General features: G+C 57.5%; 49 protein-coding genes, 1 tRNA gene and 2 pseudogenes (1 of these 52 cut by a window edge). 24 read left to right on the forward strand and 28 right to left on the reverse strand.

Features of this window, described 5'->3' with window-relative positions; genetic code table 11:
* Window positions 1-288: 288 nt before the first annotated feature.
* The 5 genes and pseudogenes from ITX55_RS20285 to puuR form a co-directional block, all read right to left on the reverse strand.
* Window positions 289-1236: a siderophore ABC transporter substrate-binding protein gene (locus ITX55_RS20285; RefSeq protein WP_094142130.1), complete on the reverse strand. Its 948-nt coding sequence runs from the start codon at window positions 1234-1236 to the stop codon at window positions 289-291.
* A gap of 55 nt (window positions 1237-1291) precedes the next feature.
* Window positions 1292-3279: pseudogene (locus tag ITX55_RS20290) on the reverse strand (ligand-gated channel protein).
* Between the two features lie 244 nt (window positions 3280-3523).
* Entirely contained in the window at window positions 3524-4519 is a 996-nt protein-coding gene (locus ITX55_RS20295) for an ABC transporter permease (protein WP_047574337.1), read from the reverse strand.
* The gene (locus ITX55_RS20300) at window positions 4516-6027 is read right to left on the reverse strand and encodes a sugar ABC transporter ATP-binding protein (RefSeq protein WP_047025339.1); all 1512 of its coding nucleotides are present in this window, start codon (window positions 6025-6027) and stop codon (window positions 4516-4518) included. The genes ITX55_RS20295 and ITX55_RS20300 overlap by 4 nt, the downstream gene beginning before the upstream one ends.
* 154 nt (window positions 6028-6181) lie before the next feature.
* A complete protein-coding gene (gene puuR, locus ITX55_RS20305; protein WP_016927000.1) occupies window positions 6182-6739 on the reverse strand; it encodes an HTH-type transcriptional regulator PuuR in 558 nt (185 codons plus the stop codon).
* Between the two features lie 394 nt (window positions 6740-7133).
* On the opposite strand from puuR, the gene ITX55_RS20310 reads away from it, so the two are divergent.
* Entirely contained in the window at window positions 7134-8552 is a 1419-nt protein-coding gene (locus tag ITX55_RS20310) for a glutamine synthetase family protein (RefSeq protein WP_223085326.1), read from the forward strand.
* Between the two features lie 535 nt (window positions 8553-9087).
* Window positions 9088-10455 (forward strand): APC family permease, encoded by a 1368-nt coding sequence (locus ITX55_RS20315; RefSeq protein ID WP_025303526.1) that lies wholly within the window; start codon window positions 9088-9090, stop codon window positions 10453-10455.
* A 70-nt stretch (window positions 10456-10525) separates the two neighbouring features.
* Here the strand turns inward: ITX55_RS20315 and sbcB are convergent, their stop codons facing one another.
* The 3 genes from sbcB to ITX55_RS20330 all read right to left on the reverse strand — a co-directional run bounded on the left by sbcB (window position 10526) and on the right by ITX55_RS20330 (window position 12493).
* Window positions 10526-11953, reverse strand: a complete 1428-nt coding sequence (sbcB, locus tag ITX55_RS20320) for an exodeoxyribonuclease I (RefSeq protein WP_033643788.1) — start codon at window positions 11951-11953, stop codon at window positions 10526-10528.
* 90 nt (window positions 11954-12043) lie between these two features.
* Window positions 12044-12232, reverse strand: coding sequence for a DNA polymerase III subunit theta (locus tag ITX55_RS20325; RefSeq protein WP_033643787.1), 189 nt, complete (start codon window positions 12230-12232; stop codon window positions 12044-12046).
* A 54-nt stretch (window positions 12233-12286) separates the two neighbouring features.
* On the reverse strand, window positions 12287-12493 hold the full coding sequence (locus ITX55_RS20330) for a hypothetical protein (RefSeq protein ID WP_046896373.1): 207 nt from the start codon (window positions 12491-12493) through the stop codon (window positions 12287-12289).
* A gap of 258 nt (window positions 12494-12751) precedes the next feature.
* Between ITX55_RS20330 and ITX55_RS20335 the strand changes: the two genes are divergently transcribed.
* Window positions 12752-13861: an SDR family oxidoreductase gene (locus ITX55_RS20335; RefSeq protein ID WP_033644325.1), complete on the forward strand. Its 1110-nt coding sequence runs from the start codon at window positions 12752-12754 to the stop codon at window positions 13859-13861.
* 36 nt (window positions 13862-13897) lie between these two features.
* Here ITX55_RS20335 and ITX55_RS20340 read toward each other — a convergent pair whose 3' ends face one another.
* Entirely contained in the window at window positions 13898-14644 is a 747-nt protein-coding gene (locus tag ITX55_RS20340) for a helix-turn-helix transcriptional regulator (protein ID WP_033643785.1), read from the reverse strand.
* A gap of 176 nt (window positions 14645-14820) precedes the next feature.
* On the opposite strand from ITX55_RS20340, the gene ITX55_RS20345 reads away from it, so the two are divergent.
* From ITX55_RS20345 to araD, 10 genes are all read left to right on the forward strand, one after another.
* Complete coding sequence (locus ITX55_RS20345) at window positions 14821-15588, forward strand: N-acetylmuramoyl-L-alanine amidase (RefSeq protein WP_042785041.1); 768 nt, start codon at window positions 14821-14823, stop codon at window positions 15586-15588.
* Window positions 15589-15682: 94 nt separating this feature from the next.
* Window positions 15683-16750 (forward strand): FUSC family protein, encoded by a 1068-nt coding sequence (locus ITX55_RS20350; RefSeq protein ID WP_223085328.1) that lies wholly within the window; start codon window positions 15683-15685, stop codon window positions 16748-16750.
* Window positions 16751-16910: 160 nt separating this feature from the next.
* Entirely contained in the window at window positions 16911-17228 is a 318-nt protein-coding gene (gene tmaR, locus ITX55_RS20355; protein WP_004935612.1) for a PTS system regulator TmaR, read from the forward strand.
* Between the two features lie 354 nt (window positions 17229-17582).
* Window positions 17583-18650, forward strand: a complete 1068-nt coding sequence (locus ITX55_RS20360) for an erythritol/L-threitol dehydrogenase (protein ID WP_016927009.1) — start codon at window positions 17583-17585, stop codon at window positions 18648-18650.
* A gap of 134 nt (window positions 18651-18784) precedes the next feature.
* Window positions 18785-19702, forward strand: a complete 918-nt coding sequence (locus ITX55_RS20365) for an ABC transporter substrate-binding protein (protein WP_016927010.1) — start codon at window positions 18785-18787, stop codon at window positions 19700-19702.
* Window positions 19703-19756: 54 nt separating this feature from the next.
* Complete coding sequence (locus tag ITX55_RS20370) at window positions 19757-21247, forward strand: sugar ABC transporter ATP-binding protein (RefSeq protein WP_108681483.1); 1491 nt, start codon at window positions 19757-19759, stop codon at window positions 21245-21247.
* Window positions 21244-22233 (forward strand): ABC transporter permease, encoded by a 990-nt coding sequence (locus ITX55_RS20375; protein WP_042785039.1) that lies wholly within the window; start codon window positions 21244-21246, stop codon window positions 22231-22233. The genes ITX55_RS20370 and ITX55_RS20375 overlap by 4 nt, the downstream gene beginning before the upstream one ends.
* Window positions 22234-22241: 8 nt before the next feature.
* The gene (locus ITX55_RS20380) at window positions 22242-23729 is read left to right on the forward strand and encodes an FGGY-family carbohydrate kinase (RefSeq protein ID WP_042785037.1); all 1488 of its coding nucleotides are present in this window, start codon (window positions 22242-22244) and stop codon (window positions 23727-23729) included.
* The gene (locus ITX55_RS20385; protein ID WP_099784130.1) at window positions 23716-24585 is read left to right on the forward strand and encodes an L-ribulose-5-phosphate 3-epimerase; all 870 of its coding nucleotides are present in this window, start codon (window positions 23716-23718) and stop codon (window positions 24583-24585) included. Before ITX55_RS20380 ends, ITX55_RS20385 begins: the two co-directional genes overlap by 14 nt.
* Entirely contained in the window at window positions 24579-25271 is a 693-nt protein-coding gene (gene araD / locus ITX55_RS20390) for an L-ribulose-5-phosphate 4-epimerase (protein ID WP_021505898.1), read from the forward strand. Before ITX55_RS20385 ends, araD begins: the two co-directional genes overlap by 7 nt.
* A 6-nt stretch (window positions 25272-25277) precedes the next feature.
* On the opposite strand, the gene ITX55_RS20395 is transcribed toward araD, so the two are convergent.
* The gene (locus tag ITX55_RS20395; protein WP_108681481.1) at window positions 25278-26282 is read right to left on the reverse strand and encodes a LacI family DNA-binding transcriptional regulator; all 1005 of its coding nucleotides are present in this window, start codon (window positions 26280-26282) and stop codon (window positions 25278-25280) included.
* Window positions 26283-26679: 397 nt separating this feature from the next.
* Here ITX55_RS20395 and ITX55_RS20400 point away from each other — a divergent pair, with 397 nt between their 5' ends.
* Complete coding sequence (locus ITX55_RS20400) at window positions 26680-27363, forward strand: hypothetical protein (RefSeq protein ID WP_228988426.1); 684 nt, start codon at window positions 26680-26682, stop codon at window positions 27361-27363.
* A gap of 258 nt (window positions 27364-27621) precedes the next feature.
* On the opposite strand, the gene ITX55_RS20405 is transcribed toward ITX55_RS20400, so the two are convergent.
* Entirely contained in the window at window positions 27622-29442 is a 1821-nt protein-coding gene (locus ITX55_RS20405; protein ID WP_071525924.1) for an ATP-dependent endonuclease, read from the reverse strand.
* A gap of 568 nt (window positions 29443-30010) precedes the next feature.
* Window positions 30011-30919: a LysR family transcriptional regulator gene (locus tag ITX55_RS20410; protein WP_223085330.1), complete on the reverse strand. Its 909-nt coding sequence runs from the start codon at window positions 30917-30919 to the stop codon at window positions 30011-30013.
* A gap of 107 nt (window positions 30920-31026) precedes the next feature.
* On the opposite strand from ITX55_RS20410, the gene ITX55_RS20415 reads away from it, so the two are divergent.
* Window positions 31027-32334: a serine hydrolase gene (locus tag ITX55_RS20415; RefSeq protein ID WP_223085332.1), complete on the forward strand. Its 1308-nt coding sequence runs from the start codon at window positions 31027-31029 to the stop codon at window positions 32332-32334.
* A 91-nt stretch (window positions 32335-32425) separates the two neighbouring features.
* Here the strand turns inward: ITX55_RS20415 and ITX55_RS20420 are convergent, their stop codons facing one another.
* Window positions 32426-33199, reverse strand: coding sequence for an ankyrin repeat domain-containing protein (locus tag ITX55_RS20420; protein WP_147838293.1), 774 nt, complete (start codon window positions 33197-33199; stop codon window positions 32426-32428).
* A 141-nt stretch (window positions 33200-33340) separates the two neighbouring features.
* Window positions 33341-34099 (reverse strand): ankyrin repeat domain-containing protein, encoded by a 759-nt coding sequence (locus ITX55_RS20425; RefSeq protein WP_223085333.1) that lies wholly within the window; start codon window positions 34097-34099, stop codon window positions 33341-33343.
* 702 nt (window positions 34100-34801) lie between these two features.
* On the opposite strand from ITX55_RS20425, the gene ITX55_RS20430 reads away from it, so the two are divergent.
* Entirely contained in the window at window positions 34802-36415 is a 1614-nt protein-coding gene (locus ITX55_RS20430; protein ID WP_164057602.1) for a restriction endonuclease, read from the forward strand.
* Window positions 36416-36607: 192 nt separating this feature from the next.
* Here ITX55_RS20430 and lptG read toward each other — a convergent pair whose 3' ends face one another.
* The 7 genes from lptG to ITX55_RS20465 all read right to left on the reverse strand — a co-directional run bounded on the left by lptG (window position 36608) and on the right by ITX55_RS20465 (window position 43196).
* Complete coding sequence (gene lptG / locus ITX55_RS20435) at window positions 36608-37687, reverse strand: LPS export ABC transporter permease LptG (RefSeq protein ID WP_223085334.1); 1080 nt, start codon at window positions 37685-37687, stop codon at window positions 36608-36610.
* A complete protein-coding gene (lptF, locus tag ITX55_RS20440) occupies window positions 37684-38754 on the reverse strand; it encodes an LPS export ABC transporter permease LptF (RefSeq protein ID WP_197801422.1) in 1071 nt (356 codons plus the stop codon). Before lptF ends, lptG begins: the two co-directional genes overlap by 4 nt.
* A gap of 28 nt (window positions 38755-38782) precedes the next feature.
* The gene (locus ITX55_RS20445) at window positions 38783-39349 is read right to left on the reverse strand and encodes a YtfJ family protein (RefSeq protein ID WP_089192622.1); all 567 of its coding nucleotides are present in this window, start codon (window positions 39347-39349) and stop codon (window positions 38783-38785) included.
* Between the two features lie 20 nt (window positions 39350-39369).
* Window positions 39370-40239, reverse strand: a complete 870-nt coding sequence (locus ITX55_RS20450; RefSeq protein ID WP_033643767.1) for a hypothetical protein — start codon at window positions 40237-40239, stop codon at window positions 39370-39372.
* Window positions 40236-41573: a lipopolysaccharide biosynthesis protein gene (locus tag ITX55_RS20455; RefSeq protein WP_004935553.1), complete on the reverse strand. Its 1338-nt coding sequence runs from the start codon at window positions 41571-41573 to the stop codon at window positions 40236-40238. Before ITX55_RS20455 ends, ITX55_RS20450 begins: the two co-directional genes overlap by 4 nt.
* Before the next feature lie 72 nt (window positions 41574-41645).
* Complete coding sequence (locus tag ITX55_RS20460) at window positions 41646-42440, reverse strand: hypothetical protein (RefSeq protein WP_033651883.1); 795 nt, start codon at window positions 42438-42440, stop codon at window positions 41646-41648.
* A 30-nt stretch (window positions 42441-42470) separates the two neighbouring features.
* Entirely contained in the window at window positions 42471-43196 is a 726-nt protein-coding gene (locus tag ITX55_RS20465) for a lipoprotein (RefSeq protein WP_033643765.1), read from the reverse strand.
* 368 nt (window positions 43197-43564) lie between these two features.
* On the opposite strand from ITX55_RS20465, the gene ITX55_RS20470 reads away from it, so the two are divergent.
* Window positions 43565-44296, forward strand: coding sequence for an ATP-binding protein (locus tag ITX55_RS20470; protein ID WP_096242419.1), 732 nt, complete (start codon window positions 43565-43567; stop codon window positions 44294-44296).
* 66 nt (window positions 44297-44362) lie between these two features.
* On the opposite strand, the gene ITX55_RS20475 is transcribed toward ITX55_RS20470, so the two are convergent.
* From ITX55_RS20475 to ITX55_RS20490, 4 genes are read right to left on the reverse strand one after another with little or no spacing between them, the layout of a single operon-like run.
* The gene (locus tag ITX55_RS20475; protein WP_223085335.1) at window positions 44363-45535 is read right to left on the reverse strand and encodes an aminotransferase class I/II-fold pyridoxal phosphate-dependent enzyme; all 1173 of its coding nucleotides are present in this window, start codon (window positions 45533-45535) and stop codon (window positions 44363-44365) included.
* Entirely contained in the window at window positions 45522-45782 is a 261-nt protein-coding gene (locus tag ITX55_RS20480; RefSeq protein ID WP_015378483.1) for an acyl carrier protein, read from the reverse strand. The genes ITX55_RS20475 and ITX55_RS20480 overlap by 14 nt, the downstream gene beginning before the upstream one ends.
* 31 nt (window positions 45783-45813) lie before the next feature.
* On the reverse strand, window positions 45814-46728 hold the full coding sequence (locus ITX55_RS20485; RefSeq protein WP_223085336.1) for an NAD(P)-dependent oxidoreductase: 915 nt from the start codon (window positions 46726-46728) through the stop codon (window positions 45814-45816).
* Window positions 46725-48464, reverse strand: coding sequence for a fatty acyl-AMP ligase (locus tag ITX55_RS20490; RefSeq protein ID WP_033643761.1), 1740 nt, complete (start codon window positions 48462-48464; stop codon window positions 46725-46727). The genes ITX55_RS20485 and ITX55_RS20490 overlap by 4 nt, the downstream gene beginning before the upstream one ends.
* Window positions 48465-49202: 738 nt before the next feature.
* On the opposite strand from ITX55_RS20490, the gene ITX55_RS20495 reads away from it, so the two are divergent.
* The 3 genes from ITX55_RS20495 to ITX55_RS20505 all read left to right on the forward strand — a co-directional run bounded on the left by ITX55_RS20495 (window position 49203) and on the right by ITX55_RS20505 (window position 51901).
* Window positions 49203-50327, forward strand: coding sequence for an N-acetyltransferase (locus ITX55_RS20495; RefSeq protein ID WP_122016229.1), 1125 nt, complete (start codon window positions 49203-49205; stop codon window positions 50325-50327).
* Between the two features lie 206 nt (window positions 50328-50533).
* A complete protein-coding gene (locus ITX55_RS20500; RefSeq protein ID WP_033643759.1) occupies window positions 50534-50899 on the forward strand; it encodes a diacylglycerol kinase in 366 nt (121 codons plus the stop codon).
* Between the two features lie 102 nt (window positions 50900-51001).
* Window positions 51002-51901 carry a LysR family transcriptional regulator gene (locus ITX55_RS20505; RefSeq protein ID WP_223085338.1) on the forward strand — a complete coding sequence of 300 codons (900 nt, stop codon included), beginning with the start codon at window positions 51002-51004 and terminating at the stop codon, window positions 51899-51901.
* Here the strand turns inward: ITX55_RS20505 and ITX55_RS20510 are convergent.
* Window positions 51876-52682 carry a substrate-binding domain-containing protein gene (locus tag ITX55_RS20510; protein WP_223085339.1) on the reverse strand — a complete coding sequence of 269 codons (807 nt, stop codon included), beginning with the start codon at window positions 52680-52682 and terminating at the stop codon, window positions 51876-51878. The genes ITX55_RS20505 and ITX55_RS20510 overlap by 26 nt on opposite strands.
* A gap of 26 nt (window positions 52683-52708) precedes the next feature.
* On the reverse strand, window positions 52709-54004 hold the full coding sequence (locus ITX55_RS20515) for an MFS transporter (protein WP_223085340.1): 1296 nt from the start codon (window positions 54002-54004) through the stop codon (window positions 52709-52711).
* 438 nt (window positions 54005-54442) lie between these two features.
* On the opposite strand from ITX55_RS20515, the gene ITX55_RS20520 reads away from it, so the two are divergent.
* The 3 genes and pseudogenes from ITX55_RS20520 to ITX55_RS20530 all read left to right on the forward strand — a co-directional run bounded on the left by ITX55_RS20520 (window position 54443) and on the right by ITX55_RS20530 (window position 56725).
* On the forward strand, window positions 54443-54796 hold the full coding sequence (locus tag ITX55_RS20520) for a type II toxin-antitoxin system RelE/ParE family toxin (RefSeq protein ID WP_223085341.1): 354 nt from the start codon (window positions 54443-54445) through the stop codon (window positions 54794-54796).
* Window positions 54797-54800: 4 nt separating this feature from the next.
* A complete protein-coding gene (locus ITX55_RS20525) occupies window positions 54801-55103 on the forward strand; it encodes an XRE family transcriptional regulator (protein WP_016927038.1) in 303 nt (100 codons plus the stop codon).
* 414 nt (window positions 55104-55517) lie between these two features.
* Window positions 55518-56725 (forward strand): annotated as a pseudogene (locus tag ITX55_RS20530) (aldose 1-epimerase family protein).
* A gap of 73 nt (window positions 56726-56798) precedes the next feature.
* Here the strand turns inward: ITX55_RS20530 and ITX55_RS20535 are convergent.
* Window positions 56799-56874, reverse strand: a tRNA-Asn gene (locus tag ITX55_RS20535).
* Between the two features lie 456 nt (window positions 56875-57330).
* Here ITX55_RS20535 and ITX55_RS20540 point away from each other — a divergent pair.
* Window positions 57331-57412, forward strand: partial view of a branched-chain amino acid ABC transporter substrate-binding protein gene (locus ITX55_RS20540; RefSeq protein WP_016927040.1) — the beginning only. Its footprint extends 1037 nt past the window's final position; the window shows 82 of its 1119 coding nt (coding positions 1-82); its start codon is at window positions 57331-57333; its stop codon lies off the right edge, out of view.

The following is a 57412-nucleotide window of genomic DNA, read 5'->3' on the forward strand; positions in this document are numbered from 1 at the left end:
GCAGGCATAGCGCATTAGGAGAAACCGCCATGGACGGCGGTTTCAGGTGAGACAGGCAGGGACGCCTGTCGCAACCGGCCTCAATGCGGTATGGCGGAGGGAGGGAAGTTGGCAAAGCCAACCGTCTGATAGGGCAAAGGCGCGGGTTGCCAGGGGCCGCGCCTTCGGCCCCTGGCTCGGTCGAGGTGCGGGAGTCTCATGATGCACCTCTCATTTATCGACCGAAAGCGTCACGAGTACTTCAAAAAAACGCTAACTGACACGCATTACGGCATCGCCGGGCTTTTTTTATCGCGCAGCGCGGTTCAGTGCTTCGCTCACGCGTTCGACGACGTGCTGGGCGGTGACGATGCCGCCGGACAGATAGACCTCGGCCGCCGGCAGGTAAACCACCTGGCCTTTTTTCACCGCCGTGGTTTTCTTCAGCGCGGTGCCGGTGAGGATTTTCTGCGGCGCCACCGCGTTCGGCCGACCGGTCGCGGCATCTCTGTCGATGACGAACAGCCAGTCCGGGTTCAGTTTGGCGACCTGCTCAGGCGTCAGCTTATTGCCGCGCACGTCTTTTTCATCGGACTGCAGCGCGGACGAGAAGCCGAGGGCGTCATAGACGAAGCTGAAACGGCTCTTGGGGGCGTAAGCGCTGATCTTGCCGCCGGAGAACAGCACCACCAGCCCGCGTCCGGCCTGGGCGGCCTGCGGTTTGACCGCCGCGATCTGCGCATCCAGCTTATCGATCGCCGCCTGCGCCTGTTGCGGTTTATCGAACAGCTCGCCCAGCTGGCGGGTGCGCTGTTTCAGGCTGCCCAACTGATCCTGCTGATCGACGGACATGTTCAACGTCGGCGCCAGCGCGTTCAGCTCGTCATAGGCTTTGGACGCCCGGCCGGCGATCAGGATCAGATCCGGTTTGGCGGCGCGCAGCACGGCCATATCCGGCTCGAACAGGGTGCCGGCATTGAGGTATTTGTCATCCTGATAGCGCTTCAGGCTATCCGGCAAGTTCTTACGGTTGCCGGGCAGCGCCAGCGGCTCGACGCCCAGCAGCTGCAGCGTTTCCAGCGAAGCGTAATCCAGCACCACGATGCGCTGCGGGTGCTTCTTCACCTCGGTGCTGCCGTTCAGGTGCTGGACGTTGACGGTGGCCGAGGCCGCCGGCGCGTCGGTTTTGCTGTGGCAACCCGCCAGCGCCATCGCGGCCAGCAGGGCGATCATCAGGGGGGAGCGGCGTAATCTCATGGGGCTTCCTCTCGGTGATGGAATGAAAAGGGCGCGCAGCGCGCGCCCGGGGGCATCAGAAGTTGTAGGTCATGCCGACGGTGTAACGGCGGCCGTCCAGCGTGGTGCGGTAGTGATCGTAATCCACGGTCTTGTCGAGAATGTTGTAGACCCCGCCGGTCAGCTGCAGGTTTTTCGCCGCCTGGTAGCTCAGGCCCGCATCGACGAAGGTGTAGGACGGGGTGCTGGTCTCCATCGACGTGCGGCTCAGGTAGTCTGAGGTGCGGCTGCGGAAGTTAACGCGCGACCACAGGCTAAGGTCTTGCGTGGCCTGCCAGTCCAGCACGGTGTTGATCATGTGCTTAGGCATCTGGTTCAGCGCCTTGCCCTGGAACTCGCCGCTCTTCTGCTCGGAAGCGGTGTAGGTGTAGTTGGCGTTCCACTTCCAGTCTTTATTGATCTGCCAGCCGAAGGTGGCCTCTACGCCGCGCATATTGGCTTTGTCGACGTTGACGCGATCGCTGATAAAGTCGTAGACGTCATTGCCGATCTTACAGTCCGGCGTGTCTTCGCAGCGGCGCACTTCGGTGATCTTGTTCTTGAAGTCGGTGTTGAAGACCGTCACCCCGGCGTTGACGCCTTCCAGGCTGTCCCACATCAGGCCGATCTCTTCGCTCAGGCTCTTCTCCGGCTGCAGATCCGGGTTGCCGACGATGATGCCTTTACGCACGCCGCCGCCCGTCGCCTGGCCCCAGCTGGCGGAGGATTGGCGCAGATCCGGCGAACGGTAGCCGGCGGAGACGCCGCCTTTCATTGTCCACTGTTCGGTCAGGTGCCACACGCCGTACATGCGCGGCGACCAGTGGCTGCCGAAGTTCTGATCGCGATCCATACGGATGCCGCTGGTCAGACTGAAGTCGTTGGTCAGCGCCCATTCGTCCTCGGCGAACAACGCCCAGCTCCAGCGCGTCAGCTGGTTGACGTCTTGCGCCGAGCTCAGCTGGTTGCCGCTGTCGCCCAGTTTCTCATAGCGGTATTGGCCGCCGAGGTTCAGCATGTGGGCACCCAGCTCGAACTGGTTCTGGGTGTTGAAGATGGTGTTGTACATCTTCATCTTGCGGCCCGGGTTGTTGGTCTCTTCGCGCTGAACGTAGCTGGTGGAGTTGCCGAAGTCGTAATAACCGTTGTGGGTCAGCGAGTAGTTGGTGCGGGTGTAGAGATCTTCGCTGCGTGAGGACGGTTTGCACTTGCCTCTGCTGCAGCGCTCCGCCGCCACCGATTTGCCCGGCGTGCTGTTGCGATCCTGCAGCGAGCGGCCGATTTCAAAGTCGAATTCGTTTTTCTCGTCCGGGGTCAGGGTGAACACCGCGGTGCCGCTGCGCATGCGCTGTTCGTTGTAACCGTTGACGATTTTATCTTCCGCGCGCGCGACAGCAGGCCGTTGACCCGCACGCCGAGCAGGCCTTCAATCAGCGGACCGGACGCGTAGGCGTTGGTCTGGAACAGATCGCCGGAATCGCGGTTTTCCTGAAGGGTGGCGTCGCCGTGCAGCGAGCCTTTCCACTCGGTGCGAGAGGTCTTGCGGGTGATGACGTTGATCACACCGCCCATGGCGTCGGAACCGTACAGCGAAGACATCGGCCCGCGCACCACTTCGATACGTTCGATGGCTTCCATCGGCGGCAGCCAGCCCTGTTCGATGCCGGCGTTATCGCTGTTCGGCCGGGTGCCGCGGGTATCGACGCGCTTGCCGTCCACCAGAATCAGCGTGTACTTGGAGGACATGCCGCGGATGCTGATGTCGCTGCTGCTGGCGCCGCCGGTGACGACCACGCCCGGCACGTCTTTCAGCGCATCGGTCACATCGCGATAGGCTTTATCTTCAATTTGCTGGCGCGGGATCACTGAGATGGAAGCGGCGGAGTCCTGAATTTTTTGCTGAAAGCCGGAGGCGGTGACGACCATGGTGTCCTGGGCGTCAGTCTGCGGCGCGGCCAGCGCGGCGGTGGCGCTGAGCGAGGCGATGACCATGGCGGCGAGCTTGCTGTAACGTGGCGTTTCCATGAGGTAAACCTTTCCTGGATTGAAGTGAAAGTAATTAACCAATTGAATTTCTAATGAAATTATTCATCGTTCGCTGAGAAATCCGGTGCTTCGTCAGCGTTGCGTGAGGGTATTGTAAGGATTTTTTACTTAATGTAAACGCTAATGATAATTCATATCATTTGTATGATTGTTATTCTGGCGGGAAAGAGTAACCGGATGAATTAAAGGGAAAACCGGCGCAGCGGATGTGCGCCGGGGAGGATCAGCGTTTCTGGATGTAAGTGATGGCCAGCGCCAGCGCCAGCACCAGGCCTTTGATAATGTCCATGGCGTAGTAGGGCACCGACAGCATCACCAGGCCGTTTTGCAGCACGCCGAGGATCACCGCACCGATCAGGGTGCCGAGCGCATTGGGTTTGCCGGAGCCGGCCAGCGAGAAGCCGATGTAGGCCGCCGCCACCGCATCCATCAGATAGCCACCGCCGGCGTTGACCTGCGAAGAGCCGATACGTGACGCCAGCAGGATGCCGCCAAGCGCCGCCAGCCAAGAAGAAATGACGTAAGCGGCAACCCTGTAACGCACGGTGCGAATGCCCGACAGGCGTGCCGCCTCGGGGTTGCCGCCGATGGCGTACATGCGGCGGCCGTGCTTGGTCAACGACAGGAACAGCTGTACCGCCACGGTGACCGCCAGCATGATCAGCACGATCACCGGCACCTGGCCGAGGGCGGAAAACACTTCCGGGATCAGGCCTTCGGCCATGTCGCCATTCGGCAGCACCATGTTTTGGGTGATGGAGCCGCCGTAGCTGTAGGTCATCGCCACGCCCTGGATCACGAACAGGCTGGCCAGCGTCGCCAGCATATCGGGGATTTTGAGCACCACGATTAGCAGGGCGTTGAACAGGCCGACCAGCGTGCACAGCAACAGCGTCACCACGATGGCGCCGGTGGTGCCGAACCCGTGCCAGACGAACAGGGAAATCACCAGCGCGTTGGCCAGCGAGGCGGTCGAGCCGACCGACAGATCGAAACCGCCGACCGACAGCGAGATAGAGACGCCGATGGCGATCACTGTCACGATGGCGATCGAGCGCAGGATATTGATGATGTTGTTGGCATCGAGAAAGTTGTCCGACGCCAGGCCAAACAGGGCGACCAGCGCCGCGACGGTCAGCAGCATGCCCCACTTGTAGAGGAAATCAAACAGCTGTTGGCGCCAGGGCAGCGCAGGCCGCAAGGCAAATTCTTTACTCACGCAGGGGTTCCTCCGGTGGAATAGAGCAATAAGGTTTCTTCGTCGGTATCGGCGGCGTTCAGCTCCGCCACGATGCGGCCATCCCACAGCACGCAGATGCGATCGCACAGGCCAACCAGCTCGGCGAACTCGCCGGAGGCGTAAATCACGCCTTTGCCGGCGCGGGCCAGGCCGTCGATCAGGCTGAACAGTTCCTGTTTGGCCTTGATGTCCACGCCCTTGGTCGGCTCATCGAAGATCAGCACGTCGGCGTCGCCGCGCAGCCACTTGCCGATCGCCACTTTTTGCTGATTGCCGCCGGACAGGCGCGCCAGCCGCTGTTGCGGGCCGGAGGCGCGAATGTTCAGACGCTGCATGATCTCGCGCGCCCAGCGCAGCTCTTGCCGCCGGCTGAACAGGCTCCAGCGCGAGAAGCTGTCATCGGCGCTGACGCTCAGGTTCATCGGGATCGCCTCATCGATAAAAATGCCTTCTTTGCGGCGTTCTTCCGGCACCAGCGCCAGCCCCTGTTCGACCGACAGATGCGGCGCACGCGGCGCCCAGGGCTGCCCGCGCAGTTCGCCGCGTTCCAGCTGCGCGGCGCCGGCGCCGAACAATGCCTTGCACAGCTCGCTTTTCCCGGCCCCGGCCAGACCGGCGATGCCGAGGATCTCGCCTTCATGCAGCCGCAGCGAAACGTCGCGCAGCTTATGGCGATCGCGCAAGCCCTCCACCTGCAGCAGCGTACGCTCCGCGTGCGGCGGGCGCGGCGGCGGGAAAATGTCGTCCAGCCGGTGGCCGAGCATTTTCTCTACGATCTGTTCGCCGCCGAGGCCGCGCATGGCGTCTTCGCTGACGCGGCGGCCGTCGCGCAGCACCGTCAGCCGATCGCAAATGTCGCTCAGTTCGTGGATGCGGTGAGAAATGAATACGATGCCGATGCCTTCGGATTGCAGGCGGCGCACCACGTTGAACAGGCGCTCGCTCTCGGCGCGATCGAGCGGCGCGGTCGGTTCATCGAGCACCAGAAAACGGCAGCGGTGCGACAGCGCGCGCGCCAGCAGCACCTGCTGTTTTTCCGCCAGCGTGCAGTCCGCCAGACGTCTGCGCGGATTGAGCGGCAGCGCCCATTGCTGCAGCAGCTGTGCGGCGCGGCGGTGCAGTTCCGCCCAGTTCAGCCAGTGGCCCGGTTCGTTCAGCCAGTCCAGCATGATGTTTTCCGCCACCGACAGCGTGGGGATCAGCGCGACATCGACTTCTTGCTGCACCACGTGGATGCCGTGGCGGCGCGCCTGCAGCGGGGAATGAATTTCCACCGCCCGGCCGTCGATCAGGATCTCGCCGCGGTAGTGATCGTGGGCGCCGGAGAGGATCGCCATTAGCGTCGACTTGCCCGCGCCGTTGGCGCCGACCAGCGCGTGGATTGAGCCGCCGTGCAGCGTGAAGTCCACGTCCTGCAGCGCGTTGAAGCCGGCGAAGGCGATCGAGATATTGCGCATCTCGAGGCGCGAAGGCGTTGCGGTTGACATTGCGTAGTGAGGCCGTTTAGATGTTTAGATGGCTGTTTTGCTCTGTTGTAACACAGATTGCGCCGTTGGCAACCAACAAAATGGCATAACGGCGATGAAAGCGTGGGCGGACAGGGGCGCAACCCGCGTCAGGCTGCGCCGGAGCGATAAACGGTCAGAAGGTGGTGGGGGTGTGTGCGCTGACGATGCGGCAGATGCGCGCCGACGTATTGCTGAAGCTGTGCGGAATGCCGGTGTTGATGGCGTAGCTCTGACCGGCGGTCAGGCAGTAACTCTGGCCGTTGATGGTCAGCACGATCTCGCCCTCCAGCAGGGTGCCTATCTCTTCGCCCTGATGCTTGATCTTTTCGCCGGTGGTGGTGCCGGGCTGGTAGGTTTCCAGCATCATCGCCAGGTTGCGCGTCGGGCTGCCGTTGTGCACCAGCTTCATCGACACCCCCTGGCTGCCGATCTCAATCAGGTCCTCGGCGTCGATCACCACGCGCGGTTCGTCGACGGCCTCCGGTTCGGCAAAGAATTCCGACAGCGACAGGCCATACACCTTAAGCAACTTTTGCAGCGTGCTGATGGCCGGGCTGACTTTGTCCTGTTCGATGGTGCTGATCGCACTGTGGGTTAACCCGGACAGTTCGGCGACCCGGCGCTGCGACAAACCCAATTGCTGGCGGATCTGCGACAGGCGTTTGCCCGGTGCCAAGCTGGCTTCGCTCATAGCGGTACTTCCTTCTGGTAAGGGCGACAGGCTGAAATGACGATCGGTATCGGGCGCCTGCCTGGTCGATAACGATGCTGCATGATATCGGTAGTTAGGGTAGGTTTGGAAAATATATTGCCCATGCTCACCGTCAGCGCGGCGGACAAAATAGTTGACGTAAAATGGCATCAAGGCCTTTTCGGTCAATATTTTATCAATTTAGCAGCCGGTGGCGAATAATCAAACAGGATTGTAACATTTGCAAACCCATTCTGTTAAGACTATGTTTCATGTTGTGGATGTTATTTTGAGCGCCCGGCGGCGGCGCGACCTGGCGAGAAATCCAATCATGTGTTGAATCGAACGGCGGACGGGCGCCAACGCGCCTTAAGAGCATAATGGCGGGTGACGTATGCAAACCAATAGCGCAGCAGTTGAACATTTTGCACAGCATCATGAAGAGAGGCGAAGTAGCGCGTTCCAAAATGAGGTCGCTCATTATTTGGAACGCCATCCCGCCACGCAGTATATCGATATCCTTCTCACCGATCTCAATGGTTCCTTCCGCGGCAAACGCATACCCGTCTCAGGGTTGAAAAAACTGGAAAAAGGCAGCTACTTCCCCGCGTCGGTGTTCGCTATGGACATCCTCGGCAACGTGGTGGAGGAGGCGGGCCTTGGGCAGGAACTCGGCGAACCGGATCGCGTATGCCTGCCGGTGCCCGGTTCGCTGACGCCGTCGGCGGCCGATCCGCAGCACATCGGCCAGGTGCTGCTCACCATGCTGGATGAAGATGGCACTCCCTTTGACGTTGAACCCCGCAATGTGCTGAACCGCGTGTGGCAGGCGCTGCGACAGCGCGGCTTGTTCCCGGTGGCAGCGGTAGAGCTGGAGTTTTATCTCATCGATAGGCTGCGCGATGCGGAAGGCGATCTGCAGCCGCCGTGTGCGCCCGGCACTCAGGAGCGCAACACCCAAAGCCAGGTGTATTCCGTCGATAATCTGAACCATTTCGCCGAGGTGCTGAACGATATCGACGCGCTGGCGAAGCTGCAGGGGCTGCCGGCGGACGGCGCGGTGGCGGAGGCGTCGCCGGGGCAGTTCGAGGTCAACCTGCGTCATACCGACGACATCCTGCTGGCCTGCGACCACGCGCTGGCGCTGAAGCGGCTGGTGCGGCTGGTGGCCGAGAACCACGACATGCACGCCACCTTTATGGCCAAACCCTATGAAGATTACGCCGGCAGCGGCATGCACGTGCATGTCAGCATGCAGGACGGGGCGGGCAACAACCTGTTCGCCGACGCCGAAGGCGAGGATTCGCCGCTATTGAAACAGGCATTGGCCGGGATGATCACCCTGATGCCGGCGTCGATGGCGCTGCTGGCGCCGAACGTCAACGCCTACCGGCGCTTCCAGCCGGGGATGTATGTGCCGATCCAGGCCGCCTGGGGCCACAACAACCGCACCGTGGCGCTGCGCATTCCCTGCGGCGAACCGGAGAACCACCGGGTGGAGTACCGCGTGGCCGGCGCCGACGCCAATCCCTATCTGGTGATGGCGGCGATCCTGGCCGGCATGCTGTACGGGCTGGACAACCTACTGCCGCTGCCTGAGCCGGTGACCGGCAACGGGCTGGAGCAAGAGGGGCTGCCGCTGCCGATCCGCCAGAGCGACGCGCTGTACGAGTTTGAACATCAGCACGCGCTGACGCACTATCTCGGCGAGCGCTTCACCCGCGTTTATCACGCCTGCAAGACCGACGAACTGCTGCAGTTTGAACGGCGAGTGACGGAAACCGAGATCGACTGGATGTTGAAAAATGCCTGAATAGGCGTATAAAGTAAGAGGTATGTGCGGGCGACTGGCCTGCCGGCAGCGGATTAATTCGACTGCTGGGCTGGTTTTCCGTGCGATCGACAAAAAGAATTTGTATTTGAGGGTTTCCGGATCTTGTCATTCGGAGGCATTCTGGTGCAAAATATCTCAAATGCAGATAGCCGACGTTTTGAAAGCGTCGGTTATTTTTTTTGCATTATGTTTTACCAACGTAGCGTTTCATACACCAAGCGAGGCCGGACACCGATCCGGATAGATAAATAGTTTCGTGCACGATCAAACAAAACTTTATGGTCGTGACTCATGAGGATTAGAAAGATGGGGCAATTTTTCACTTTAGCGCCGGTGCCCGCCGGTTTCCGCTGTGGCCGCAGCGACTATGGAGCAGCCGAGGTTACCTCGACCCGTTATCCAGCTTACAACCCCCTTCTTTTAGAATTAAGTCGCTCGTTGCGAAGTTTCCCCGCAACCTTAAGTCTTGGCGTGTCCGCCATCCGCAAGGCTCAAGGTAAGGGGGGGCTGAACAATGTCCGATAACACCATCAACGCCGCTCCGGCTCAGCGCACTCAGCTGCGTAAAACCCTGACTTTAGTTCCGGTAGTGATGATGGGCTTGGCTTACCTGCAGCCAATGACCATTTTCGATACCTTCGGCATCGTATCCGGCCTGACCGATGGTCACGTCGCGACCGCGTACGCCTTCGCTCTGCTGGCGATCCTGTTTACCGCCCTGAGCTACGGCAAGCTGGTGAAGAAGTTCCCTTCCGCCGGTTCCGCCTACACCTACGCCCAGAAAGCCATCAGCCCGCACGTCGGCTTTATGGTGGGCTGGTCATCGCTGCTGGACTACCTGTTCATGCCGATGATCAACATTTTGCTGGCCAAGATTTACCTGGAAGCGATCTTCCCGGGCGTACCGTCCTGGATCTTCGTGGCGGTGCTGGTCGGCTTGATGACGATTTTCAACCTGCGTGGCATCAAGCTGGTGGCTAACCTGAACTCCATCATCGTGGTGGTGCAGGTGGCGATCATGATCGTGTTCCTCGGCCTGGTGATCAACGGCATTTACCACGGCGAAGGCGCCGGTACGCTGGTCAGCAGCCGCCCGTTCTGGTCCGATAACGCTCACGTGGTGCCGATGATTACCGGCGCGACCATCCTGTGCTTCTCGTTCCTGGGCTTCGACGGCATCAGCTCGCTGTCCGAAGAGACCAAAGACGCGGAAAAAGTGATCCCGAAAGCCATCTTCCTGACGGCGCTGATCGGCGGCATCATCTTTATCGTGGTGTCTTACTTCGTGCAGCTGTACTTCCCGGACATTTCGCGCTTCAAGGATCCGGACGCGTCGCAGCCTGAAATCATGCTGTACGTGGCGGGCAAGTTCTTCCAGTCGGTGATCCTGGTGTTCTCCTGCGTGACGGTATTGGCGTCGGGCATGGCGGCGCACGCGGGCGTTTCGCGTCTGATGTACGTGATGGGCCGCGACGGCGTGTTCCCGACTCGCTTCTTCGGCTATGTGCATCCGAAGTGGCGTACCCCGGCGCTGAACGTGCTGCTGGTAGGCGCCATCGCGCTGTCCGCAGTGTCGTTTGACCTGGTGACCGCGACCGCGCTGATCAACTTCGGTGCGCTGGTGGCCTTCACCTTCGTTAACCTGTCGGTGATCTCGCAGTTCTATATTCGCGACAAGATGAACCGCACCGTGAAGGACACGTTCAACTACCTGATCCTGCCGGTGATGGGCGCACTGACCGTCGGCGCGCTGTGGATCAACCTGGAAGCCAGCTCGATGACGCTGGGCCTGGTTTGGGCGGCCATCGGCCTGATCTACCTGGCCTTCGTCACCCGCAGCTTCCGTCTGCCGGTGCCGCAAGCGAGCGAAGACGCCGCCTAAGCGCGAGCCGTCTCCTCAGCCACAAAAAAGGCCGCTTTCGCGGCCTTTTCCTTTTCTGCTGCGGCGGATTTTATCCCACCAACTCTTTGCCGTAATCGAACAGCGCTTTCAGCAGGGCGGTTTTCTCTTTGTCGCCTTCGTGCAGGTTATACAGCGATTCGAGCTGCAGCAGATAGCTCTGCACGCGCTCCGCGCTCAAGGCTTCCTGACGATGTTGCAGCCAGCGGCGCTGCTCGGCGTCGTCCAGCGTATTCGGGTAGTTGCGCGCGCGGAAGCGGAACAGCAGCTCTTTCATGCGGCCGTCGCTGAAGGCCAGATCCAGCGCCGGCAGGTTCTGCGGCTTGGTCTGCTGGATAATCCTCATCGCCGCCTTGTCGGCGTCGCTGAAGAAACCGTCGTACAAGCGGGCGTCGACGTCCTCGGAACCTTTGAACGGCTCGGCTTCGGCGAACAGCGCGACCACTTTCTCGCGCACTTCCGGATGCTGTTTCAGCAGCTGCAGATTTTGCAGGCACGCCTGACGATCGATGCCCAGCCGCTCGGCGTTCTCCGGCAGCAGGGTTTTGGCCGGCGCCAGCACCGGGCATTTGTTGATGTGCACCAGCTTGATCGGCACCGGCGCCTGATCCGGCGCCAGATCGTCGCGGCGGGTGTACAGCCGCTCACGCAGCTGCTCGGCGCTCAGCGTCAACAGCGGCGTCATGTCGCCGGCCAGATCGCACATGATCACCGCGTTCTTGTTGTCCGGGTGCCAGGCCAGCGGCGATACCCAGCTGGTATTGCCGCGCGCCGCGCCGAACATGCCGGAGACGTGCACCAGCGGCGTCATGTCGGCGACGTCGATCAGGGCGTTCAGCTTGTGTTTATTGCGGTGCTGCAACAGGAAATCGAACAGCCGCGGCTGCGCCTGCTTGACCAGCTTGGCCATGGCGATGGTGGCGTAAACGTCCGACATCGCATCGTGAGCCTGCGTGTGCTCGACGCCGTTGGCACGCGTCAGGTGTTCCAGGCGGAAGCTGGGGAAACCGTCTTCGTTTTCCGGCCAAACGATGCCGTCCGGGCGCAGAGCGTAGCAGGCGCGCATCACATCCAGCAGATCCCAGCGCGAGTTGCCGTTTTGCCAGCTGTAGGCGTAGGGATCGTAGAAGTTGCGATAGAAGATATTGCGGCTCACTTCGTCATCGAAGCGGATGTTGTTGTAACCGAGAATGCAGGTGCCGGCCACGCTGAAGGCCTGATGGATTTGGCGGGTGAATTCGGCTTCGTTAACGCCTTTGGCGCGCGCCACCTGCGGCGTGATGCCGGTGATCATCACCGCCTCCGGCTCCGGCAGGTAATCGTCGGCCGGGGCGCAGTAGATGACCAGCGGCTCTTCGATAATGTTGAAATCCATATCGGTGCGCACGCCGGCGAACTGCGCCGGGCGGTCCAGCGACGGGCTCTTGCCGAAAGTCTCGTAATCGTGAATATAAAATGTGGCCGTTGCCTTGCTGCTCAAAATCGCGTCTCTTCAGTGGCGGATACAATATGCCTCTATTGTAACGGCGTGGGGAGCGATGCCAAGCGGCGGTTAGCGAAATGCGCGCAATTACGCACGGCGATAATAATTCAGCCGTTGATGAAAGTAGGGGAGCAGGTGGTCGGGAACCTGTTGTTCTGTTTCCGCCTGAGTGGAGGCGATGCCGTAGCGTTCGTTGTAGATCACGCTGATGGCCAGCAAATCGGTTTCTATTTTCTCGCGTTGCGCCTGCGGTAAGCTATCCAGCTTTCGAGCCATCGTTATCTCCCTGTTAACCTTAGGGCATAATAGGATCGTTAGCGGATATTGTCCCTACCCATTCCGGGGGGCAGTCGACGCCTGAGCGCCGGGTTGCGCGCAAGGCGCCTGGCTGTGGCGGGCGGCGAACTCGCTCTCTGCGTGATGTGCCTGGAAGCGATCCACGCGTTGATACAGCGAACAGGCGCCGCCGATCACCGCCACCCAAAACAGGGTGCATAGAAGCAAAACCCCCAACCAGATTTTTTGGTTATAGGTCATAAGTCCTCCACGGACGCTAAGAGAAATAACATTGACCATTAAATTAAATCAGGGGTTACATCAATGGTATTTAAACAGTAGGGATTAATCGTAATCTTGTCCCGACTCTTTTGTTACTAAACCCATGATGGATGTTTCAAAAGATTCCTTAAGATAATATTAAGAAAAGTGTTTAAGGGCGCCGTAATTCTATTTAATAATTGTTTAATTATCCGCAGATACAATCTTCCACATTCAATGCCAATGTGGGTGACAATTATGAAAACGCTGCTGTTGACCGGCGCTACCGGCTTTCTCGGTGGTGCGGTTCTTGAAAAATTATTGATTGAAAATCAGTCTATTAATTATCTTTTACTGGTGCGTGCCGACGATGCGCAGCAAGGGCTGGCCCGTATTCGCGCGAATATGGAAAAATTTAATATCGACGCGAATCTGCTGTCTAAAATTACGATAGAAAATATATTGTTGGGCGACCTTTCCGAGCCGGCCGACTTTTTAACTGACGCACGCATTAACAAAGTCACGCACGTTATTAACTGCGCGGCCGTTGCTTCTTTCGGTAATAACCCGCTCATTTGGAAGGTAAACGTAGAAGGCACACTGGCCTTTGCCGAAAGAATGGCGCAGGTGCCGGGATTAAAACGCTTCCTGCACGTCGGTACCGCCATGTCCTGTTCGCCGGAGCCGGGTTCGCTGGTGTCGGAGAGCGGCGAGTTTGAGGAAGACGCCGAGCACCTGGTGGAATATACGCGTTCCAAATCCACCATCGAACAGCTGATGCGCCAGCGCTGCCCGCACATGCCGCTGACCATCGCCCGTCCGTCGATCGTCGTTGGCCACACTCGCCTGGGCTGCCAGCCTTCCAGCAGCATTTTCTGGGTGTTCGGCATGGCGCTGATGCTGCGCAAGTTCATGTGTTCGCTGCAGGACAATATCGATGTGATCCCGGCGGACTACTGTGCGGATGCGTTGGTGATGCTGATGAACAGCGAAACGCTCGAGAACGACGTTTATCATATCTCCGCCGGTGAGGAGAGCAGCGTCAGCTTTGCCGAAATCGACCGCGCCATGGCGGCGGCGCTGGAAAAGGCGCCGGTGGGCGATGAGTATGCGCAGGTGACGTATGACGCGCTGGTGAAAATGCGCCGTCAGCTGAAAGACATTTTCGGCCCGTGCAACGAGCGGCTGATGCTCAAAGCGATGCGCCTGTACGGATCGTTCGCCATGCTCAACGTGCGTTTCAGCAACGAGAAAATCCTCAAGCTGGGCATGCCGAAACCGCCGCGCTTCACCGACTACATCGCCGGCTGCGTGCAGTCGACCCGCGGGCTGTCCATTCAGCAGCAGATGGTGGTGGACTTCAAATAACCGCCGGGCGCCCTGGGCGCCCGACGCTGTGGTCCGTTACCAGGACGAAGATGACCAGAAGACGCGGCCGAGCACCACCAGTTGCTCTTTGCGCTGCTGATAGCTGAGATGCTCGTCCTGGTACTCTTCCCGGTTGAGGGAGCGGATGATGACGCCGCCGTCCGGCTGTTCGATAAGCACTTTCACCCGCAGCAAATTGCCGTGGCGGATGGCGTAGGTCTTGCCCTCGCGGATGCGCGTGTCGTCGGTGTTGATGCCGACCACGTCGCCGTCCTGCAGGCGCGGCTCCATGCTGGAGCCGGAGATGCGGATAATGCGCGCGGCGTTGACCGCCACCCCCATCTTGTGCAGATAGTAACGGCGAAAGATCAGCGAAAACTCCTCGCGATCGACGATTTCGTAGCAGCCGTCGCCGGCGGAAAAATCGATATCCAGCAGCGGGATCTCCACAAACTCTTCCTTGTCTTGTTCGGTATCTTCCCATACCACCGGTTTCAAGCGGGCGGGTTGGAAGTCCGACTCCGCCGCCACGTTGTCAAACGGGCGCACCAGCTGCTTTTCATGAAACACGTCGAACCAGCCCTTGGGCAAATTCAGCTTGGCCTCGATCCGCCTGGCCAGATTGTCGCCAAGATTGCGGGAGGATTTCTCCCCGATGATTTGGCTCAGCGTCGGCGCGGAAGACTCAACCAGCGTGGCGAATTCATTCTGGTTGACGCCTTGCCGGGCGTAGCGGGCCATCAATTCGCGCAGATTGTTGCGCCTGATTTCTTTAGTTTCCATCGTGCAATGATCGCACTCTTTAGCAAAAAGGTAAATAACGATTTTGCTAAAAAATACTTGCGCATGATTTAGCAATTAGCTAAAACAAAAAGGGTGGGCCAAGGGTTCACCCGTGCGGGGCGGTCTGTCATGATGAGGGGCCGCTCAGTGAAATCAAACGAGAGAGGGACTTTACGATGTACAAGATTGATTACAATAGCTACCGATCGGTCGCCAGCTTCGGCCACCGCGTGCGCTTTCTGGTGCTGCACTACACGGCGCAAAACTTCGCCGACTCGGTGAAGTCGTTGACCGGAAAATCGGTCAGCGCGCACTATCTGGTGCCGGATCCGACCGAGGCGACCTATCAGGCGGCCGGCTTCAGCGGCGTGCGCATCTTCAACCTGGTGGACGAGAATGAGCGCGCCTGGCATGCCGGCAGCAGCCAATGGGGCACCCGCAGCAATATCAACGACACCTCGATCGGCATCGAGATCGTCAACCTGGCGAGCGGCGACGGTGGAAACATCACCTTCCCGCCGTTCAATCCGCAGCAGATCGAGGCCGTCACCCAGCTGGCGCAGAACATCCTGCAGCGTTATCCGGACATCTCGCCGGTGAACGTGGTGGCGCACTCCGACATCGCGCCGGGCCGCAAGAGCGATCCGGGCCCGCAGTTCCCGTGGCAGCAGCTGTATCAGGCCGGCGTCGGCGCCTGGTATGACGAAGCGACCAAGCAGCAGCGCCAGCAGGAATACTGCAGCCAGGGCCTGCCGACGCAGGCCGATCTGCTGAAACTGTTCGCCCAATACGGCTACGACACCTCGGCGGCGAACACCGCAGAAGGCTATCGCCAGCTGGTGCGCGCGTTCCAGCTGCACTTCCGTCAGCAGAAGTATGACGGCGTGATGGATGTTGAAACCGCCGCCGTTCTGCGCGCGCTGGTCGACAAGTACGTCGCCTGAGCCTGAAGGTGAATGGGGGACGCCTCATTCGCCTTTTCCTCGCCGGGCTTCCTCCGCTAAAATAGCGGCCTGGTTGGTCTTTATCGGAGGCACTGTGCGCCTCGATCGAAAAATCTCTTCCCTTGAACTGCTGACCTATCGCCACTATCGCATCGTACACGGCGTGCGCATCGGGCTGGCGTTTATCCTGACCTTTCTGCTGATCCGCCTGCTGGCGGTGCCCGAAGGCACCTGGCCGCTGATCACCCTGGTGGTGGTGATGGGGCCGATCTCGTTTTGGGGCAACGTGCTGCAGCGCGCGCTGCAACGCATTGCCGGCACGGTGTTCGGCGCCGCCTCCGGCCTGATCGCCCTGTATCTGGAGCTCTATTCGCTGCCGCTGATGCTGGTTTGGTGCGGCGTGGTGATGTTCGTCTGCGGTTACCTGACGCTAGGCAAACGGCCGTATATGGCGCTGCTGGTGGGGATCACGCTGGCGGTGGTGTGCGGCGCGGGCGCTGGCGACATGCACACCGCGCTGTGGCGCAGCGGCGACGTGATCTTCGGCTCGCTGTTGGCGCTGCTGTTCACCAGCATCTACCCGCAGCGCGCCTACATTCTGTGGCGCATGCAAATGGCGGACTGCCTGCAAACCGCCGCCCGCCTCTACGGCGCGTATTTTTCGCCGAACGTTATCGAGCGGCCGCGGCTGGAGCCGCAGCTCAAGGATCTGTTGAATCAGGTGGTGAAGCTGCGCAGCCTGATCGTGCCCGCCAGCAAGGAAACTCGCATCCCCAAAGCGGTGTTCGAAGCGGTGCAAACCCTCAGCCGCAATCTGGTGTGCACGCTGGAGCTGATGGCCGATGCTTACTGGGCCTCGCGCGAAACGCACTTCATCATGCTGAATGCCCGCACGCTGCGCAGCACCCAGCTGCTGACGCTGAGCTCGCTGGAGTCGCTGGCGGTGCTGATGCGCGAAGGGCCGCAGGCGCAGCGCCAGGCAGCGGCGGGGCAGCTGGCGGAAATCGCCGGCGAGCTGAAAATGCTGATGCAGGAAGTCAGCGTCGGCCAACACGGCGAAGCGCCGATTTACGGCTACGTTTGGCTCAGCATGGAGCTGGCGCAGCAGCTGGAAGAGCTGGGGGATTTGCTCCAGGTTTGCACCGCCGCCGGGCGCGAATAAGGGGTCAGATCATGAAGGCGGCGCTTTGGGTTTTGGCCGCCGGGGCAAAGTGGGTAAGATAAGCCAATCACTGTTGTGCCGGACCGCCACAAACCTGTATCTTGGTGCCATGTGGCCGTAAGCAAATGAATCTGTGTATTACTAAAGCAAGGGTATAAAGATGGATAATGCAAATAAGCCGAGTTTCCAGGACGTGCTGGAGTTTGTGCGTATGTTCCGCCGCAAAAACAAACTGCAACGCGAGATCGTCGACAACGAAAAGAAAATTCGTGATAACCAGAAGCGCGTGCTGCTGCTCGACAACCTGAGTGAGTATATCAAGCCCGGCATGAGCATTGAAGACATTCAGGGTATCATCGCCAACATGCGCAGCGACTACGAAGATCGCGTTGATGACTACATCATCAAAAATGCCGATCTGTCCAAAGAGCGCCGCGAGCTGTCCAAAAAGCTGAAAGCGATGGGCGAAGTGAAGTAACCCGCTTTATCGGGCCGGGCGCGATGCCTGGCCCGCATTCCTGCCAATCATTTTCTTCCCGCCGTTTCGATCATCTCCCGATCCTCATCGATCTTGTAAATGGGATCGCGATCCGCATTTGTAGCATTTTTAGCCGCAATGTTAACGAACTGTGATTTTGCTCAAACAATTCTTTTTGCAGCTTTGGTTATATGTCGATCAATGTTCACGTTGTCATTTTGAGTTTTCGGGATGTGTGATGATTAATTCATTGAAATTTAACATGTTGTGTCGTTACTCATTTTTTGTTGAATAAAAATGACAACGTCAACATTAATAGAATTCAAGCGTTTAACGAATGTATTGGAGGAAGAGATGAGCCAGTTGCCGGAAAAAATGCGCGCGGTCGTTTGCCATGGCCCGCAGGATTATCGTTTCGAACAGGTGCCTACGCCGCTGCCGAAGGCGCGCGAGCTGGTGATCAAGGTGGAAGGCTGCGGCATCTGCGCCGGCGACTGCAAATGCAAGAACGGTGCGCAGATGTTTTGGGGGGAGAACCCGTGGGTTAAACCGCCGGTGGTGCCGGGCCACGAGTTCTACGGCCGCATCGCCGCGCTGGGCGAGGGCGCGGAAGGCAAATACCGGATCGGCGAGCGGGTGATCGCCGAGCAGATCGTGCCGTGCTGGGAGTGCCGCTACTGCAAATCCGGCAGCTACTGGATGTGTGAGACGCATAACATTTACGGTTTCCAAAAAGACGTGGCGGAGGGCGGCATGGCGGAGTACATGCGCTTTTCCGAGAACGCCATCGTGCACAAGATCCCGGAAAGCCTGAGCCATGAAGACGCGGTACTGATCGAACCGATGGCCTGCGCCATCCACACCGTGGCGCGCGGCGACATCCAGCTGGACGACGTGGTGGTGCTGGCCGGCGCCGGGCCGCTCGGGCTGTGCATGGTGCAGGTGGCGCGCCTGAAGACGCCAAAGAAACTGATCGTGATCGACGCCATCGACGAGCGACTGGCGCTGGCGAAGGAATTCGGCGCCGACGTGGTGATCAACCCGCTGAAGGAAGACGCCGACCAGATCGTCAAATCGCTAACCGGCGGCTACGGCTGCGACGTGTATATCGAGGCCACCGGCGCGCCGATCGGCGTCACCCAGGGGCTGCAGATGATCCGCAAGTTGGGCCGCTTCGTGGAGTTCAGCGTGTTCGGCAAGGAAACCACCGTCGACTGGTCCATCATCGGCGATCGCAAGGAGCTGGACATTCGCGGCGCGCACCTGGCGCCCTACAGCTATGAGATCGCCATCGATCTGTTCGAACGCGGGCTGGTGACTTCCAACGGCGTGGTCACCCACAGCTATTCATTGAACGACTGGGACGAAGCCTTCGCCCTGGCGGACTCGACCGACTCCATCAAGGTGATCCTGGTTCCCTGACCCTCCCGCCGTACCGCTGTTGCAGTCACGACCGTCGGCCCGCTCGCAATGGGGGCCGGCCGGTCGGCCAAACGTAAAGACATGCTGTTGCTCTGATAACCACAACAAGAAGCTTCCCTACAGGAGAATTGGCTATGTTTTCATTATTCAAAAAGACCCTGCCTTTTATCGTCGCCGGTGGAATGTTGGCGGCCAGCCAGGTGGCGCTGGCCAAGCAAATCACGATCGGTATGTCGTTCCAGGAAATGAACAACGACTACTTCGTCACCATGAAACAGGCGCTGGATCAGGCGGCGGCGGATATCGGCGCCAAGGTGTACGTGGCCGATGCGCGCCATGACGTCGCCAAACAGATCGGCGACGTGGAGGACATGCTGCAGAAGAAGGTGGATATCCTGCTGATCAACCCGACCGATTCGGTGGGGGTGCAGTCGGCGGTGATCTCCGCCCATAAGGCCGGCGCGGTAGTGGTGGCGATCGACGCGCAGGCGGAAGGGCCGCTGGATTCATTCGTCGGCTCGGAAAACTACGACGCCGGCTTCCAGGCGGGCGAGTACCTGGCGAAAGCGCTGGGCGGCAAAGGCAAGGTGGCGATCCTCGACGGCATCCCGGTGGTGCCGATCCTGGAGCGCGTGCGCGGCTTTGAAGCGGCGATGAAGAAATACCCCGACATCAAGATCGTCACCAAGCAAAACGGCAAGCAGGAGCGGGACACCGCGCTGACCGTGACCGAAAACATGCTGCAGTCGGCGCCGGATCTGGCGGGCATCTTCAGCGTCAACGACGTCGGCGCGCTCGGCGCCCTGGCGGCGATCGAAAGCAACGGCGCCAAGGTCAAGCTGGTGAGCGTCGATGGCCAGCCGGAAGCCATCAAAGAGATCCTCAAGCCGAATTCGCCGTTTATCGCCACTTCGGCGCAGTTCCCGCGCGACCAGCTGCGCATTGCGCTCGGCATTGCGCTGGCCCGCTACTGGGGCGCCACGGTGCCGAAAACCGTGCCGGTCAAAGTGAAGCTGATCGACCGCAGCAATGCGGCCGGCTTTAGCTGGTAACAGCGGCCAGGTTCGCCCCGCTGTGGCGGGGCGTTCGGCGCGGAGGGCAATGCGGTGACACCTTTACTGGAACTGAAGCGAATAAAAAAGAGTTTTCCCGGCGTGAAGGCGCTGGACGGCATCGATCTGGCCATTCAACGCGGCGAGGTGCACGCCCTGCTGGGCGAAAACGGCGCCGGCAAATCGACGCTGGTGAAAATCATGTGCGGCATCTATCAGCCGGACGAGGGCGATATTTTTATCGACGGCGAGCAGCGCCGCTTTAACAACTATTGCCAGGCGATCGAGGCCGGCGTCGGCATTATTTTTCAGGAATTCTCGTTGATTCCCTACATGAGCGCCATCGACAACATCTTCCTCAACCGGGAGATCAGGAACCGCTGGGGTCTGCTGGATCGCCGGGCGATGCGGCGCAAGGCCGAGGCGATCTTCAAGCGGCTGACGGTGACTATCGATCTCGATTGCCCGGTGGAGCAGCTGAGCGTGGCGCAGCAGCAGTTCGTTGAGATCGCCAAGGCGCTGTCGCTGGAGGCGCGGGTGCTGGTGCTGGATGAACCGACCGCCACGCTGACGCCGGGCGAGGCCGAACACCTGTTCAGCGTGATGAACGATCTGCGGCTGCTGGGCGTCGGCATGGTGTTTATCTCGCACCACCTGGACGAGATCTTCACCATCTGCGATCGCATCACCGTGCTGCGCGACGGCGCCTACATCGAAACGCTGGCCACCGGCGACACCAACGTGGAAGAGCTGGTGCGGCTGATGGTCGGGCGCAAAATCGAGAACGCCTTCCCGGTGAAGCAGCACCCGGTAGATACCGCGACGGTTCTGCTGGAGGCGGAGATCCAGCGCGAGAAGCACGGCGCGACCGACCGCTTCCACCTGCACAAGGGCGAGATCCTCGGCTTCGCCGGGCTGGTGGGCTCCGGGCGTACCGAGACCGTCTCGGCGCTGATCGGCGCCAGCCGCTGCCACCGGAAACGCGTCCGCCTCGGCGGCCAACCGGCGGCGCTGCGCTCCCCGGCGCAAGCGCTGGTGCAGGGCATCGGCCTGCTGCCGGAGAGCCGCAAAACCGAGGGCCTGGTGCTGCCGTTTTCGGTGGCGCAGAACATCACCCTCAACCGGCACCACCGGCGCGGCAAGATCTTCGTCAGCGCCCGCAAAGATCGCGACGTGGTGCAGCGGCTGATCCGCGCCGTGGGCGTGAAAACCCCGGACGCCGAGACCGCCGTCAGCACCCTGAGCGGCGGCAACCAGCAGAAGGTGGTGATCGCCCGCTGGCTCAACAATGACTGCAACATCCTGATCTTCGACGAGCCGACGCGCGGCATCGACGTGGGCGCCAAGGCCGAGATCTACCAGCTGATGCAGCAACTGACCCAGCAGGGCATCTCCATCATCATGATTTCTTCCGAACTGCCGGAGATCATCGGCGTGTGCGACCGCGTGCTGGTGTTTCGCGGCGGCCACATCGTTGCCGAACTGACCGGCGACGACATCGAATCCAACCACATCATGCTTCACGCGACCGGGAGTGCCTTATGATCGGAATTGAACAACCCGCCGTGGCGCGCCGCGCCGCCGGCCCCAGCCTCGGCAAGCGCTGGGAAAAACTGCTGCATCACCCGGCGGTCTTGCCGTTTATCGGCTTCGTTGTCCTGTTCGTGCTGATGAGCCTGTTGAACGACAGCTTCCTCAGCGTCAACAACCTGACCAACGTGGCGCGCCAGGTGTCGATCAATGCCATCATCGCGGTGGGCATGACCTGCGCCATCCTGACCGGCGGCATCGATCTCTCGGTGGGGCCGGTAATGGCGCTGGCCGGTTCGGTCGCCGCCGGGCTGATGCTGGCGGCGGTGCCGATCCCGCTGGCGATGGTGGCGGCGCTGGCGCTCGGCGCGCTGTTCGGCCTGGCCAACGGCGCCTGCATCGCCTACCTGCGCATGCCGCCGATCATCGTCACCCTGGCGTCGATGGGCATCGCCCGCGGCCTGGCGCTGCTCTATACCGGCGGCTACCCGATCTCCGGCCTGCCCGACGTCTTCTCGTTCTTCGGCCGCGGCACGGTGCTGGGCATTCAGGTGCCGATCCTGATCATGCTCGGTGTGTACCTGCTGGCCTGGCTGATGCTCAACCAGCTGCCGTTCGGCCGCTACGTCTATGCCATGGGCGGCAACGAAGAGGCGGCGCGCCTGAGCGGCATCCGCGTGCCGCGCTACAAGATGCTGGTGTACGTGATCAGCGGCCTGACCGCCGCGCTGGCCGGGCTGGTGCTGACCTCGCGCCTGATGAGCGGGCAGCCCAACGCCGGCGAAGGCTTCGAGCTGGACGCTATCGCCGCCGTAGTGCTGGGCGGGGCGGCGATTTCCGGCGGGCGCGGCGCCATCGTCGGCACGCTGGTGGGGGCGATGATGCTCGGGGTGCTCAACAACGGCCTCAATCTGATGAACGTATCGCCGTATATCCAGAACGTGGTGAAGGGCGGCATCATCCTGGCCGCCATCTACCTCAGCTCCGTGCGGCGCAAATAGGAGGCGCGATGTCAGTCTTTCTTGGCATAGACGTCGGCGGCACGGTGATCAAGGCCGGGCTGTACCGGGCAAGCGGCGAAGAGCTGGCAGTCGCCGAGCGCGACGGCGCGGCGATTGCCGCCCAGCCGGGCTTTAGCGAACGCAATATGGACGCGCTGTGGGATGACGTTTGCGCGGCGATCCGCCAGACGCTGCATGCGGCGGGGCTGGCGGCCGGGCAGGTGCGCGGCGTCAGCTTCTCGGCGCACGGCAAAGGGCTGTACGCCATCGACCGCCACGGCAAACCGGTCGGCAACGGCATCCTCTCTTCGGACAACCGCGCGGCGGCAACAGTGGCTGAGCTGCGCCGCGCCGGCGTGGACGCGCAGACCTACCCGCGCAGCCTGCAGCCGCTGTGGCCCAGCCACCCGGCGCTGCTGCTGCGCTGGCTGAAGCAGCGGCAACCGGCGCAGTACGCCGCCGTCGATCGCATCCTGATGGCGCACGACTACCTGCGCTTTCGCCTCACCGGCGAGGCGGCTGCCGAAGTGACCAACATCTCCGGCAGCAACCTGTTTAACCAGCGCAGCGGCGCTTACGATCCGGCGCTGATGGCGGCCTTCGGCATCGAAGAGGCGCAGGAGAAGACCGCGCCAACGATCGGCTCGGCGCAGCTGGCCGGGCGGGTGACGGCCGCTGCGGCGGCGCAGTGCGGCCTGCGAACGGGCACCGCGGTGTACGGCGGCCTGTTCGACGTGGTGGGCGCGGCGCTCAGCTCCGGCGTGGCCGACGATCGCACGCTCAGCGCGGTGGCTGGCACCTGGTCGATCGCCACCTGCGTGACCGAGCGCATCATTCCTGCCGACTATCCCTACGCCTGGGGGCGCTACTGCATCGACGGCCGCTATTTCGTGCACGAAGGCAGCCCGACCTCGGCCGGCAACCTGGCCTGGTTCCTGCGCCAGTTCTGCGCCGACGACCGGCAGCGCTACGCCCAGTTCAACGCCTGGGTGGCCGAGCGCCGCGAGCAGCCGAGCGGGCTGCTGTTCCTGCCTTATCTGTACGGCTCCAACCTCGGCGGCAACACGCCGGGCGGGCTGATCGGCCTGAGCGCCCACCACGAGATGGCGGACGTGGTGCAGGCGATCTACCAGGGCATCGTGTTCTCGCACCTGATCCATCAGGAGCGCATGGTGCAGCTGAACCCGCGCATCGAGCGGGTGCGCATGACCGGCGGGCCGACGCAGTCCGAGGTGTGGATGCAGATGTACGCCGACGCCGGCAACCTGCCGCTTGAGGTGGTGGAAACGCGCCAGAGCGGCTGCCGCGCCGCCGCCCTGTGCGCCGCCGTCGGCGCCGGGGAGTACGCCGGGTTCGCCGAAGCGATCGCCGCCGCGCCGCCCAAATTGCGCTGTTATTATCCCGCGACCGCCGCCCATCGGCGCCTGCGCGCCCAGCAGGCGCGCTATCTGGCGGTCGCTCAGGCTTTGAGTGAGGTGACTGATGCAAACGACTAACGCCGCCTGTCTGGGGCTGTATGAAAAGGCGCTGCCCGCCGATCTGAGCTGGCCGCAGCGGCTGGCCACCGCCGCCGAGCTGGGCTTTGAATTTGTGGAGATGTCGATCGACGAGCAGCCGGCGCGCCAGCAGCGGCTGGACTGGGATCGCCGCCAGCGGCTGGCGTTTATCCAGGCGCGGCTCGACAGCGGGGTGACGGTGCCGAGCCTGTGCCTGTCGGCGCACCGGCGCGATCCGTTTGGCAGCGCGGACGCCGCCACCCGCGAACGGGCGCGGGTGCTGATGAGCAAGGCGCTGGAACTGGCGACGGATCTCGGCATCCGCAACATCCAGCTGGCGGGCTACGACGTCTATTACGAACCCGCCGATCGCCACAGCCGCGAACGCTTTATCGAGGGCATGCAGTGGGCGGCGGCGCAGGCCGCCAGGGCGCAGGTGATGCTGTCGGTGGAGGTGATGGACACGCCGTTCATCAACAGCATCAGCAAATGGCGCGACATCGCGCGCCACGTCAACAGCCCGTGGTTCACGGTGTATCCCGATCTCGGCAACCTCAGCGCCTGGGGCAACGACGTCGCCGCTGAGCTGGCGCTGGGCATCGGCAGCATCACCGCCGTGCACCTCAAAGACACCGTCGCGGTGGGGCCGGGCAGCGCCGGGCAGTTCCGCGACGTGCCGTTCGGCGAGGGTTGCGTGGATTTCGCCCACGCCTTTTCCGTGCTCAACGCGCTCGGCTATCGCGGCCCCTACCTGCTGGAGATGTGGGCGCGCGAAGACGGGCAGGATAAGCAACGCATCGCCCAGGCCAAGGCCTGGATCGAACAACAGATGAATGAGGGAGGCATCGCATGCTGAACGAACTCAAGCGGCAGGTGCTGGCCGCCAACCTCAGCCTGCCGGCATACGGGCTGGTGACCTTTACCTGGGGCAACGTCTCGGCGATCGATCGCCAGAGCGGGCTGGTGGTGATCAAGCCTTCGGGCATCGCCTACGAGGCGATGACGCTGGCGGATCTGGTGGTGGTGGATCTGGAGGGCAAGGTGCGCGAAGGGCACCGCAAGCCCTCATCCGACACCGCCACCCACCTGGCGCTGTACCGCGCCTTCGCCGATATCGGCGGCGTGGTGCACACCCACAGCCGCAACGCCACCATCTGGGCGCAGGCCGGGCAGCCGATCCCGGCGCTGGGCACCACCCACGCCGACTACTTTTACGGCGACATTCCCTGCACCCGGCCGATGAGCGAGGCGGAGATCGCCGGGGATTACGAGGGGGAAACCGGCAAGGTGATTATCGAGACCTTCAATCAGGCGGGGCGCGATCCGCAGCAGGTGCCGGGGGTATTGGTTTACTCCCACGGCCCGTTCGCCTGGGGCAAGGACGCGGCGGATGCGGTGCACAATGCGGTGGTGCTGGAAGAGGTGGCGATCATGGCGATGGCGACGCGCCAGCTGGCGCCGGCCATCGCCCCGATGCAGCCGGAGCTGCTGGACAAACATTTCCTGCGCAAGCACGGCAAACACGCCTACTACGGGCAATAGCGCCCGTCAGCGATTCAACAGCGAGCCGGTGAAGAACTCTCTGCGCACCGGCAACTCGCCGCGCGGGCTGTTAATGGCGCTGAACAGCAGCTCCGCGGCGATCTCCCCCAGTTTCTGCGTATCGTGATACACACCCGGAATGTGCAGGCCGTAAGCGCCGGCGCGCGGCGGCTCGTCTATCGAAAAGAACTTCACCTGCTGATAGAGCCCCATCTCGTGGCAGATGGCGATGGCGCCCAGCGTGATGATGCCGTTCAGGCCGATGATGTAATCCGGGCGGTTCTCCGGCTGCGCCAGATAGTCGCGCACCTCGCTCTCTTGCGAGGTGAAATCATAATCGCCGTTGATGATATGAATCTCACGGCCGCTGCCCTGCAGCGCCGCGACGATGCCGGCGGTGCGCGTTAGCGTAATTTCCGAATCCGCCGGGCCGCCAATAATCAGCAGCTTCTGCTCCGGCTGCTCCGCCAGATAGCGCCCGGCCAGCACGCCGATTTCGCGGTTATCGAGGAACACGCCGCTCAGCTGCTGATCGTAGAGATCGCGGTCGATCAGGATCAGCGGCACGCCGTACACCTCGGCCAGCTCGAGATAGGCGGGGCGATAGCGCTTGTCGTCGCGCACCGCCGAAAGCAGGATGCCGCGCGCCTTGTAGCCGAACAGCGCCTGAATGGCGCGCATTTCCGCCTCTTCGCTGCCGTCGGTGTCGAACAGCATGATCTGGTAGCCCTGCTGGCGCGCAATGCGCGACACGGTCTTGATCAGGCCGGAATAGAACGGGTTATACATGCTGCTGGTGACGATGCCGATAATCTGGCTGCTGCTGCTTTTCAGCCCCTGCGCGAACGCGTTGGGCACATAGTTCAGCTCTTTGGCGATGGCGTGAATGCGCTCGCGGGTTTCCGGCTTGACCAGCTCGGGCTTATTGAAGGCGCGGGAAACGGTGATATTGGTCACCCTGGCGCGGCGGGCGATATCCACGATAGTGGCGTTGGGATTGGCTTTCGACACCGTCTTTCCTTGCGTTATGCCTCAACAGACCCCTTATTGTAGGGAAAGGGCGGGGGCGGTGCTAGGGGGGAGTTGGGGGGAGATTTGTTCGTGGGAGGGGAAATAATGGAATAAAAATAGATGTAATAATGTCGTCGGTTTATTAATTATGAATTGAATCATTTTATGCGGCTATATTTTGTTGAAGGAGAGTTTGGTAAGGTGTATCGCATGGTCGAGGTTAGGTGTTAATGGCTGCTTTGTGCCAGCAGCGGAAGTTGGAGTGCCAGAGACTCTCTAAAAGTTGATGGTTCTTTTTGCTGGGATACTTACATGTTGACTAAGGTGATCATTAATTAGCAATAATTTCATTTGCGCTGAAAAGGATTGCAGAATAACTATTAAGAATGAGGTGTGAATGAGTTGGATGAAGGATGCTTCGAATCGGTTCCGAAAAGATGAACTCAGACGGTCAATCTCTAATATTAACTGGTATACATTTAAACCGAAGCTTAAAGAACAATTAATTCAGCTAGCAAATATACTTTCAGATGAAGACAATGAACTATCTGTAATTGACATGGATGATAATCCTGACGGTTATGGGTTTGATTGTTTGACACTTTGTTTTAGGGACCGTATGACTGGAAATATGCGTCAGGAGATTACTAAGGAATACACAAGATATAATTATCATTGGCAAAAAGGGGCTGCATTATCAATTACCTATAGTGCAACGGGTGCAGTCCATATGATTATATTTCCTTCTACTTCTGAAGACTCGCTAGCTAAACATGACTCATTGATTTTGCATCATTCATACAATGTAAAAGATATAACACCTAAAAAGTTAGAGAAAGCTGTCAAAAACTTACTTCATTTCCATCGTGTAACAGGTGTTTTGCATAAGGCAACGTTAATAGAAGTTTTAATAGTAAAAATCTTGAGACTAAAAATGTATTTCATTCAATATGCAGATAAAGAGAGCAAATTTAAAAGAATTACTGCTCTGTATATACCTTTGTTGAGCCTGCTAGTTTCACTATCTGCTGCTATTGCTAGCATATTTGCATTGATAATAACTATGAAAACTTCCGGTTGAGGTAATGATGAAAGTAATAAATAATATATTATTCAAAGAGTTGGCTTTACATGGTCCTGTATACTACGCGAATTGCTCCCCCCATTGCTAATGGGTAGGTGTGAGGGGGAGTACTCAAAATGGTAACTCTCCCTGTTCATAAAACTATCCATTCTCATGATGCTGCTTAAGTACTCAGATAAAAAACTTTCGAGTACTGAGCATATTGCTACAGTGCATGCCGGTAAAAATACCGGCATGCGATAACTGTATCGACAATTATTCGTAGATAAATTGAAGAACAGATCGTAATTTACCCTCGCAGATTGGGTTTAAAGCAATAGAACCATCAATATAAGAGCGAACCCTTTTCCATGCATTGAAGGGTTTTCCTCCTTCAGATGGAGCATTGCCATCAATCACAGGGTCCCATAGCAGATGTTCAAATGTGTCATTTACACGAAATACATTAGCATCACCAACGATATCTCTAATTTTGTCATTTGCTCGGAAAGCATTAATAGCAGAAATATTTGCAATTTGCTCTTCTGTCATTCCTTTGCGGTCGGTGTCATGGACAACTTTGAAAGGTATACTCAGTTTAGATAAAATTCTTGCTATAGCTAGTATCGTCCACTTTCCTCCTGCGGAGACTATAGTTGTATCTTTAATTAAATTCTTACTTATCCCTAATTTATCGCATAACTCAGATGAAAATCTAAGTATGGCAACTTCGGTGTCACCTTCGACAACAACAACTCGCTTGGCAAAAAATGCTTCACATACAGTCGGGTGAAAATCTAATGCTGCTCTAAGCATTTCCCTTTCATCATATTCTTCACCTACATGAAAAATTGAATCATCAATTTCATGTACCGTCCTTGTTCCCTCATTATTATCTTTTATGAGTTTTAGGGATGATGGATTTTCAGCGATATCAATTAAAAAAGGTGAGTGAGTACTTACGATAACTTGATAAGAGGAATCTGAAGATTTATCTCTAAGTTTATCTCTTAATAATCTCATTAGATGCGGATGGATGTATAACTCTGGTTCTTCGTATAAAATTATAGTAGACCTTTGAGACTCAGTCACTTCGAACAATGCATTAGATTCTAAAAGTGCATATGCCAGAGCCCTTTGAACCCCACTTCCCTGATACTCAAGTTGAGTTTCTAATTTATCTTCAATAACTAACGTCGCTGCTTTCATCAATGCAGAATTAATATCTATATCAGTGAGACTCAATTTTACTTTGGATTTCAAATCCATAACTTGGTTAAGTGAATCAGTAATTGATTCCATTAACTCCTGAAGTCCTTCGATAAGCTCGCCATCCAATTCACCTTTCATTTTTTTATGTAGCTGGTCAAGTGAGGATGTATATTGTTCGAATGATGAATCAGCCTGTAAAACAGGATATACTCTATTTGAAAATAAAAATCCAAACGGAGTGCCTTTTTGAGATTTAAGATCATCCTCAATTTTAAAGCACGCAGGGATGTATAGAACGTGTGGTAATGCTTGTTGTAAGCTATTTTTAAAATTAATACCATCTGACGTCCAGCACAAATCAGATGAGACTTTTTCAGGGTGTCTTTCTTTAATTATGCCAATAACATCATTTTGCATTTCTTTGTAGGCTTTGCTGTTATTGCAATCAAGTTCGCGAATAATATCCAAAAGCCATGGGATAGATCTTGCTGCAACGATTGATGTCGTGAAATCTTCTATGCTTTCTTTATTATAATAAGCTTCATAAGAAGGAACACCCATACATTCATTATCATAATCCCATTTGGTCCTGACTCGAATTTTTAATTCACCATCATGAATTAAATTAGATATTGCGGGCTTCGATCTTTCAGAGTCTTGAATATCAGAAAACGTACCGGTGATGATCATCTCATCATTACTTGCTGTACGGAATGGCCAATCTTCAGAAGTGGGGTTGGTCGTATCAACGAGAATTTTAATTGCTTTAAGTATTGTCGATTTCCCAATATTATTTGAACCAATTAAAGTTGTAAAATTCTCAAGGTTGATTGAAGCAGAAGATATGCCTCTAAAATTTTGAATATCAATGCGAATTAGTTTCATATTTTAGCTGTGTTTAGATAAAAAGGGAGTTATTTCATTAACATATTCTTTGAATCGATGCTCGGGAATCGCTTAAAAGTGTGATGTGTGTACGATTTTATTAAATGCTGCAGTTGTTGTATAAGATGCTACGAATTCGATTTCTAGTGTCATGTAGAGTAAGCTATACCCTTATAGGTACTCCCAGCCCGATTCCCTGCCCGCGAGTTTTCGGCACCGAATGCTTTCAATCATATGCGATAAAATCAATCGTCCCGCACCGCATTTAAATTACTGCAAAGCCAATCCTACTATCAGTGCAATCACATTCGACTTCATCACCGCAATAACAGAGTTTAGTTACTTCGTGATTAACTTTCATACATAGTCCTTGCTTCCGCATGTCCGCTCTCCGCTCAAAGCTGCCCCTTAATGCCACCGTTCAAAGCAATAAACCAGTACCAGTAGCTGTGGAACGGAAGCGTTGTGGGGCTCATTGAGGAAAACAGAAATCCCCGCTTAAGAGCGATCAGATCGACAACGCAGATGATGAACCCTACGCTCGACTACCGGTAACACTACCTCTAATTTAGTAGCGACTTTTCACCCCCCAACCCCCTCTCCACAACCCCGGCAACAACCCCAACGTCTCATCAATCAGCGCCCGTCGGTCATTGCCTGGCTTCCAGATGGTGACCATGGTTTGGCTGATCCCCTGGCTGCCCACTTCGGTGCGCAGTGTGTTAACGTTTTTCCACTGTTCGGCATGCATGTGCGTCGGCAGGAATCCCCAGCCGCAGCCCTGTTCGAGCAGGGCGCGCAGCATTTCCAGCTCGTTGGTAAATATTGTATGCCCTGAAATTTGCAGGCGGCGCGCCACGGGTTCGTCAGAATCCGGGTGCATGATCACCTGCGGCGCGAGCGAGAGCTCCAGCAGCGAAAGCGGCTGTTCCGCGTTGGGGAAAAGCGTTTCGGCGGCGTAAAAATCCATCTCTATCGCCCCTAAGGCGCGCCACTCCATGGTGTCGCCCACGCTGCGATGGCGCGCCTGGCAGATGCCCAGATCGGCCTGGCCGCTTGCCAGCAGCCTTTCTGCTTCGTCGCGCGAGGCGTTAATCAGGCTCAGGCGCGTGTTGCGTTGGGCCATGGCGGCAATCAGCGCCTGCAGCAGCGCGCGGGGTGTGAAGGGATCGTAGACCAGCGAGATTTCCTGCGCCGCGCTCTTCGGTACGTCTTTGGCAAACGCCTCAAACGCTTTCACCTGGCGCATCAGCAGGTGCGCCTGGCGCTGCAGCTGTTCGCCTTCCTGCGTCAGGTGCAGGCTGCGCCCCTCGCGCAGGAACAGCGCATAGCCCAAGCCATCCTCGAGAAAATCAATCAAATCGCGCAGCGTCGTGCGGTCTTTGCCCAGCTTGAGCGCGGCTTTCGCCAGGCTGCCGTGCTCGGCCACGGCGGTGAAGGCTTCCAGTTGGGCAAAGGAATAAATCAGGCTCGGCACGCGGTTCCCCCGTCGATTTTGCGGGGGATTTTCCCCCATCAGGCGTTTTTTATTATAGGCCGCGTTTTTTTAAGCTGAACGCCTTCCTGAGCTAAGCGAGAAAAAATATGAAAAGCAAAGTGTTTAACCGCAGCCTGCTGGCGGGCGTTGTCATCAGTCTCTGCAGCGGCCTGCTGGCGCCCGCCGCGCTGGCCGCCTGTGCGGGTACCGAACTCAGCGCCTGTCCTGCGCCTTTCGATGCGCAATTGCCGGACACGCACAAGATGCTCACCTGGAGCCAGAGTGACCGGGTGATCGGTTTTCGTAACGACTACCGCAACTATGCCGGGGATGTGTTTCATCACGGCAATGCCACACCGCTGCCGGCTGCCGCTAAACAGCTAACCGATGCCAGCTATCGGGTGAATGGCAAAACCTACCACCTGCAGGATTACCTGCAGCGCCAGAACGTCAGCGGCATGCTGGTGCTGAAAGACGGCAAAATCGCCTGGAAATATCTGGGGCAGGGCAATACCGACGCCACGCTGTGGACGTCGCGCTCCGTGGGTAAATCCGTGGTCGCCACGCTGGTGGGCGTGGCGATTAAACAGGGCAAGATCCACTCACTCGACGATCTCATCACGCAATACGAACCCGATCTGAAAGGCACCGCGTGGGACGGCGTGACCCTCAGGCAGCTGATCACCCACACCTCCGGCGTGGCGTGGAATGAGGATTACACCAACCCGAAATCGGACTTCGCGCAGCTGACCGAGTGTGAAGCCAAACCCGGTACTTATGCTTGCGTGCGCAAGCTGGTAGCCGGTTTGCAGCGTGCGCATCCGGCTGGGCAGAACTGGTCTTACTCCTCCGGCGGCGCGTGGCTGCTGGGCGACGTGCTGGAGCGCGCTACCGGCATGCCGCTGGCGCCTTATCTGGAACAAAGCATCTGGCAGCCGTACGGCATGGCGAACGACGGCGTGTGGCATGCCTACGCCAAAGGCCAGCACGACGTGGGCGCGCACGGCTTCAACGCCACGCTGGAAGACTGGGGGCGCTTCGGCGAATTCATTCTGCATAACGGGAAGCTGCCGAACGGCAAACAGATCTTGCCGGCCGATTGGGTAGCCCAGTCGTCCAACTGGACGCGGGCGGCGGGCTCGGTATCGGCGGCGCATCCTGACGGCATTTACGGCTTTCAATGGTGGAACAACGAAGTGCCGGTGAATGCGGCCAACGTAGAACCTACTCCGCAGGCGTCCCTGAAACATTCCCTGTGGGCGCTGGGGATCTTCGGCCAGATGATTATGGTGAATCAGGCGGAGAATCTGGTGATCGTCCAGTGGTCTACCTGGCCGCAGGCGGAGCCTTCTTTCAGCGCCCAACCGCTGGAGGCATCGCTGATGTTTAGCGCGATAGCCAAGGCATTGCGTTAACGTCGGCTGGGCAAGCAGGGGCTGGATGGCGGTTGCCATTCTGCCTCTGAGCGGCATATTCCATGTCTTCGACGCTGACCTTAAGGGAGTCTCAATTCTCTACAGGTAGAGGAGGCCAGTCTCCACCGTTTTTAATTAATAACTCTTTTATCTTGTTAATTTTCTCTTTATCCTCGGCATCGCCTACCCCTCTATCTATAAAGCGTTGGAGCTGATTGCCCATAGTCCAACCAAACTTACCCTTGATTTTATTATCTGCACCTCTCTCCAATAAGAGAATCGTATGATCAAACGAACGAGAATCCAGGGAGCTTATTAATATGGTATTCCCCAATGAATCCATTGTGTTTATATCCGCACCATAATCCAGCATCACCTTTAACGTTTCAGTGTTTTTCGCGTCTAACGCTTCGAATATAATGGGTTGGTTGAATACCTTATCTTTTGCATTTGGCGGTAAACCACCGTCGAGCATGGCCTTGATCCAAATTCCCTTGTCGGCTTTCATGACAAATTCTGCCGGGCTGCTTCCCCCTTCCGGTCTGGGCTGCAACGGGTCCGCACCCGCTTTAACCAGGTCGGTTATTATTTTCAGCCTTTCCGGCGTATTTTTATCATAGATTGCGTTTAACACCGACCAAAAAAGCAGGGTCATGTCTGCTTTCACCGGTCGATTCAGTTCTTCCTTGCTTATAGAGGGAAGCTTCTCTTTCAGTTTCACCTCATCACCATCATAAATCAGCTGTGCGATGTCCAGTTGACGACCTTCAAAAAAATCCTGTGGCTCATATTCCATGCTTTTGTTGCATCCTTGCACCATGAGAACAGTAAACAGTAGCGCTATCGCCATTATCAATTTTCTCATCTTCTCCCCCTGAGAATGGTGGCATCCTCGTCTCTTCAATCCGTTTTATTGCGTAGTCTATAGCGTGTTTATCGAAAGCCAGATGTAACCTGACAGCTTCAGTATAAATAACCGGCAGCTGTCAGATCTGCGTTGATGAAATTACGGCGTTTCCTTTGCTCCTTTCAAAAGCATGATCTCGAGTATTTTCTTACACTGTTCATTGTATTCTGAGCCATCTTGGCTGTCTTTTATTTGCCGATTCACTGCTGTTAACAGCGAAAGATTGTTTATATTTACCGGGTTAGGATTCGCACCCCGATTGAGCAGTAGGGTCATGTGCTCAAAGGCTGAGCTAAAAAAAGCATCCATTAATAAGGTTTGTTGCAAGGAGTCTCTGATATTTATGTCCGCGCCATAATCCAGCATCACCTTTAACGTTTCAGTGTTTTTGGCTTTGATTGTTTGGAATACAATGGGCTCATTGAATACCTTATCTTTTGCGTTTGGCGGTAAACCGCCGTCGAGCATGGTTTTGACCCAAATTCCCTTGTCGGCTTTCATGACGAATTCCGCTGGGCTGCTTCCTCCCTCTGGTCTGGGCTGCAACGGGTCTGCGCCAGCTTTAACCAGGTCGGTTATTATTTTCAGCCTTTCCGGCGTGTTTTTATCATAGATTGAGTTCAACACCGACCAAAACAGCAGGGTCATGTCCGCCTTAACCTGTCGATTCAGTTCTTCCTTGCTTATAGAGGGAAGCTGCTCTTTCAGTTTCACTTCATCGCCATCATAAATCAGCTGCGCGACTTCCAGTTGACGGCCTTCAAAAAAATCCTGTGGTTCATATTCCATGTTTTTTTTGCATCCTTGCATCATGAAAACAGTAAACAGTAACGCCATGGCCATTATCAACTTGCTCATATTCTCCCCCTGATAGTGGCGACATCCTCGTCTTTCTGATCTTCAATCATCAGGCGAAATAATATCATCGGCGATATACAGCAGTTTCAAACTGGAAAACATAGCGTGTCTCTTCCTTTGCTTGCTGCGTCTTGGCCAATTCAGGCGGGCGCTCGCACTCCTTGCACTCGATGGCGCCCTGAGGGGGCATGTTATCGAACGGCAATCAGCGATAGCTAACGGCGCATAGGACACCAGATAAGGGATGATAACGGCTCAGGCCAATTTGTAAAGCCGGCCAAAGGTTAACCGGAAAGTTCTTGTTTTCCAAAGTTTGATACGGTGTTTTGAGCTCATCTCCCAGTACAACTGCCCCTTCGTACTGGCGGAACACCCCCAACGGCATCTACGGCTATCAGTAGTGGAACAACGAAGTGGACTGACCCCATTAAGAGCATTGTTTACCATTGCATCTATAGGGAGCAGGCATTCTGTAGTAGTTCTAGGCTATGTGAGCGGACCTGCCAAGAATTAAGTTTTATTGCCTTGTTAATTAATTAAATATCAATTAATTATTGGTGATAGGAATTTTTGTTGGTCTTCTGGACCGTGTGAATGTCAATGAAGTAAATTGAGAAAAACTTAAAGGAAATCCATGCTCGCCTATGGCAATTTTGCTAAGGTCATGAATTGATTTTTTAGTGGGAGACACTGGGGACTGAGATGGGACGCAGATCGGGATTTGAAGGTTTTATCCGCGCGACAGCTAGAGCCGTAGCAGCAGCAGAGCGAGAGCGCAAGAGATCAGAGAGAAATCATTTTGCAGAGATTCGACGGTTAGAACGTGAAGCTAAAAGAGAAAATGCTCAGATATTACGTGTGCATAAAGCAGCTGAAAAAGCAGCTAAGGTTGCGTATTTAGAAGGGCGACTCGATGAAGTGTCCGACCTGAACGCTGAGTTGGAAGAGGTTATCATTGCTCTTTCAACCTTGCTTGAACATACACTCGAGTTTGACGATTCGATAGATTTCTCCGCCTTAAAAAAAACTCCTCAGTTCGAAGATTTCAAAACGCCTGGACACCTATTACCAGAGGCAGAGCCTGAACTGAAAATTGTTAATTCTCCTCCCGCATGGAAAAATATTTTCCCATGGGTGAAGAAAAAATATCAACGTGAGTTAAAAAGTGCTGAAGAAATTTTCGCTAGAAGAAAAGAAGAATATCTGCGAAGAACCTCTAACCAGAAGGCTGAGCTAAATACGTTGGTTGAAGAATATCAAAAGCATAGAGTGGCCTATTTTGACGAGCTTGAAAAACAACATGAGGAAGTTAATCAGTTTGAGCTAGACTATCTGGAGTGTGTTCCTGACAGTGTGCTGGCTTATTGTGAGATGGTTCTGACTCGTTCTGAATATCCGGAAGTTGGTTTCCCTCAATCATTTAGACTCGCATACTTACCTGAAAATAAAGAATTGGTAGTTGAATATAGCTTGCCAGACATATCTATTGTCCCAAATCAGCTTGAGTATAGATACGTTAAGACAAGAGATGCTATCGAATCAAAGGCGAGGAAGGCTAATGAAATCAAAGAAATATATCAAAATGTAATTGCGGCAATTACGCTTCGAACTTTGCATGAGTTATTCGAAGCAGATAAAGCCTCAGCTTTAACTTCTGTTCTTTTTAACGGTGTTATCGAGACCATTGATCCGACTAGTGGCCATGACGTCGTTGTTACGTTGGTTTCAGCTCGAGCGCACAAAGATGATTTTATGCAAATAAAACTCGAACGAGTTGAAAAAATTGCATGTCTCCGAAGCCTGGGGGCCCAAGTTTCAGGACGACCTGATGAACTCCAGGCAGTCAAACCTATTCTTGAGTTTGATATGGTTGATAAACGCTTTATTGAGCAGGGGGATGCTCTTTCTGGCCTTGAAACTCGCCCAAATCTTATGGAGCTTTCCCCATCTGAGTTCGAAGTATTGGTTTCAAACCTATTCACGCAAATGGGTTTAGATACAAAACTTACCAGAGGTACAAAGGACGGTGGTGTTGATGCGGTTGCATTTGATACACGTCCAATTCTGGGAGGCAAAGTTGTTATTCAAGCCAAAAGATATAAAGACACAGTCGGGGTCAGTTCTGTAAGAGACTTGTACGGTACAATGATGAATGAAGGAGCAAACAAAGGGATTTTGGTCTGTACCAGCCAGTACGGCAAAGACGCTTATCGGTTTTGTGAGGATAAACCCATAGAACTCATTGATGGTGGGGGCCTTCTTTATCTTTTAAAGGAACACGCCGGCGTATCTGCCCGTATTAATCCAAATTTTTAAGTAATTTTAAGAAGCTCATAGTTGAATGGTAGCGCTTTCGTTAAGTCGATTGCCTTATCTGAGTTGTGGCGTATCGATTAGCATCAAGAGCTATTAGTATCTGATGCTCCTAAACCTTAAGTGGACTGATAAGCCCGTCTTTGCAGACGGGCTTATCTCACACATCTGTGCTCATCCCTGCTTACTCCCCCCCTAACCCCGCCGATCAAACCGATAAACCAGCGCCAGCGCCAACGCCAGGAGCAACAGCGGCGGGGCAAGGGCGGTGAAGGGCGCGTTGAGGGCGAACAGCAACCCCAGGTTGAGAACGATTTGGTAAGCGATGTAGGTCAGCAACCCGATGATGACGCCGAGCGCTAATCGGCTGCCCATGCCGGGCGCACGTGGGGCGGTGAAGGTAAACGGGATGGCCAGCAAAATCATCGCCAGCACCAGCAGGGGCTGGCCGAGTTTTTTCCACAGCGCCAGGCGGTATTCGGTGCTGAGTTGCCCAGAGCCCTGCAGATAATCGATATAGCGATCCAGCTGTTGGAACGAGAAGCTGCCCGCCGGCAGGGTCAGCTCTTTCAGGCTAGGCACGGCGAACAGCGAGCGCCAGAGCAGGCTGTCTTGCCGCGCAATCGTCTCCTTTTTGCCTTGCCAGCTTTTTTGCATCACGTTGTGCAGCAGCCAGTTGCCGTCGGCGGCGGTGCTGGCGCTGTCAGCGTAAAGGTAAGATTCCAGCGCGCGGTTGGCCTGATAACGGAAGATCTCAATGCCGTGGGGCTGGTCGTTCTCATCGACGGTTTTGACCGTAACAAACTCGTTGCCGCGCCGCGCCCATAGCGGGTTCACGGTGACGTCGTTACTGTTCGACTGCGCCAGCGCGTTGTTCTTCATCTGCAGTGCGCGTTGCTGCAGCGGCGAAGCGGCCCATTCATCGAGGGCGCCGAGTGAGAGGTTCATCAGCAGCCCGGCGGCGAGCATCACCAGCGCAATGCGGAATATCGACATCCCGGCGGAGCGGATCGCCGTCAGCTCCAGAGTTTTCGACAGCTGCCCCAGCCCGACGATGCCGCCGAGCAGCGCGATAAATGGCCCCAGATCGACCAGGCTGCGCGGCAGGGTCATCACGGTCACCAGCAGCGCCTGCTGCCAGCGGTAGCCGCCCGGGGTCACGTCCTCCAGCTCGTTGATCAGCGTGAAGGTGGTGAACAGCGGGATGAGCAGCCCGGCCGCGGCGGCGAAGCCGATGAACACGTTGCGCATTAGGTAGCGGCTAAAAATAGTCATCGGGAGGGTTTCCGCAGCAGTGATAAGTCGCGCGCCAGCAGCAGGGCGATGCCGACAGCCATCGCTATCGGCACCAGCCAAACGCCGGGGATCGTCGACAGAGAGCCGTTGGCCACCAGCGTGCGGCAAATGTTGCCGCCATAGAAAATCACGGTAAACAGCACCGTCAGGGGCAGCAGCGCGGCGTAGCGCCCCTGTCGCGGTTTGATGCGGCTCAAGGGGATCGCCAGCAGCACCATCAGCACGGTGGTCAGCCCGCGGCTCTCGCGCCATTGCAGTTCGGCGGCATCGCCCGGATCGGCGGAGCGCGCCAGCTCCGCCGGCGAGGCCGACTTGTGCCGGCTCTCGGCGCTGGGCACGAACGGTTTGAGCGCGATGTCAAAGTTGTCGTAATTCTGGCCGTTGTCGTCGGCACCCTGGCGATCCAGCACATAGGCGGTGCCGGTTTTCAGCCGCACGGCGGGGCTGGCGGGAGAGGCGTCGAGCACTTCCACCGACTGCGCGCGGTACAGGTTGGTGTGATGGCCGCCGCGCACATAAATCAGGGCGTCCGTCAGGTGGTTGGCCGTTTTATCGACGTGATTGGCGAGGATCATGCGGCCGTTGCCGCTGACGTTGAATTTGTCGGCCTGCAGGTGGCTCACGTCCAGCACCGACTGCGACTGTTGTTGCAGCTGATAAATATTGGCGTACGCCCAGGGCCTGCCATACAGCGACAGCAGCGTGACCGCGATCGCCAGCGGCACGGCGAGCAGCAGCACCGCCTTGTACAGCCGCAGCGGGCTGGCGCCGGCGGCCAGCATGGCGGTGATCTCCGCATCGCTGTACATCTGGCTCAGCGCCACCGCCACCGAGACATACAGCGCGACGGGCAATATCATCTCCAGCGCGATCAGCGATTTATAGAACACCACGTCGGCCACCACCCGCAGCGCCAGCGTGCCGTTGGCGGCGTCGGTCAGGTAGCGCTGGGCGGAGTAGCTGGCGAACATGAAGATCAGAAACCCGGCGATCATCATCACCAGGCGGCGGATCTCAACCGTGATATAGCGTTCAATCAAAGGCATGCGTCATCGGCTCCCGGCGGCGTGCGCTTCATGGCGTCTCCTGCGCGATCAGCGCGTGCAGCAGGGCGATCACCTGGTCAACTTCCTGCGGGGTGAGTGCGCCGTCCTTCGCCCACTGCACGCGCCCGGCCTTGTCCAGCACTACGATGGTGGAGCTCTCCTCCGGCAGCCGCCAGGCCATGCGCCCCAGCCCGTCGCTGTCGACGATGAACTGCGCCCAGGGATAATGGCGCTTGTTTTTCTCGATCTTGCCGCGCACGAAGAAGCCGGAGCCCGGTATCGCGTCGTCGGTGTTGACGATGGTGGTCGGCTGGAAGCGATCGCCCGGCAGGTTCGCGTCCTTGACGGCGTTGATCAGCAGCGAGTTCTTCTTTTTGGCGGAGGTGCGCCCGGCGATGTACTGGATCACCCGCACCTTGCCCGCCAGTTTTGCGCTGTTCCATGGCCGGTAGCTGAAATCGCCGTTGCGCAGCAGCAGCTCGCCGCGATCGGCGATGGCGATCGGCGCCACCGGCCGGCCCTGCACGAAGTTATGCGCCGGCGCCGCCAGCGGCGACAGCAGCAGGGCGAGGGCCAGCAAGCGAGGTAACGTCATCATGGCTACGGGCAACGCGCTTATCTGCCGGCCGCGACGGCCGACGGGGAAAACGACAGCGGAAAACGCGCCAGCAGCAGCTCCAGGCGCTGGCGGATGTCGATGTCCAGCGTCGCCGGCCGGTCATAGATATCGCCGCCGGCCAGCTTGTCCGCCACCATCACGTCGTGCCGGTCGCCCATCAGGCCGTTAATCGCCGCCAGGAAGCGCGAGATCTGCCGGGCCTCGCGGTTGTCCGGATCGATCGATCTCAGCGTGTCGTAAAACGATACCTGGCGGCTGACGATTTTGCGCACGTCGTGGAACTGATGCCCGGTCAGCGCCGGGCCGGCGATCAGCGTCTGCAGCTGGCGCATCTGCTCCTGGCGGTAGGCGATAAAGCCCTGTGCGCTTTCCAGGCGGGTGTGGCGCAGCGCATAGCGCACGTAAGACCATACCGGTTTGCTGAGCAGCAGCCGCAGCAGGTTGCCGTAAAGCGTCAGGTTCTTCTGGTTGCCGTTGCGAAACGCGTCCTGAAAATGGCCGAGTACCACGGTAGTGGTGTGGAACAGGCGGTTGGCGCGGTGGGGCGCGCCGTACAGCTGCTGGGCGAAGCGCAGGTGCTTATAGCGGGCGCGGATATATTTGTAGCGCATGCGCGTTGCCGCCGCCAACTGCGGGTCTTGCAGGAAACCGTTCACCAGTTGCAGCAGCTCGCGGCGGGAAAAGCCGTCTTCCCAAAACTGCAGGCACAGCGCGTAGTTGTCCCGGATGCTCTCGGGGGAGCATTCCAGATCGATCTGCTGCGGCAGGCTGATATTCGCCTCGACCAGGTCATCCTCTTCCACGGCGACAAACAGCGCCTGGGTGGTTTCGGCGGAGAACTTCTTCCAATTCGTGTTAGCGGTCATTGATTACTCTCTTTGGGCACATTCAGCCCCAACATAAAGCGATTGCGGTAGGCGCCGATCGTCGGTATCAGGGATAACAGCACGTCTAAACATTGCCCCAGTAAATAAGCGAAGGCGGCGCCCTGCACGCCGAAGGCATACGCCATCGACACCAGCAGCGCAATGTAGGCCGCCGAGGCCGTCGCCTGCGCGATCAGGAAAGCGCGCTGCTTGCCCGCCATAAACAGCAAGGATTCCTGCGGGAAGCCCATCATCGAGACGATGATCGCGCCCAGCATGATTTGAATCAGGTCATAGGCTTCCAGGTATTGCTGCCCGAAGACCGCGGAAATAAGCGGCTTGCCCACCAGCAACATCAACACCGCGACGGCCAGACCGATGCCGCCGGCCAGCAACGAAGAGCGCAGGCCCAGCAGCCACGGGGTCTTGGTGCGCGGATCCAAACGCATGATCTCGGGATAGAAGCTTTTCTCCAGCAGCTTGGCCGGGGTGCCCGTCGCATCGAAGAAGGTCATGGCGATCTTGAACAGCCCGGCGGCGGCCGGCCCGAGCACCACGCCCACCAGCACGGTGGTGCAGGAGTTGCGCGCGGCCCAGATGGTGTGGGCGATGTTGGTGGTCCAGACGAAGTTCCAGGCGCCCTCGATGCGGCGCGCGACGTTGAACAGGCGCGGCCTCAGCGCGCCGTGGATATCGCGACGGCGCAGCTCGCGCGCGGTGAACCACCAAAACAGCGTGCCGCCGATCAGGTTAGAGGCGTACCAGGTGACGATAAAGCCGGGGAACCCCAGATCGAAATAATAGGAGATGACGCTGCCCACCGCCTGCAGGAACGGCTTGATCGCCTGCTGGATGGCGATGAGATCGAAGCGATTGAAGGCGCGCAACACGCCGGTGGGCGTGGACGAGGTCATCGACGGGATCAGGGTGCAGTACAGCATGGCGAGCCAGAAGCTTTCGCTGTCCAGCCCCAGGGCGTGTGACAAGAACGGCAGCATGATCATGCCGCCCAGCACGGCGATGACGCCGCTGGCGATATCCAGGCCGAAGGAGAACGCGACGACGTCGCGGAAGCGCCCGGTATTTTGATGCTCCAGCGCCGGGGTGCCGAATTGCACCACAAACTGCCAGGTTTGGAATTTGATGAAATCGCTGACCGCTTTGGTATAGGCCTGGATCACCACCAGCACGCCGAACATTTCAGGCGACATGCCTTTACCGGCGCAGGAGAGCGCCAGCAGGCCAAGCAGTGCGCTGGCGACGCTGCCGGAGCCTAAATAGGCGGCATTACGTAAAATGGAACGAAACGCGCCATCGGAAAACCATCGTTTCATAACTTAAACCAGCCATCATCGTTATTTTTGTGCATCTTGTGTTCCGCACTCATGCGCTTGCCCTGTCTCTTTTTAATAAACCTGAGTTTCTTTACCGGCGTTTTCGCCGGGTTGCCCGATGTCGCTCTGTGGGCGCTTCGCGGGGTTCACCACGGCGGAAATGGCGTTGAGCGCGTTGCTCAGCACCTCGTCGTAAGGGGCTCTGGCGTCCAGCTCGATGATGCGCGCGCCGTTGTACTGCAGGCGCACCATGGCGGAAATTTTGTCTTTCAGCTCTTCATAGCTGTGATCGGGCTTGCGGGAAAACGCCGTATCGACGTCGATATCCAGGCGAATGATCAGCTCCGGCCGATAGACGGCCATGCGTTGATATAAACGGCGTTCGCGTGCCGCCAGGCGGCGCAATAGCCGGCCTTTTGCGCGTTCCACGCCGATGCCGGGCCCATCGTAGTAAAAACCGGAAATTTCCGCCTGCGGGTAGCGATCGCTGATCACCAGCACGCCGCTCTGCGCCAGCCGCCGCACCTTGCGCAGGTTGGCGGCGCGCCACAGCGAAAAGCCGTACATGATCAGCGCCGCCCACAGCGCCGGCGGCCTGTTGCTCATGCGCTGGGTTTTATCGGATTTGGCCGCCAGGCGCCGCTCCAGCCACACGCCGATGAACGGCAATTTCTTGATTTTGTCGCCGTCTTCGCCGGAGATCAGCCCCAAATAGCGGCGCTGCGTGGGGCGATGCTGCTGTAGGTTTTTCACCAGATCGGCGGTCAGCGTGGACTTGCCCGTGCCGTCGCTGCCCACCACGGCAATCAGCCCGGTGATGCAGCCGTGAGAGGTATCCTGCTCGGCAGTGAGTTTATTTTTTTTCATCTGTTTCGGTACGAAAAGGTTATTTGGCGGCTAGGCATTGGCGGCCCTCAGCGATATTTTAACGGCGCGCAGCGAAGCATCGAAAATATGCTTGGCCGGCTCGCGGCCGTCCAAATCCAATATGTTAGCGCCGTTAAACGTCAGGTGTGGGATGACGGCGATCTTTTCACGCAACGCCGCCAACGAGTGATCGGGTTTGCGTGAATAGGCCGTTTGCTCGTCAATATCCAACCGAATTAATAATAAGGGCTGATAAGACGCCATCCAGTGGTACAGACGTTGTTCGCGTTTTCTCAGCCAGCGTATCCAGCGATTGCCGCCGGCGGTTTTCGCCAGCTGCGGGCCATCGAAACGAAATCCCGCCACTTCGGCCTGCGGATAACGATCGGTAATCAGCAATGCGCCGCGGCGACTTTTCTTCAGCATGCGGCGGAATTTAAAAACGCGCCAATAGGAAAGTAAAAAGATCACCAGCGCCGTGGCATTATCCGGCGGCGTAGCAGGGCGATCGTGCACGCGCTGCGATTTCTTCAGCAAATAACGCCCGAAGGGCGCGCCAATAATCGGCAGCGAACTGATCCATTCGCCGATACGCCCGGAAGACTGGCCGAGATAAAGCAGTTCGGCAGGTTCTTGCGCCGATAAGGCCTCGACCAGACTGGCGGCCAGGGTGGATTTTCCCGAGCCGTCACAGCCGGTTATCGCTATTACGCGCACGGGCGAGCGATCAGATGAAGGTCTTATCTGCTGACTCACAATAATTAATCCAATGCGAAAAAAACTATTGTATTCCAATACGCCTTGGGTTCAAGATATTTATTGTGCTTTGCCGCGATAAAATAATGGGTTCGGTATTCCTGTTGGTTATTTGAATTGATATTTATGGCTTTCGTTCTTGTTATTTTGTGCTAATTGGCCGGGCGTGAGTCGGTTTCGCTTTTTATGTTAACTTTCGGCCTGGCTCACGGCGAAAAAAGAGCAGAGGTTTTCCATTTTCGCTTAATCTTTTGTGCGGTTTGGCGCGGCGTCATGGCAATTATCTTCGCGCTGCCGTCGCGGCCGTGAGCGATATTTCGTTTCAAATAGGGCATGCCGTTTCTGGTGTATTGAAAGAGAGTTTGATTATGAATGCAAAATTTCCGCCGCTGATTGCGGTTATCGGCAGCGACGGATCGGGTAAGTCCACCGTTTGTGAACATCTGATCGAATATGTGAAACATTATGGCCCGGCGGTGCAGGTGCATCTGGGCAAACAGGCGGGCAACGTCGGGCGCGCGGCGGCGAAACTGCCGCTGCTCGGGCGCTCGGTGGGCAAGGCTATCGAAAGCAATACCAAAAAAGTCAAAACGAAGAAATCCCGCATCGGCCTGTTGCCGTCGGCGGTGATCATCGCCTTCGTGGGGCGGCGGCTGCTGCGGTTTCGCCGCATGCTGGCGTTTCGGCGGCAGGGGTTCATCGTGCTGACCGACCGTTTTCCGCAGGCGCAAATCCCCGGCGCTTATGATGGCACGGTATTTCCCGTCGATGTCGAAGGCAGCCGTTTCGTCCGTTGGCTGGCGGCGCGGGAGCGGGCGGCGTTTCAGTGGATGGCGAAGCAAAAACCGGATCTGGTGCTCAAGCTGAATGTCAGTCTGGACGTGGCCTGCGCCCGTAAACCCGATCACCGCAAAGCGGCGCTGGAGAAGAAGATCGCCGTCACGCCGTTATTGACCTTCGAAGGCGCCGACATCGTGGATCTCGATGCCGATCGGCCGATCGAGGAGGTGCTTTCGGCGGCGGAAAAAGCCATTGGGGAATTTATGGCGGCGCAGGGTTATCGCTATTCGGCTGATGAGGCATCACCGGCTGCGCACTGAGGTGCGCAGCGATTCGGCAGGGCGGCGATGGCGTTTTCGCCGCCGCCGCGGCCGAGAGGGAAGGCTTTATTTTTTCAGCGCCGCAAAGGCGCGCACGATGGCGTCTATCTCTTCATCGCTGTGCGCGGCATTGACGCTGCAGCGCAGCAGGGTGACGCCCGCCGGCGCGGCCGGCGGCAGCACCAGATTCACATACACGCCGTGGGCGATCAGCTCGCGCCAGAAACGCAGGCCGTCCTCCTTCGAACCGATCATCACCGGCACTACCGGGCTGATGCGCGGCCCCAGGGTATAGCCCAGCTCTGCGAGGCCGTGATACAGGCGGTGCGCGTTGCTCCACAGTTTTTCCCGCAGCTCGGGTTGGCGCGCGATTTTTTGCAGCGCCGTGCGCACCGACGCGATGCTGGACGGCGACGGCGAAGCGGTAAAGATATACGGCCGGCTGCTGTAGCGCAGCACGTCCATCCCCTTGCCGCCGACGGCGAAACCGCCGATCGAAGCCAGGCTTTTGCTGAAGGTGCCCATGATGATATCCACGTCTTGCTCGACGCCCAGCGCTTCGGCCAGGCCGCGGCCGTGTTCGCCCATCACGCCGAAGGAATGCGCTTCGTCGACCAGCAGATACCCGCCCAGCCGCCGTTTGATATCGACGATTTCCACCAGCGGGGCGACGTCGCCCAGCATGCTGTAGATGCCTTCCACGATAATGAGCGCCTCGCGGGCGCGTTCGCCCAGGCGCACCATGCGGCGCTCCAGATCGGCGGCGTCATTGTGGCGAAAGCGAATAATCTCCGCGCCGCCGAGGGCGCAGGCGTCGTAAATGCTCGCGTGGCTGTCCGCGTCGATCAACACCACGGATCCCGGCCCCGCCAGCGTGCTGATGACGCCCAGGTTGGCGGTGTAGCCGGTGGAGAACACGATGGCGCTCGGGCGATCGAAGAATGCCGCCAGCTCCCGTTCGATCGCCAGGTGCGATCCGTAGCTGCCGTTCGCCATGCGCGAGCCGGTGGTGCCGGTGCCGAGCGCGGCCAGGGCCGATTGGCCGGCGGCGATCGCCTGCGCATCGAACGTCAGGCCAAGGTAGTTATTGGTGCCGGCGAGGACAATCTTTTGATCGCCGATGCGCCCCTGGGTGGCGGAATAGACTTCGTCGATGCAGGTACCGAACGGATTCAGGCCGGAGGTTTGAAACTGTTCGCGATCGCCCGCGAGCCGCGCAAACTTATCATACAGTCCCATGGTTTTTCTCCAGATAAGGGCGCAGCGCGTCAAGCAGTTGCTCAGGCGTTCTGACATCAAGCAATATATTGATCGGAATGGAGATATCTAATTCATCTTCCAGCATCATCAGCAGATCCAAGACTCTGATGGATTCCAGGCCAAGATCATTGACGAGATCGCTATCAGGTTTTATTTCCACTCCGCCTTCGACGATACCTTGCAAACACGTCAGGATATAATCCATTACAGCATCGCGATTTAGCATAAGAACGTTGACACACCTCTACTTGGAATAATTAAAACAGCCCTTCACGCAGCGCGCGTTCCAAACTCACTTGTGGAAACCAATTAATCTGTTGCGACAGCGCCTGATTGTTGGCGGACCAGTCTTGATGGGTTAATTCGCGTATTTTGCTGCGCGTCAGCATCGGCTCCTGTTTTATCAGGCGGTTCCACAGCACGCTGATATCCGCCAGGGCTTTCAGCAGCGGCAGCGGAATGCCCACCAGCCGCACCGGCCCGTGACGCACGGCGGCGCCGATGTCCCGCAGGCGCAGCCAGTCATAGCCTTCGGCCACGCCGTCGCACAGTTCGTAAATATTCGGCTGCGCGGGCTGCGCCAATAACCATTGGCCGACTGCCTTCGCCAAATCGCTCACGTGCAGAAAAGAGAGCCTGGCGTCAGGCGCGCCCAGCCGGGGCAGCACGCCGCGCAGCAGGCCGTTGAACAGCGGTTTCAGCTCTTTATCGCCCGGCCCGTAAACCGCCGTCGGGCGGAAAATCCCCAGCGCGATCTCGCCCGAGGCGGCGATCAACTGCTGCTCGGCGGCCTGTTTTGAATGGGCGTACCAGGACAGCGCCGGATGGCGCGCCGCCAGCGATGACATGAACAAGAAACGATTGCAGCGGCCGTTTTGCCTGGCCGCCTGCATCAGGTTCAGGCTGCCGGTCACGTTGCAGCGGGTGAACACCGCTTCCGCATGTCCGCGCACCTGGCCCGCACAGTGCACGACGCACTCGGCGCCGCGCACCAGTTCGGTGAGCGAAGGCCGATCTTCCAGCGCGCCGGGGATCCACTGCAGGTTGTCCGCGGCGGCTTTGTCGGCTTGCCGCGTCAGGGCGCGCACGCTAAACCCCTGCGCCAGCAGTTCCCGGACGATATGCCGGCCGATAAAGCCGGTCGCGCCCGTCACCGCCACGGTGCCGCTCATTGCGCGAAACCGGCCAACTGCGGCATTTGCGGGTAGAGCGAAGCGCTCAGCCAGCGTTTCTTGGCTTCGGCGCGGGCGGGTTTGCCCGACGACGTGCGGGGAATGCTGTGCGGCGGCAGCAGCTCAATGTCCACCGCAATGCCGAATTCGCTTTGAATGCGCGCGCTCAGCGAATGCACGATCTGCTCCCGGCGCTCTTCCGAACTGACTCGGCATTGGATCTGCAAAATGATCCTGGCCGCTTCGTCGTGTTCTTCGGTCACGAAGGCGATCGCATCGCCGGAACGGATTTCCGGTTCGGATTCCGCGACGTACTCGATATCCTGCGGCCAGATATTGCGGCCGCGAATGATGATCAAATCCTTCTTGCGGCCGGTGACGTATAGATAGCCGTCCAGCAGGTAGCCCAGATCGCCGGTATCCATCCAGCCGGTCACCTGAATTTGCTGCTGGGACTCAGCATCACAAAAATAGCCGTTCATCAGGCTGGGGCCGGAAATCGTGATATGGCCGACCTGGCGCTCCGGCAGCGGTTGCCCGGTTTCGCTGCGGATCTCGATGCGGTGGCCGGGCAGCGCACGGCCGCAGTTGACGAAGGTCGAGACGGCGCGGGTTTTTTTGCCCGGCGCGACCGCTTTACCCTCGTACTCCAAAATATCGCGGTCGACCGCGTTGGTTTGCGGGCCGGAGCAAGGATCGGAAAAGCTCACCGCCAGGGTGTTCTCGGCCAGCCCGTAGCACGGCATGAAGGCTTTGCTGTCGAAGTTGATGCTGCTGAAGTGTTCGCCAAACTGGCTGAGCAGCTCAGCCGGGATCGGCTCGGCGCCCACGCCGGCGACCCGCCAGCTGGAAAGATCCAGATCGGCCAGCTCTTTGGCGTTGCTGCGGCGCAGACACAGATCGTAGCCGAACGGCGGGGCGACGGACACCGTGCCGCGATTCTTGGCGATCAGCTTCAGCCACTGCATCGGGCGCATGGCGAAATCTTGCGTGCGCAGATAATCGACGGACAGCTGGGTCGCCACCGGCGTCAGCAGGAAACCGACCAGGCCCATATCGTGATAGAAGGGCAGCCACGACACGCAGCGATCGCCCGCGCGCAGCTTGATGCCGTCGCGACTGATCGCATTCAGGTTTGCCATCGCCGCCCGCTGGGTGATGATCACGCCGCGCGGGAAGCGGGTGCTGCCCGAAGTGTATTGGAGATAGGCGATATCGTCGGGCGAAGGCGCCGGCAGCGCGATCTCCGGCTCCGGCAATGCGTTGAAATCCGCGTCGCTGAGGATGTGCATCGCTGACGCGTTTTCCGTGGCGGAGGCGATGAGCGGCGTCCACTCTTCGCTGCTGATGATAGCCGCCGGGTTGCAGCTGGCGATCAGCCCTTTCAGTTTGGCGGTGTAGGAGTCGCGCTGGCCCACGCCCATCGGGATCGCCAACGGCACCGCCACCAGGCCGGCATATTGGCAAGCGAAAAAGGCTTCGACGAACCCCGCGCTGGTTTCGGCGATAAGCGCCACGCGATCGCCTTTCTTGAGCTTCAGGGACAATAAACGCCGCGCGCCCGAGATCGCTTTTTGCTGCAGCGTGCGATAATCGAGAACGGTCACGAGTTGATTGCGCCGATCGTAAAAATTCATTCCCGTATTACCGAGCGCCGCGTAATCCAACGCGTCCACTAAAGTGGGGAAGTCCGCATAGCGCATGGGAAGAGAATGAACGGAACTTGTTTCAGACATAGACAAACTTAGCCATAGATTAAAAATCACCAAAAGAGTTAAATCACTCTTGGCGAGGTAATTGATGTTTTACTATGAATAGGTTTTGAATAAGTTTGTTATTCAACCATCTTCATTCCGCGAATTGCGTATATTGCCGTACTTGAGCGGTACGCCGGTTATTAACCCGGTAGCGCGTGAGCGGCCTGCATTATCAGCCTTGAGCGGCGACCTGGAGATATACGAGAGGTGATTGTAATACCCGAGGTTCGCCGTTCTTTAGTCTGCATCTGTCGGGCAGGAAATACCTGTCTGCTCATAGGTTATGACCTCATGCATGGCTATCTTCGAACTTAAACACTTCCTAAACAGTATGCCGCAAGAAATCAAAAAGTGAATGCCTCATTTAAGTTGATTCTTAAAAAGAGCATTAAGTGGTAAAAATGGCGCGCGCCACCTGATTAAAGTCGGTACACTTAAAGCGGCGGGTTTCTTTCGCCCAAATAGCACTAAATAATAAAATAGCACGCATAGCGTAGCATGTCAGCGCCGCGTTGGGCTTTCCTTTTTTTGTTTAATCACGCCGCCTCAGTGCGCGTGATAGGCAAATAATGCGCTGGTTCACAGGGGGAAATATTCGGTTTTTCTTATCGTTGAACCGGAGGCGATACACAATCCAATAAAAGAGAACAGCATAAAAAATGCTAAAGGCGTTGTCGCGCTCATATTTAATTATTTTATTAAAACGTAAGGCTATTTATGATCCGTATTGAGAAAGTTCTGGATAAACGCGAACTTAAAGAATTTATTGCTTTCCCTTCGTTACTGTTTCGTGATGACCCGAACTGGATTGAGCCGCTGTATTTAGAGCGCGAAGAGCACCTGTCAAAGAAGAATCCCGGCACCGATCATATCGAATGGCAGGCGTGGGTGGCGAAAAAGCAGGGGAAGGTCGTCGGGCGCATCACCGCGCAAATCGATTCTTTGCACCGGGCGCTGCACGGAGAAGATACCGGTCACTTCGGCATGATCGACGCCGTTGACGATCCCGCCGTGTTCAGCGCGTTATTCACGGCGGCGGAGGAGTGGTTGCGGTCCAAGGGCACGCGGAAAATCACCGGGCCGTTCAGCCTCAATATCAATCAGGAAAGCGGCCTGCTGGTCGAAGGGTTCGACACGCCGCCGTCGGCCCTGATGACCCATGCCAAACCTTACTACGCGGCCCAGATAGCGCAGCAAGGGTATAGCGAAGGGATTGATTTGCTTGCTTATTGGATGAAAAGAACCGACCTGCATTTTTCGCCGTCGCTGGCCCGGATGATGGATCAGGTGCGCAAAAAGGTGACCGTTCGCCGCCTCAACCGCAAGCGCTTTCGCGAAGAGATGCAGGTGCTGCGCGAGGTGTTCAACTCGGGGTGGCAGCATAACTGGGGGTTTGTTCCGTTCACCGAGCATGAGTTCGCCACCATGGGGGATCAGCTGAAGTTCCTGGTGCCCGACGATATGATCCATATCGCCGAGGTGGATGGCGCGCCCTGCGCCTTTATCGTCGGGTTGCCGAACATTAATGAGGCGATTGCCGATCTGCAGGGGCGGTTATTGCCGTTCGGTTGGGCGAAGTTATTGTGGCGGCTGAAAGTCAGCGGCGTTCGCACCGCGCGCGTGCCGCTGATGGGCGTTCGCCAGGAATATCAATTCAGCCGCATCGGGCCGATTATTGCATTGCTGTTGATTGAGGCGCTGCGCGAGCCGTTCGCCAAGCGCAATATCGACGCGCTGGAAATGTCCTGGATCCTGGAAACCAATACCGGCATGCGGACGATTTTAGAACGTATCGGCGCGGTGCCTTATAAGCGCTACCGTTTGTACGAAAAGACGCTTTGATCGACTGATATCGCATCGCCTTTTAACGCCATCAGGATAATAAGCGCATTGCGTGCGGCGCCGTTCGTTTGGGGTGACTGAGCGTGAGTGAAAGCATTGTCCCCAGAGTGGAACGGTTAAGGCCGTTAATTAATAAACCCGAGATAAATTCACGGCGCGTGATTTATTGAACCGCGATCGCCGTGATGCTGAAGAGAGCAGAATGCATGCCTGTGGAAAAGAAAAAGGGAATAAGCCGATTAACCTACAGCATAAGGAACTCCTGGGCCGGCTTTATTGACGCCGCGCTGACCGAAAATGCGTTTCGTGAATTATTGGTTATTAACGCCATTTTACTGGTTGTTACATTTACTTTGGATATTACAAAAATGGAGCGGCTGTTATTAATCGCCTGCAGTTTCCTGCTGCTGGTGGTTGAGCTGCTTAATACGGCGATTGAAACCGTGGTCGATCGCATTTCGCTGGCGTTGCATCCGTTATCCAAACGCGCCAAAGATCTGGGCGGCGCAGCGCAGCTGGTGGCGGTGATAATGACCATCATTATTTGGGGGACGGTGCTGCTGGGGGGATAACGGCGAGGCGCGCTCCGGCGTTAAACCGGTTGCTGCGGCTAAATAAGCGGCTATTATCGTTGCTTTACGCCTTTGGCGCCATGGTAAGGATAGGTTGCCGTTATGCCCGTGAATTTTGATCTCAACGATCTTTATGCGTTTCGCGCGCTGGTGGAGTACGGCAATTTTCGGCTGGCCGCAGAGTCCATCTGCCTGTCGCAGTCGGCATTGAGCCGCAGGATTGAGAAGCTGGAAAACGCGCTAGGCATCAAACTGTTCGATCGCACCACCCGGCGCGTGACCTTGACGCTGTACGGGCAGGCCTTCGCCGAACGTTCGGAGCAGCTGCTGATGAACGTCGAAGCGGTGATGGCTGATATCGATAAGGTCAGCCAGGAGCGGGTGGGGCTGGTCACCGTCGCCACGGTGCCGTCGGCGGCCTACTATTTCATGCCTGACGTGATACGCCGTTTCCGGCTTCGCTATCCGCGCGTGCGCGTTAAACTGATCGACGGCAGCGCAGGCAATGTCATCGAGGCGGTCACCGGCGGCCAGGCCGATTTCGGCATCTGCTTCGCCGGGCGGCTGCAGCCTAATCTTGAGTTTGTGCCGTTGGTGGGGGACGTCTACGTGGCCGCCTGCCGGCGCGACCATCCGCTCGCCGGTAAAAAGAGCCTCAGCTGGAGGGAGTTTTATCAGCAGGATTACGTGTCGCTGGATAAAACCTCCGGCAATCGCAATCTGCTCGATCAGCGCCTGGAACACATCGTGCCGGAACGCCCCAGCGTGTGTGAAACTCGCCATGTGACGACCATGCTGGGCATGGTTGAGGCGGGCATCGGCATTGCCGCCGTGCCCGCCATGTCGATGCCCGCTTCAGAGCACTCGGTGTTGACGTCGGTGCCGCTGGTCGAGCCGGTGGTGAAACGCACCGTAGGCCTCATCAGACGCGGCGGCCGCATGCAGTCTTTCGTCGCCGCCGAGCTGGAAAAGCTGATTACTGAACAGTATCACTCTGCCTGACTGGCTGCGGCGCCGGCACGGTTCGCATGCCGGTCGCGCGAATGGTCGGCTGCGCCTGAGAGGAGGCGAGGAAGTCCAGCAGCGCTTTGCCTTCGCGGCGGTGTTCCGCCCTGGCGGTCACCGCGCCCGCGAAGCGGGTGATGTACTGCACGTTTTCAGGCAGCTCGCCGATAAAGGTCACGCCCGCCACGGGCAGCAATTCGCTGACCTGCTGGAAGCCCAGCGCGTATTTCCCCTGCGCTACTTCAGAGGCCACCGGAATGCGCTCAACCTTATGCGCTTTCCCTTTCACCTGTTCCTCGATGCCCAGCTTTTTGAACAGTTGGCCGCTGACATAGCGGCCGCTGGCGCTGTCGGAATAGGCGAAAGAGTCCGCCTGCAGCAAGACATTGCGCAGGTCGGCATCCGTTTTTATCACCGGCTTGGGCGCACCCTGTTTGACCACCATACCGATCGGCGAATCGGCCAGCTCCACGCGCGAACCCGGCTGGGTCCAGCCCTCTTTTTCCAGTTGGGTGAGCGCGTCGCCCACCATGATCAGCACATCGGCTTGCTCTCCGCGCGCCAGCCGCGCGGGGATCGCCTGCGGCGTTTTGCCCATCGAGGGGCCGGACACCAGAATGATTTTGTCGCCGCTTTGGGCTTCATATTCCGGGGCCAGTTTCTCCAGCGCGGCTTTGAAGCCGCCGGAGATCATGACGGTCACGTCTTTGGCCAGCGCCGCCGTACTGCAGGAGGCGCACACCAGCGCGGCGAGGATCGAACGAGTGAGTTTTTGCATGGCATCATTCCTTTTGAGATGGCGGCTTAGCGCGCGGTTTGCAGCGGCATGGCGATGCGGCGATACATATACAGCGTCGCCAGCAGGGCGCACAGCGCGGCGAAGCTCATCCAGTAGCCCGGTGAAGCCTTGTCGCCGGTGTATTCGATCAACGCGGTGGAGACTACCGGCGTAAAGCCGCCGAACACCGCCGTCGCCAGGCTGTAGGCCAGCGAGAACCCGGCCACCCGCACTTCCGTTGGCATGATCTCCGTCAAGGCCGGGATCATGGCGCCGTTGTAGAGGCCGTAAATGAAGGACAGCCACAGCAGCACGGCCAGCATCATGCTGAAGCTGGGCGCGGCGGCGAGCAGGCTCAGCGCCGGGTAGGCGGTGGCCAACGTCAGCAACGTCATGGCGACCAGCACCGGTTTGCGGCCGAAACGGTCCGACAGCGCGCCGCCGATGGGCAGCCAGATGAAGTTGGAGATCGCCACCAGCAGGGTGACCAGCAAGCTGTCGGAAGCGCTGAGCAGCAGCACCTTTTTGCCGAAGGTCGGCGCATAGACGGTGATCAGGTAAAACGCGGTGGTGGTCATGGCGACCATCAGCATGCCGGCGATCACCACCGGCCAGTTTTTCAGCAGGGTTTTAAACACGTCGCGCATCGCCAGGTGGTGACGGCGAGCGGTAAATTCCTGCGTCTCTTCCAGCTTGCGGCGCAGGAAGAAGATAAAGGGAACGATCAGGCAGCCGAACAGGAAAGGCAGGCGCCAGCCCCATTCGCGAATGGCGCTTTCTTCCAGCGCCGCATTGAGCGCGAAGCCCATGGCCGCCGCCACCATGATAGCCACCTGCTGGCTGCCGGACTGCCAGCTGGTGTAGAAGCCTTTACGGCCCGGCATGGCGATTTCAGCCAGATAGACGGACACGCCGCCCAGCTCCGCGCCCGCCGAGAAGCCTTGCAACAGACGCCCGCACAGCACCAGCAGCGGCGCCCAAAGCCCGATGCTTTGGTAAGAGGGGATCAGCACGATCAGGAAGGTGCCCGCGGCCATGATCGACAGGGTCACGATCAACCCTTTGCGGCGGCCGACTTTATCGATGTAAGCGCCCAGCACGATGGCGCCGATCGGGCGCATCAGAAAACCTGCGCCGAATACCGCGAAGGTCATCATCAGCGAGGCGAACTCGCTGCTGGCCGGGAAAAAGGTGTGTGCGATGTAGGTAGCGTAAAAGCCGAACAGGAAAAAATCGAACTGCTCTAAAAAGTTGCCGGAGGTGACGCGCAGTATCGCGCCGGTTCTGGCCCGGGTGGTCATGGGTGAGGTAGAGGAATGCATCTTTATCTCCAGTTTGTTATTGGCGCTTGACGCCGCGCCTGTTGCTGAAGACTCGCTCAGGAAAATAAAGTAAATAAGCGCAATAAACTCATGGCGCGATGCGTTTGACGCATTAATCGGCATTAACAATGTTGCCTAACCCGATGTAACGTGGCGTTAACAAGTTTGTCGCTCATCGCCCGCTGCGCAGAACGCCGAAAACGTTATGCGCTTTTTGTGACAGGGTTCATAAAGGGGCGGCGGGGAAGCGCCCCGTGCCTCTGAACGATTGTTCGATACCGTACGTAAAAAGGTGAATGCCTCGCACTGCGTTTGCAAAATACGTGGATGCACGTTCAGCCTTGCAGTCACCACGCATGCCTTTGCATGCTATCCCAGCGCCTCTCTGCTATAGCTTTACATCTATATAGTTACTGATCTATATTTTAGGGAGGTCCCGTGTGGGAAATTAAAACAACGGATGTATTTGATCATTGGTTCAGATCACTTAGCGATGCCGATCGGGCCGGCGTACTTGCCGCATTGATGGTCCTGCGGGAAAAGGGGCCGGGGCTGCCCAGACCCTATGCCGATACGGTTAAAGGCTCACGTTACAGCAATATGAAAGAGTTGCGCATTCAGTGCCGAGGCGAACCGTTGCGGGCATTCTTCGCTTTCGATCCGTACCGTATTGGCATTGTGCTTTGCGCGGGCAATAAAGCCGGTAATGAAAAGCGTTTTTACGATCGGATGATCCAGGTTGCCGATCGGGAATTCACGAACTGGCTGAACACATTAAACGAGAAGGAGTGACGCGATGGGCAGAACGTTGGAACAGCTTATTGCGGATGAAAAGCCCGAGGTCGTGGCCAAAGCGCAGGCGCTGGCGGCGGACATCATGCTGAACATTCACCTTGCCGAGCTGCGTGAAAAAGTACAGAAAACGCAGGTTGAAATGGCGCAGGCGCTGGGGATCAGGCAGCCGACCGTTGCCGTGATGGAAAAACCGGGCCGCGATCTGAAACTGTCTTCGCTTAAACGCTATGTTGAGGCGGCCGGCGGCAAACTGCGCCTGGACATTGAACTGCCGGACGGCTCTCACTACGAGTTTGTGCTGTAAGCGCTAACGGCAGAAAGGCACAAAGCCCGCTCAGATTCCCCGGTGCGGGCTTTGTGCTTTGACACAAGCAGGCGGCCGTGAAAGCAACGAGGCTCAAGACGGGCAGGCTGTCTGAGCGCTTTCGTTTGGGCCGGATAGCGTTAAACAAGCCACCCGCACTCCCTTCGCGGTGTCTTGCTTGCCCGTAACTGTCTCCTTGCTCCTTAGCTGAAACGATACAAATTATGTTGATAAGCAGCTCGTTTTGTGTGCAAAAAATCAACGTCTTTCATTAAAACTGCGATGAAATTCGTATTTTTATCGCGCTATTTCTTCAAATACTCACCCGGTGAAGCTCATCACATTTCTTTAACCTGCTTAACAGTAGATTTTCCTTGCTTAGAAAAAAATCGATTCAGCTAAAGGGGAAGGGAAATGAAAAAGGCATGGGTTATGGCGGTGTTTTCGGCCCTGATTTCAGGGCAGGCGGCGGCGCAGAGTTGGGTGCTGACCAGCGCTGAAGATGGCGTGGAGAAAGGAAACTGGAAGATTTCGAGTGAGGCGCTGAAGGTGAAGGATAAAACGTTCAGCATTGAGCAGAAAGTGTTGCACGGCGGCAAGCAAGAAGGCAGCAAAGTCGTCATTATCCGCAGCGAGGATGGCCTGACCATCACGCTGAGCCCCACCCGCGGCATGAACCTCCTGCGGGCAGAAGGCTTTGGCGCGAAAATGGGATGGGATTCTCCGGTCAAAGAGGTGGTCAACCCCGCCTTTATCAACCTGGAAAGCCGCAATGGGCTCGGCTGGCTGGAAGGTTTCAATGAGATGATGGTGCGTTGTGGCTATGAGTGGACCGGGCATCCGGTGACCGACGCAGGGCAAATTTACACGTTGCACGGCAAAGCGGGCAATACGCCGGCCTCGCGGGTTGAGGTTGAGGTAGCGGATACGGCGCCGTATGAAATTCGTATTCGCGGCCTGATCAAAGAGAGCACATTCAAAAAAGCCGATCTGCAAACCCTGACCGAATTGCGCTATGTGCCCGGCAGCAACAGTTTCAGCCTGCATGATGTGTTAACCAATCGGGCGGATTATCCCCATGACTACCAGATTATTTATCACAGCAATTTCGCGCGCCGATTCTGGAAAATGGTGCCCGCTTCCTGGCGCCGATCGCCAGCATCAGCCCGTTTAACGACTATGCCAAAGCCGGGCTGAAGACCTGGGGAACCTATGCCGGGCCAACCAAAGGGTTCGATGAAATGGTCTTTAACATTAAGCCATTATCGGATCCGAATCATCAAACGCTGGCGGCGCTGGTCAATAACGCGGGCGACAAAGGGGTGGCAATTCAGTTCGATACCCGCCAGCTGCCCGTCCTGACGCTGTGGAAGAATACCGATACGTTAAAACAGGGGTATGTGACGGGGATTGAGCCGGGCACCAGCTATGCCTACCCGGTCACTATTGAGCGCGAACAAAAACGCGTTAAGCAGCTGCAGCCTGGCGCCAGTGCGCAGTTTGATCTGACCTATACCTTGCTGCACAGCAAAGCGCAGGTGGCGGATCTGGAGAAGAAGATTGCGGATATTCAGGGCAAGGTAAAAATTGAAGAGAATGACGCGCCGATAGCCAAGGAGTAACGCTGCCTGTCCATGCATTCAGCGTTAAAGCAAAAAGCCCGCTTAAGTTTCCTTAAGCGGGCTTCTCTAAATATGGCTCCTCTGACTGGACTCGAACCAGTGACATACGGATTAACAGTCCGCCGTTCTACCGACTGAACTACAGAGGAATCGTTGGAACGGGGCGAATAATAGCGGGGCATCCGGGGTTTGTCAAAGCGCTAAACTGCAAAAAAAGCGCGTTTGCTGAGGGAATGAGCACCTTGCGCTGTTTTTCGGCATTTTCCATCGCTATGCGTTGATTTTTGCATCCCCAATCGTTTTGACGCCGCTTGCACACGCCTTTGCACGGCGATGGTGCAGGGCCGTTCTCCCACCCATACTTCCACTCGCGCTAACCGTATTGGCCAGATCCTGGTTAACGCCGCCACACGCCGCGCCGCAACTGATATGTAGGATGAATAAGCAAACAATATGTATTCGTCGTCACAATGGCTGGATTTTTGCTTACCCATTTTTGGGGAATGCGACTGCGCTCTCAAGAAAATTATTTTCCCCGTCTACACATAAAGTGACTGATCCGCGCCCCAGGGCGTTTCGCTACAACAGTGCTGAGGAAGATAACAATGTCATCGAAATTGATAAAAAGTCCGCTCGCTGCTTTGCTCATCGGTTGTCTAGGTACGGCTTTTTCCGCGCAGGCCGATA

The organism is Serratia sp. EWG9 (assembly GCF_019913725.1).
In the GTDB taxonomy this organism is placed as follows: domain Bacteria; phylum Pseudomonadota; class Gammaproteobacteria; order Enterobacterales; family Enterobacteriaceae; genus Serratia; species Serratia ureilytica.

What these genes read in the sequence shown, in the direction of transcription:
- ITX55_RS20285 (WP_094142130.1), bottom strand. Translation starts at nt 1,236, where the DNA reads ATGAGATTACGCCGCTCCCCCCTGATGATCGCCCTGCTGGCCGCGATG.
- ITX55_RS20300 (WP_047025339.1), bottom strand. Translation starts at nt 6,027, where the DNA reads ATGTCAACCGCAACGCCTTCGCGCCTCGAGATGCGCAATATCTCGATC.
- puuR (WP_016927000.1), bottom strand. Translation starts at nt 6,739, where the DNA reads ATGAGCGAAGCCAGCTTGGCACCGGGCAAACGCCTGTCGCAGATCCGC.
- ITX55_RS20310 (WP_223085326.1), top strand. Translation starts at nt 7,134, where the DNA reads ATGCAAACCAATAGCGCAGCAGTTGAACATTTTGCACAGCATCATGAA.
- ITX55_RS20315 (WP_025303526.1), top strand. Translation starts at nt 9,088, where the DNA reads ATGTCCGATAACACCATCAACGCCGCTCCGGCTCAGCGCACTCAGCTG.
- ITX55_RS20325 (WP_033643787.1), bottom strand. Translation starts at nt 12,232, where the DNA reads ATGGCTCGAAAGCTGGATAGCTTACCGCAGGCGCAACGCGAGAAAATA.
- ITX55_RS20330 (WP_046896373.1), bottom strand. Translation starts at nt 12,493, where the DNA reads ATGACCTATAACCAAAAAATCTGGTTGGGGGTTTTGCTTCTATGCACC.
- ITX55_RS20335 (WP_033644325.1), top strand. Translation starts at nt 12,752, where the DNA reads ATGAAAACGCTGCTGTTGACCGGCGCTACCGGCTTTCTCGGTGGTGCG.
- ITX55_RS20340 (WP_033643785.1), bottom strand. Translation starts at nt 14,644, where the DNA reads ATGGAAACTAAAGAAATCAGGCGCAACAATCTGCGCGAATTGATGGCC.
- ITX55_RS20345 (WP_042785041.1), top strand. Translation starts at nt 14,821, where the DNA reads ATGTACAAGATTGATTACAATAGCTACCGATCGGTCGCCAGCTTCGGC.
- tmaR (WP_004935612.1), top strand. Translation starts at nt 16,911, where the DNA reads ATGGATAATGCAAATAAGCCGAGTTTCCAGGACGTGCTGGAGTTTGTG.
- ITX55_RS20360 (WP_016927009.1), top strand. Translation starts at nt 17,583, where the DNA reads ATGAGCCAGTTGCCGGAAAAAATGCGCGCGGTCGTTTGCCATGGCCCG.
- ITX55_RS20365 (WP_016927010.1), top strand. Translation starts at nt 18,785, where the DNA reads ATGTTTTCATTATTCAAAAAGACCCTGCCTTTTATCGTCGCCGGTGGA.
- ITX55_RS20375 (WP_042785039.1), top strand. Translation starts at nt 21,244, where the DNA reads ATGATCGGAATTGAACAACCCGCCGTGGCGCGCCGCGCCGCCGGCCCC.
- ITX55_RS20380 (WP_042785037.1), top strand. Translation starts at nt 22,242, where the DNA reads ATGTCAGTCTTTCTTGGCATAGACGTCGGCGGCACGGTGATCAAGGCC.
- ITX55_RS20385 (WP_099784130.1), top strand. Translation starts at nt 23,716, where the DNA reads ATGCAAACGACTAACGCCGCCTGTCTGGGGCTGTATGAAAAGGCGCTG.
- araD (WP_021505898.1), top strand. Translation starts at nt 24,579, where the DNA reads ATGCTGAACGAACTCAAGCGGCAGGTGCTGGCCGCCAACCTCAGCCTG.
- ITX55_RS20400 (WP_228988426.1), top strand. Translation starts at nt 26,680, where the DNA reads ATGAGTTGGATGAAGGATGCTTCGAATCGGTTCCGAAAAGATGAACTC.
- ITX55_RS20405 (WP_071525924.1), bottom strand. Translation starts at nt 29,442, where the DNA reads ATGAAACTAATTCGCATTGATATTCAAAATTTTAGAGGCATATCTTCT.
- ITX55_RS20415 (WP_223085332.1), top strand. Translation starts at nt 31,027, where the DNA reads ATGAAAAGCAAAGTGTTTAACCGCAGCCTGCTGGCGGGCGTTGTCATC.
- ITX55_RS20420 (WP_147838293.1), bottom strand. Translation starts at nt 33,199, where the DNA reads ATGAGAAAATTGATAATGGCGATAGCGCTACTGTTTACTGTTCTCATG.
- ITX55_RS20425 (WP_223085333.1), bottom strand. Translation starts at nt 34,099, where the DNA reads ATGAGCAAGTTGATAATGGCCATGGCGTTACTGTTTACTGTTTTCATG.
- ITX55_RS20430 (WP_164057602.1), top strand. Translation starts at nt 34,802, where the DNA reads ATGGGACGCAGATCGGGATTTGAAGGTTTTATCCGCGCGACAGCTAGA.
- lptG (WP_223085334.1), bottom strand. Translation starts at nt 37,687, where the DNA reads ATGACTATTTTTAGCCGCTACCTAATGCGCAACGTGTTCATCGGCTTC.
- lptF (WP_197801422.1), bottom strand. Translation starts at nt 38,754, where the DNA reads ATGCCTTTGATTGAACGCTATATCACGGTTGAGATCCGCCGCCTGGTG.
- ITX55_RS20445 (WP_089192622.1), bottom strand. Translation starts at nt 39,349, where the DNA reads ATGACGTTACCTCGCTTGCTGGCCCTCGCCCTGCTGCTGTCGCCGCTG.
- ITX55_RS20450 (WP_033643767.1), bottom strand. Translation starts at nt 40,239, where the DNA reads ATGACCGCTAACACGAATTGGAAGAAGTTCTCCGCCGAAACCACCCAG.
- ITX55_RS20455 (WP_004935553.1), bottom strand. Translation starts at nt 41,573, where the DNA reads ATGAAACGATGGTTTTCCGATGGCGCGTTTCGTTCCATTTTACGTAAT.
- ITX55_RS20460 (WP_033651883.1), bottom strand. Translation starts at nt 42,440, where the DNA reads ATGAAAAAAAATAAACTCACTGCCGAGCAGGATACCTCTCACGGCTGC.
- ITX55_RS20470 (WP_096242419.1), top strand. Translation starts at nt 43,565, where the DNA reads ATGAATGCAAAATTTCCGCCGCTGATTGCGGTTATCGGCAGCGACGGA.
- ITX55_RS20475 (WP_223085335.1), bottom strand. Translation starts at nt 45,535, where the DNA reads ATGGGACTGTATGATAAGTTTGCGCGGCTCGCGGGCGATCGCGAACAG.
- ITX55_RS20480 (WP_015378483.1), bottom strand. Translation starts at nt 45,782, where the DNA reads ATGCTAAATCGCGATGCTGTAATGGATTATATCCTGACGTGTTTGCAA.
- ITX55_RS20485 (WP_223085336.1), bottom strand. Translation starts at nt 46,728, where the DNA reads ATGAGCGGCACCGTGGCGGTGACGGGCGCGACCGGCTTTATCGGCCGG.
- ITX55_RS20490 (WP_033643761.1), bottom strand. Translation starts at nt 48,464, where the DNA reads ATGTCTGAAACAAGTTCCGTTCATTCTCTTCCCATGCGCTATGCGGAC.
- ITX55_RS20495 (WP_122016229.1), top strand. Translation starts at nt 49,203, where the DNA reads ATGATCCGTATTGAGAAAGTTCTGGATAAACGCGAACTTAAAGAATTT.
- ITX55_RS20500 (WP_033643759.1), top strand. Translation starts at nt 50,534, where the DNA reads ATGCCTGTGGAAAAGAAAAAGGGAATAAGCCGATTAACCTACAGCATA.
- ITX55_RS20505 (WP_223085338.1), top strand. Translation starts at nt 51,002, where the DNA reads ATGCCCGTGAATTTTGATCTCAACGATCTTTATGCGTTTCGCGCGCTG.
- ITX55_RS20510 (WP_223085339.1), bottom strand. Translation starts at nt 52,682, where the DNA reads ATGCAAAAACTCACTCGTTCGATCCTCGCCGCGCTGGTGTGCGCCTCC.
- ITX55_RS20515 (WP_223085340.1), bottom strand. Translation starts at nt 54,004, where the DNA reads ATGCATTCCTCTACCTCACCCATGACCACCCGGGCCAGAACCGGCGCG.
- ITX55_RS20525 (WP_016927038.1), top strand. Translation starts at nt 54,801, where the DNA reads ATGGGCAGAACGTTGGAACAGCTTATTGCGGATGAAAAGCCCGAGGTC.